Below are 57,671 nucleotides of genomic sequence, written 5' to 3'. Positions count from 1 at the left end.
CTCGCCCTCGTCGTCACGCACGCCGATGACGGCGGCATCCTGGATCTTCGGGTGCGACAGCAGCAGGGCCTCGAGCTCGGCGGGGGCGATCTGATAGCCGTGGTACTTGATGAGCTCCTTGAGCCGGTCGACGATGGTGAAGTAGCCGTCGACGTGGTGCACGCCGATGTCGCCCGTGTGCAGGAATCCGTCGGCGTCCAGGGTCTCGGCCGTCGCGTCCGGGCGGTTCAGATAGCCGAGCATCACATTGGGGCCGCGCACCCAGATCTCCCCCGGAGGGGTCAGCCCGTTCTCGCCGTGCTGCTCGAGCTCCGCCCCGGTCTCGGGGTCGACGAGCTTGGCGTCGCACTCGGGGAGGAGCACGCCCACCGAGCTGACCGGGAAGTCGGAGTCGGCCGGGATCGCGTGCGACACGGGGCTGAGCTCGCTCATGCCGTAGCCCTGGAAGAACCGCGCGCCGATGCGTCGGCCGGCGGTTTCGGCCGTCTCGCCGTCGAGGGGCGCCGCCCCCGAGAAGACGCTGTGCACGCTCGACAGGTCGAACCCGTCGACGCCGGGGTGCTTGGCGAGGGCGACCGCGATCGGCGGCGCGATGAAGAGGAACGTGCAGCGGTGGTCCTGGACGACGCGCAGGAACTCCATCAGATCGAACCGCGGCATGGTGACCAACGTCGCGCGCTGACGCAGCGCGAGGTTCAGCAGCACCGTCATGCCGTAGATGTGGAAGAACGGCAGCACCGCGAGCACCCGGTCGTCGGGGGTGATCTCGATGATCGGTCGGCACTGGTGCACGTTGGCGACGAGGTTGCGGTGCGACAGCATGACGCCCTTGGGCACCCCCGTCGTCCCGGACGAGTAGGGCAGGACGGCGACGTGCGTCGCCGGGTCGAACGACACCTCCGGGGCCGTCCGCCCCTCGCTCAGCAACGATCGCAGGTCGGGATGCCCCTCGGCGCCGTCGAGCACGATGACGTGGTCGTCGGCGATACCGGCCGCCCGGGCCGCGGCGGACGCCTGCGGCAGCAGCGGCGAGACGGTCACGAGCCACGTGGCCGCGGCATCCTTCAACTGGTTCTCGATCTCGTGCGCGGTGTAGAGCGAGTTGATCGTGGTGACCGTGGCTCCCGCGCGCAGGATGCCGTGGAACACCGTGGCGAAGGCGGGGACGTTGGGGCAGAGCATCGCCATGACCGAGCCGACCCCCACGTCGCGGGCGGCGAGCGCGCCGGCGACGGCGTCGATCTGGGCACGCAGCGTGCGGTACGTGGTCTCAGCGCCGCCGGACGGATCGACGAGGGCGACCCGGTCGAGGTCCGCCTCGTCGAGCGAGGCGAAGAGGTAGTCGTAGATGCTCTGATCGGGGATCTCGATGCGCGGGTACGGGCTCTGGAACACGGGTTCTCTCCCTCGAAAACGCGGGGCGGCGTCGTCACCGTGCGCTCATCCTGGCACCGGTGGGACGCGGTGTCACCCGTGTCGACACCGGCTCTCGGTCGCCGCTCAGGTGACGGCGAGCACGACCCCGCCCGCGGCCCCCAGGATCACGACCGCCCACGCGGGAGCCTTGAACGCCGTCAGCAGCACGAAGCCGGTGACGGCGAGCAGCAGCGGGCCCGGTCCCGTGATCGCGGTGGTGAACACGGGGGTGTAGAGGGCGGCACCGAGGATGCCGACGACCGCCGCGTTCGCGCCGCGCATCGCCGCGCGGACGCGGGGTCGCTCGCGCACGGCATCCCAGAACGGCAGCACACCGACCAGCACGAGGAAGCCCGGAACGAAGATCGCCAGCAGGGCCAGACCCGCGCCCAGGACGCCACCGGGACCGACGCTCGACACGGCGCCGAGGTACGCCGCGAACGTGAAGAGCGGACCGGGCACCGCCTGCGCCGCCCCGTAGCCGCTGAGGAACGCCTCGGCGGACACCCACCCCGTCTCGACGACCCCCGCCTGCAGCAGAGGGAGCACGACATGGCCGCCGCCGAACACGAGGGCCCCCGCGCGGTAGAAGGCGTCGCCCAGCTGCAGGGCTCCCGATCCGGTCGTCGCCGCGAGGACCGGTAGCGCCACGAGCAGCCCCGCGAACAGCACCAGGCACGCGATCGAGGCCCCGCGCCCGACGCCGAACGGGGGCAGCACCGTCGGCGACGGCTCCTCCACCTCGCGCAGCAGCAGGACACCCGCCAGGATGCCGATGGCCAGCGCCCCGAGCTGACCGGGCGCGCTGGGCAGCAGCAGCGCCATCGCCAGGGCGATCACGGCGATGCCGGCCCGACGCGCGTCGGGCGTGAGCGTGCGGGCCATGCCCCAGACGGCGTGCGCGACGATCGCGACCGCGACGATCTTCAGTCCCGCGAGGACTCCCTCGCCGACCGGACCCCCGAGGAACGCCGCGCCGGCGGCGAACGCGACCAGAAGGATCGCGGAGGGCAGGGTGAAGGCGAGGAACGCCGCGAACGCCCCGAGCATGCCGGCGCGCTGCAGGCCCATCGCGAACCCCACCTGGCTCGAGGCGGGCCCGGGGAGGAACTGGCACAGCGCCACCAGATCGGCGTAGGCGCGGTCGTCCATCCAGCGGCGCCGGACGACCAGATCGTCGCGGAAATAGCCGAGGTGCGCGATCGGACCGCCGAACGACGTCACACCGAGGCGCAGGAAGGCGAGGAAGACCTCGCCGGGCGTCCCGGCGCGCCGGGACGGAGGTGTCTGCATCCCGCGATCCTCTCGCGGCGGGGGAAACACCGGGTGAACCCTACGAGAGCGGCACGTCGAGCAGGGCGTCGACCAGTCGCAGCGTCTGCGCCGTCGCCTCGTGATCGGCGGCCGTGTCGCGTCCCGCGATGGCGTCGCGGAAGAATCCGACCTCGCCCACCATCGGATTCCGGGGCGCCTCGACGCGCACCTCCTCGGGGCGGCCGCCCCGCGGCGTCAGCACCAGCCGACGGGGCGCGTCGATCGCGTCGATCACCAGCGACGCCTCCTCGCCCTGGATCTCGCTCGGCAGCGCGGTGTCGGTGATCTTCGACCATGCGACGTCGGCGACGAAGCCGTCGTAGGCGGCGAGCGCGCTGCCCGCCCCGTCGGTGCCCGCGGCGATCCCCACCCGCACGCCGTGCACGCTGTTCGGGGCGCCGAACAACCGCACGAGCACGTGCAGCGGGTACACCCCCAGGTCACGCAGGGCACTGCCGCCCAGCGCCGGGTCGAAGATGTTTGTCTGCTCGCCGGCGAGCACATGGTCGTACCGGGCGGAACGCTTCTCGTACCGCAGGGCGACCCGCCGGATGGTTCCCAGGCGCGGGAGCAGCTCGCGCACGGCGGCCAGACCGGGATCGTACGCCGAGCGCATCGCCTCCAGCAGCACGACGCCGCGCTCGCGGGCGCGCGAGGCCGCGGCATCCCAGTCCCGAGCCGTCAGCACGGCGGGCTTCTCGACGAGGACCGGGATGCCGGCCCCCACCGCCTCGTCGATCTGCGCGAGGTGCAGCGAGTTGGGGCTGGCGAGGTACACCGCGTCGACGTCGGGGGCGGCGAGCAGTGCGCTCAGGCCCTCGGCCGTGCCGGGAACGCCGATCTCGGCGGCGAAGGCGCGGGCGCGCTCGGCATCGCGCGAGGCGACGCGCGAGATCTCGACCCCGTCGACCTCCGTCACCGCCTCGGCGAAACGCGCGCTGATGGAACTGGTGCCGACGATGCCGATGCGGATCATCCCCCCATCCTGGCCACTTCACCACCTCGCGGCGCGCCTCACCGCATTCACGGGCGGGTCGCGCCGGGTGGATAGGATCGCGGCACTCGCCACCCGACCCCGAGGCAGCATGACGACCACCCGAGCCCAACGCCGTCGGCGTGCCTCGCGGCGTGTCCGCGCGCGGCGCACCCTGGTCGCCGCGGTCGCCGTGACGCTCATCGCGGGAGCGGTCACGGCCTTCGCCCTGACCCGCGGGCCGGCCACGACGTCCGGCGCCGGGGTCGCCGCACCGACCGTACCGGCGATGACGCCGACCCCCACGCCGACGCCGACGCCGACGCCTTCGACCGCCGCGCAGAAGCTGCTCGCCGGATCGACCGACCCGCAGGCGTGCGCCGTGTCGTTCACGGGCGACGGCATCGTCCTCGACCCCCTGCTCCAGTCGGAGGGCGCGCTCTACCACTCCCTCCCCCTCCCGCGCGCCGCGGGCCGCGTTTTCGCCGGCTGGTACGACACCGCGGCCGACGCCGACGCCCTCACCACCGGCGCCCGGCTCAACGGCGCCGACCTCGTCACCTGCACCGCCCGCGAGCGCGTGCTCCACGCCGGATGGACCACCCCGGAGCGCAATGCGGCGGAGGATGCCGCCATCCCCATCCTGATGTACCACCAGTTCACCCAGAAGCCCGAGGGCGAGGACAACTGGCTGCGCGGCAACTTCGTGTACGTCGCCGACTTCGACGCGCAGATGGCCCACATCCAGCTGGGCGCCTTCTACCTGCCGACCTGGGACGAGATCAGCGCCTTCATCGACGGAGCGCTGTTCCTGCCGAAGCACTCGGTGGTGATCACGGACGACGACGCCGATTCGACGTGGCTGCAGTGGGCCGCGCCCATCGTGGCGCAACGCCAGCTGCTGACGACCTCGTTCGTCATCACCTCGGCACGCACCGAACCCACCCCGAACCCGTTCGTCCTGCAGCGCTCGCACACCCACGACATGCACCGCGCGGGACCCAACGGCAAGGGGCGGATGGTCAACGACGACGCCGCCACGATCGCCGCAGACCTGGAGCAGTCGGCGCAGATCCTGGGGGTGAAAGAGGTCGTGGCCTACCCGTTCGGCCACTACGACGACACCACCAGGTCAGGAGTCCGTCAGGCTGGCTTCGAGCTAGGCCGTACCATTGAACCCGGATACGTGCGCATCGGCACCGACAAACTGGCGCTGCCCGTCATCCGCATCAACTACGGCACGACCGTCGACGAGCTCGCAGCGAAGATCGGGTGACACGCCCCCGTCCTTCCGCGGATCGCAGATCGGTTCCCACCGGGTGCTGGGGTGAACACCCGCTAGCTCCCAGGTAACTGCTCCACAATCCCAATTCGAGCACGCGTCGGCCGGTCTACGCTGTGTACTTCTGGCTACCGATCGAAAACGCGAGCACCCATGGACCTTTCCGTCATCGTTCCGACCTTCAACGAAGGTCCGAACGTCGCCGAACTCGTCCGCCGGACGGCTGCGGCGCTGATCGGTCGGACGGTCGAGGTCATCTTCGTCGACGACTCCACCGACGACACCCCCGACATCATCCGCACCGTGGCCGCGTCCGCCGACATCCCCGTGCGCCTGATCCACCGCGACGACCCCGTTGGGGGCCTCGGCGGGGCCGTGGTCGAGGGCATCCGCGCGGCGCTGAGCAACCGCTGCGTGGTCATGGACGGCGACCTGCAGCACCCGCCCGAGGTCATCGCCGATCTGCTCGCCCGCGCCGAAGAGGGCGACGCCGATGTGGTCGTGGCATCCCGGTACATCGCCGGCGGCACCTCGGACGGTCTCGCCAACGCGGTGCGCACCACGGTGTCGCGCGCATCGACCCTGCTCACCAAGGCGATGTTCCCCAAGAAGCTGCACAACTGCTCCGACCCCATGACCGGGTTCTTCCTGGTCCACCGCGACGCCCTCGAGGTCGAGACGCTGCGCCCGCGCGGGTTCAAGATCCTGCTCGAGATCCTCGCTCGCAAGCAGATGCGCGTGGCCGAGGTGCCGTTCTCGTTCGCGCCCCGTTTCGCGGGCGAGTCGAAGGCCTCGTTCAGCCAGGGCATGCGCTTCCTGACCCAGCTGACCATGCTGCGCTTCGGCCGCATGTCGGCGTTCGCGCTCGTCGGCGGCCTGGGCGCCGTCGCCAACCTGCTCATCATGGGTGGACTGCAGCTCCTCGGCGTGCAGTACCTCATCGCGGCGGTCATCGCGAGCATCGTCACGATCGTGGCGAACTTCCTCGCCCTCGAGTACCTCGTCTTCGCCGACATGCGCGAGGAGTCGGGCCTGATGCGCCACCGGTTCATCAAGTCGTTCACCTTCAACGGGATCGAGGCCATCGTGCGCATCCCCGTCATCTGGGTGCTCGTGAGCCAGGCGCACATGCCCAGCGTCATCGCGGCGGCCCTCACGCTGATCGCCGCCTTCGTCGTACGCTTTGTGTTCCACGCTCTCGTGGTCTACGCCCCCAAGAAGAGCCGCGTCGGCCGCGCCGTCCGCGCCGTCGAACCCCTCGAGGACGAAGTCACCGCCTGAGCCCGGCATCCAGCGCCCGCCCGGACAGGTCGGCGTAGGCTGGAAACCATGTCCTCTGACGCAACGATCCGTATGTTCGGCGCCGACTGGTGCCGCGATTGCATCCGCACCAAGAAGCAGCTCGACGAGCTCGGCATCGACTACGAGTACGTCGACCTCGTCGCCGACCCGGCCGCCGCCGACGTCGCGAAAGAGATCTCGGGGCGCACCAGCATCCCCGTGGTCGTGTACCCCGACTCCAGCCACCACGTCGAGCCCTCCAACGCCGACGTCGAGGCCAAGCTCCGCGAGCTCTCGCTGATCTGATCGGGTCCGGTGTGACCCTGTCCGCCGCCCGGCCCGTCCGGCGGTCCCTCACCGCCGAGACCGGTACCGCGCTCCCGGCGTTCGTCGATCACCACGTGCACCTGCACCTCATCGATGCCTCATCGCTCGCGCGACGCGGGATCGCCGCGGTGGTCGACCTCGGCGGCGATGCCGTCGCCCTCGCGCGGCGAGGCGACGGCATCCCCCGTGTGACGTTCGCCGGTGCCTTTCTGACCGTTCCCGGCGGCTACCCGCAGGGCAGGTCGTGGGCCCCCGCCTCGACGGTGTGCGAGGTCACCGACAGGTCGCCGCATCCCGGGGTGCCCGGCGGCGCCCGCACAGCGGTCGACGCGCAAGCGGATGCCGGGGCCTCGGTCATCAAGGTCGCGCTCAACGCCGACGCGGGCCCCGTTCCCGACGACGAGACGCTGTTCGCGATCGTGGCGGCCGCACGCGAACGCGGGCTGCCGGTGGTCGCCCACGCGCAGGGCGACGGCCAGGTCGAGCGGACCCTCGAGGCCGGCGTCGACGTGCTGGCCCATGCCCCGTCCGGCGAGCCGCTCTCGCGGCGCCTGCTGTCGCGCGCCGTCGCGGCCGGGCAGGCCTGGATCTCGACGCTCGACATCCATCGAGGTGCCGCCCGCGGCCGCGCGATCGCCGACCTGCGGGCCTTCGCCGCGCGCGGCGGTCGCGTGCTCTACGGCACCGACCTGGGCAACGGCGATCTTCCCGTCGGTCTCAACCGTCGCGAACTCCTCGCCCTGCACGAAGCCGGGGTCCGCGGGGATCGGCTCGTCGACGCCCTCAGCGACCCCTGGCCCGCGTCCGCCCCGGTGGGCGGGCTGTCCACCTTCATCCCGGGCCCCGCGCCCGACGATTCCGCCGACCTCGCCGCCTGGCTCAGCCGCGGCACGGTCGTCCCGACCGAGGAGCTCGACCGTGTCGACTGACCCCTCTCCCGACTTCGGATCCGTCGACCGGCTCGCAGTGCCGCATCCGCGCACCGACGCCCTCGAGGCCGAGGCCGTCGCACTCGACGGGGCCGATCCTCTCGCGCACCACCGCGACGCGTTCGTGGGCGCGGACACCTCTCTGGTGTACTTCGACGGCAACTCCCTGGGGCGTCCCCCGCGCGCGACGGCCGAGCGACTCGCACGCTTCGTCACCGACGAGTGGGGCGGCCGGCTGATCCGCGGGTGGGACGAGGCGTGGATGGAGCTGCCCTTCGCGATCGGCGACCGCATCGGCGCCCTGGCGCTGGGCGCGGCATCCGCTCAGACGGTCATCGGCGACTCCACCACCGTGCTGCTGTACAAGCTGCTGCGGGCCGCCCTCGACGCGCAGTCCGCCGCTGATCCCGACCGCGTCGAGATCGTGGTGGGGCGCGACGATTTTCCCACCGACCGCTACCTCGTCGAGGGCATCGCGGCCGAGCGGGGTGCGCGGGTCGTCTGGATCGACGTCGACACCTCGCGCGGGGTGGATGCCGACCTGCTCCGCGCCGCGGTCGGACCGCGCACCGCGGTGGTGCTGCTCAGCCACGTGTCCTACCGCTCGGGCTACCTCGCCGACGGGCGCGGGCTGACCGCGATCGCCCACGAGGCGGGCGCGCTCGTGCTCTGGGACCTCTGCCACTCGGCGGGCTCGGTGCCCGTCGAACTGGATGACTGGGGCGCCGACCTCGCCGTCGGGTGCACCTACAAGTACCTCAACGGCGGCCCCGGTGCCCCGGCCTTCGCGTACGTCGCGGCCCGGCACCAGCGCCGCCTCACGCAGCCCGTGCAGGGCTGGATGGGCACCGCCGACGTGTTCTCGATGGGGCCGGTGTATCGACCCGCCGACGGGATGCGGCGTTTTCTCTCGGGGACGCCGCCGGTGCTCGCCATGCTCGCGATGCAGGACACCCTCGACCTTCTCGACGAGGCCGGGATCACGGCCGTGCGGGCGAAGTCCGTCGCGCTGACCGACTTCGCGATCCGGGTGGCCGACGGCATCCTGTCCCCCCTGGGTGTCGGGCTGGCCTCACCGCGCGACGCGGCCGAGCGCGGCGGACACGTCACGCTGTCGCACCCCGCGATGCGCGCGGTGACGGCACGGCTCTGGCGCGAGGACGTCATCCCCGACTACCGCGACCCGCACGGCCTGCGCATCGGCCTGTCGCCGCTGTCGACGAGCTTCGGCGAGACCCTCACCGGCCTGCGCGCGGTCGCTGCGGCGGTGCGCGCCGAGTCCTGACGCCCGCCGCCCGCGCGACGCGGGGGCGGAGGGCTAGCCTCAGGGGGTGATCGATCCCCTCATCGTCGTCATCGCCGGCGTGGTGGTGGTCGCCCTCGCCACCGTCATCGGGCCGCGCTTCAACATCGCGGGACCGCTCGTCCTCCTGGCCGTGGGCGCGGGCGTGAGTCTGCTGCCGTTCATCCCGCCCTTCGCGGTGAACCCCGAGATCATCCTGATCGGCGTCCTGCCTCCGCTGCTGTACTCGGCCGCGGTCCAGCTGCCGGCGATCGAGTTCCGGCGCGACTTCGCACCGATCGCCGGGCTCTCGGTGCTGCTCGTGGTGTTCAGCTCGCTCGTGCTCGGCCTGTTCTTCTGGGCCGTCATCCCGGGTCTGGGGCTGGCCCTGGGCATCGCCCTGGGTGCGATCCTGAGTCCCACGGATGCCGTGGCCACCTCGATCGCGAAACGCCTGGGCATCTCGCCGCGCGTCGTCACCCTGCTCGAGGGCGAAAGCCTGCTGAACGACGCCACCGCGCTGGTGCTGCTGCGCACCGCGACGGCCGCCGTGGCATCCGGTTTCGCCTTCGGTGACGCCCTGGCGTCGTTCGCGTGGGCCGTGGTGGTCGCCCTCGCGGTGGGAGCGGTGGTCGGGTGGGTGAATCTGCGCGTGCGCGAGCGGGTGTCCAATTCCGCCGCGAACACGGCCCTGAGCTTCACCGTCCCCTTCATCGCCTACCTTCCCACCGAGCATCTGGGCGGCTCGGGCCTGGTCGCGGCGGTCGTGGCGGGCATCGTCACCGGCCAGGGGGCGGCCCGGCGCTTCACCCCCGAACAGCGCATGAGCGATCGCCTGAACTGGCGCACGGTGGAGTTGATCCTCGAGGGCGGCGTGTTCCTGGTGTTCGGCCTCGAGCTGAAGGACATCGTCTCGGCGAACCTCGCCGAACACGAAGGCCTCTGGCACGGGACGTGGTTGGCGCTGTCGGCGCTGGCCATCGTGCTCGTCGTGCGAGCGCTGTACGTGTCGGGGCTCATCTGGGTCCAGGGCCGACGCAGCCGTCGGCGCCTGCGCGCGGCACATCGCGTGGCGGGCGCGCAGCAGCGCCTCGATCGATTCGAGCAGGCCTATCGCGACGCACCCGAGCAGTTCGGTATCCGCGCCGACGACCCGGCCCGCACCGCGCGACGCGTGGGCTGGATGCGCACGCGCATCGCCCGCACCATGGCCGATCTGGACTACTACCGCGACACGCCCCTGGGGGCGCGGCACGGCACGGTCATCGTCTGGGCCGGCATGCGCGGCGTCGTGACCCTCGCCGCTGCGCAGACCCTGCCCGAGGATCTCGGGCCCCTGCGCTCCCTGCTGATCTTCGTCGCCTTCCTCGTCGCGCTGTTCAGCCTCGTCCTGCAGGGGGTGACCCTCTCGGGTGTGGTGCGCGCCGCGGGAGTCGCCGGCGAGGGCGGCGAGGGCCCCTCGCGCGAGGAGCAACGCGCCCTCGACGCGGAGCTGCGGGATGCCGCGGTCGCGGCCGTGCAGGCGGGGTCGCTGACCCGGCGCGACGGCGAGCCGTTCCCGGCCGACCTGGTCGAACGCGCGGGGGCGCGGCTCACGCAGCCGCCCGACGAGGAGGCATCGACCCGCGTCCGCGATCTTCTCGAGCTGCGGCTCGCATCGATCGAGGCGATGCGCCGGAGCCTGCACGCGCTGAGCCGCGACGGCCGCTACAGCACCGCGGCATTGCGCCACGCCCTCGCCGAGCTCGACGCCGACCAGTTGAGCCTCGAGCTGCGGATCGACGGCGAGGAGGACTGAGCGGAATAGCCCGCCGGACGGCCCTGTTTTCATTCAGGTGCATGCGGTCGCCGCGAAAGCCGCGGTGACTCGACGGCCGGAAAGAAGTTCACCCATGAGCAGGTTCACCCACAAGGTCGCTCTCGTGACCGGCGGCGGAAGCGGAATCGGCGCCGCCATCGCGCGCGAACTGGCGGCGGAAGGCGCATCGGTCGTCGTCACCGACATCGACCGGGATGCCGCCGAGACCGTCGTCGGGCAGATCACCGACGCGGGCGGGACCGCGGCCGCGTTCGTCCAGAACACGGCGAAGTGGGAGGACTCGCAGGCGGCCGTCGCCTTCGCCGAGAAGTCGTTCGGCGGGCTGCACCTCGCCGTCAACAACGCCGGGATCGGCGGCCCGGCCGCGTCCATCGGCGACTACGACGTCGACGCCTGGGACCGCGTGCGCGCGATCGACCTCGACGGCGTCTTCTACGGCCTGAAGTTCGAGCTGCCCGCGATCGTCGCCTCCGGGGGCGGAGCCGTGGTGAACATGGCATCCGTTCTCGGATCCGTCGGGATCGCGCACAGCGCCGCCTACGTCGCGGCGAAGCATGCCCTCGTCGGGCTGACGAAGGTCGCCGCCCTCGAGTACACCGCCCAGGGCGTGCGCACGAACGCGGTCGGACCCGGCTTCATCGACACCCCGCTGGTGCGCGCGAGCCTGTCGCCCGAGGCGCTGACCCACCTCGAGGGCGAGCACGCGATCGGGCGTCTGGGCACCGATACCGAGGTCGCCGCGCTGACGCTCTTCCTGCTCAGCGACGCCGCCTCGTTCATCTCGGGCAGCTACCACCTGGTCGACGGCGGGTACTCCGCACACTGAGGCGCTCGCGGGTCCGCCCCCTTCGCGGAGGGCGGACCCGGGACACTCGGTCTCGACAGGGTCGGACTCGGACGCGCACGGCGGGGCGGCGCGAACCGGCCAGGTGATTTCGCAGGGCCGTGGGGCACAATGGTCGCGGAGGTTCCCATGAGTGATTCGATCCCGACGGTGTCGTCTGCGGATGCCGCGGGGACCGGCCACGTATCGGTCGAACACGCCGCCGCCGAGTGCCCGCGCTGCTTCACCGAGCTGCAGAGCGACCGCGACTGGTGGCGTGCGCGTCCCGCCGGGTCGCGTCTGGTGGGCCTGGTCGTCGCCCGGCCCGACATGCCGACCGTCAAGCAGCAGCGCGATGATCTGACGCGATTCGGCGTGCCCATCGAGGGCTTCCGCCACCCCGCGCCCGAGACTCTCGAGGGCTGGGCCAACCGTCTCGATCGTTTCTTCGGGACCCTGACGCACGGCGACGTGCTCGTGGTGGCCAGTGTCCACGCCCTCGGGGTGACGCGCCAGGACGCCAACCGCGCCGTCGCCGACCTGCGCCGTCGCGGAGTGATGGTCAAGGTGCTGTCGCACGGCGAACGCCACCTCCACGACGCGTCGCTGCCGTCGCACGGCTGACGGCCCGGCCGGCCCGTGCCGCTGTCGTTCCCCGCGCCGTTCGCCGGGCGCAGGACGGGTCTCACACGCCGATGTAGCGTGCCAGGTGCTCCCCCGTGAGCGTCGACCGCGCGGCGACCAGAGCGGCGGGCGTCCCCTCGAACACGACCGTTCCGCCGTCATGGCCGGCGCCGGGACCGAGATCGATGATCCAGTCGGCGTGGGCCATCACCGCCTGGTGGTGCTCGATGACGACGACGGTGTTGCCGGCATCCACCAACTGATCCAGCAGCCGCAGGAGCGTGTCGACATCGGCGAGGTGCAGACCCGTCGTCGGCTCGTCGAGGACGTAGACCGCCGCGGGCTTCGACATCGAGATCGCCAGCTTGAGGCGCTGGCGTTCTCCGCCGGACAGCGTGCTCAGTGACTGGCCGAGCGTGAGGTAGCCCAGACCGACGTCGCGCAGGCGCCCCAGGACGGTCGCGGCGGGCCCCCTCGTGAGGAACGCCGACGCCTCGACCACCGACATCGCCAGCACCTCGGCGATGTTCTTGCCGTCGAGCGTGTAGGACAGCACGTCGTCCGAGAAGCCCGTGCCGTCGCAGAGCTCGCAGACCGTCTCGACCGTCGACTGGAATCCGAGCTGCGTGACGATGACGCCGAGCCCCCGGCAGGCGGGACAGGCCCCTTCGCTGTTCGCGCTGAAGAGCGCGGGCTTGACGGCGTTGGCCTTGGCGAATGCGGCGCGGACGGCGTCGAGGATCCCGGTGTAGGTCGCCGGACTGCTGCGGCGAGACCCCTTGATGGCCGTCTGGTCGACGACGACGACGTCGTCGAAGGCGGGCAGGTTGCCGTGGATCAGCGAGGATTTTCCCGAACCGGCCACGCCCGTGACCACCGTGAGCACGCCGAGCGGCACGTCGACGTCCACGCCGCGCAGATTGTGCTGCGAGGCTCCCCGGATCGGTAGGGCTCCCGAGGCAGCCCGGACGGTGTCCTTGAGCTGCGCCCGATGGTCGAGGAAGCGTCCGGTGAGCGTCTCGGAGGCACGCAGCCCGGCGACGTCTCCCTGGAACTGCACGGAGCCACCTTCGCGGCCAGCACGGGGACCGAGGTCGACGATATGATCGGCGATCTCGATGACCTCGGGCTTGTGCTCCACCACCAGGACGGTGTTGCCCTTGTCGCGCAGCTGCAGGAGGGTCTCGTTCATCCGTTGGATGTCGTGCGGGTGCAGGCCGGCGGTGGGCTCATCGAAGACGTAGGTGATGTCGCTGAGGCTCGACCCGAGGTGGCGGATCATCTTCGTGCGCTGCGCCTCGCCGCCGGAGAGCGTGCCGCTTGACCTGTCGAGCGACAGGTATCCGAGGCCGATGTGCACGAAGGCGTCGAGGGTGTCGCGCAGCCCCTGGACGAGCGGTGCGACGGCGGGATCGACGATCGTGCGCACCCACGCGGTGAGATCACTGATCTGCATGGCCGCGGCATCCGCGATGCTGACACCGCCGATGAGGGACGAGCGAGCCCCCTCGTTGAGGCGCGTGCCGCCGCACGCGGGACAGGCGATGAAGGTGACCGCCCGATCCACGAAGGCGCGGACGTGGGGTTGGAGCGCGTCGCGGTCCTTCTGGAGCACGCTCTTGGTGACCTTGGGCACGAGTCCCTCGTAGGTCATGTTCGTATTGGCGATGCGCACCTTGACCTGTTCTTTGTAGAAGAAGTCGTGGTGCTCCTGCGCGGTGAAGTCCTGCACGGGCTTGTCGCCGTCGACGAAGCCCGACTCGCTGTAGATGCGCACCATCCATCCGTCGGGGGTGTAGCCCGGCACCAGGATGGCCCCCGCCCGCAGGGACAGGGTCTTGTCGACGAGCTGATCGAGGTCGATGTCGCTGACCTGCCCGAGACCCTCGCACTCGGGACACATCCCCCCGGTGATCTCGAACGAACGGCGCTCCTTCGTCCCCTTCTTCGCCCCGGTGGTGTGCGTGACCGCTCCGGCGCCCGAGATCGAGGGCACATTGAACGAGAACGCCTGCGAGGACCCCACGTGCGGCTGTCCGAGCCGGCTGAAGAGCACGCGCAGCATCGCGTGCACATCGGTCGCGGTGCCGACCGTGGAGCGTGCGTTGGCCGCCATGCGCTCCTGGTCGACGCGGATGGTGGCGCTGAGATTCTCGAGCGCATCGACGTCGGGGCGCGACAGTTCGCCCATGAACTGCTGGACGAAGGTCGGGTAGGTCTCGTTGATCAGTCGCTGCGACTCGGCGGCGATCGTGCCGAACACCAGCGAGGACTTGCCCGACCCGCTGACGCCGGTGAAGACGGTCAGGCGCCGCTTGGGCACGTCGAGATCCACGCCGCGGAGGTTGTTCTCGCGCGCACCGCGCACGCGGATGACGTCGTGGCTGTCGGGTGGGACCATGTTCGACTCCTCGGGATCGTCACCAGTGTGGCGCACACGTGCGACATCGGCGAGACCCGCACGCCACCGTCCGCGCGCCCGTGCACAACGGCGGACGCAACGGCCGACACGCCGCACACCGGGCCGCGCACACGGCGCGCCAGCCCCGGCGCCCGCCGTTGTGCCCGCGCGTACGGCAGGCGAGGACGGCCCGGTCCGCGTACGACGGTGCCCCCGCGGACGAATCCGCGGGGGCACCGTGACGAAAGGTCAGCCCTGGGCGCGACGGTTGGTGCGCGGGTTGCGCGCGCCGCCGACGACCATGCCGGTCGTGGGGGTACCGGATGCCGAGCGCCCGGCGCCCTGCGGACGGGCGGTGCCCGCGCCGGCTCCGGCGCGCTGCCCGCCGCCCTGGCCGCGACCGGCCCCGGCCGAACGCTGGCCCTGACCCCGGCCGCCCTGCGGAGCGTGCGCGGCGGCCGCGGGAGCCTCGGCGCCCTGGCCGCTGCCACCCCGACCGCGACGGCGACGACCGCCACCGGCGGCGGGGGCCGCGGCATCCTGGCCCTGGGTACGCGCGGCGCGCTTGCGCTGCGCGTTGGCGCCCTGCGAGCGTCCGCCGCCCTGCGGCTGCGCCACGACGGGCTCGGGCTTGACGTAGGGGGCGACCTCGCCGACGAGCGCCACGACCTCGGGCGAGGTGGGCGTGACGGGCTGCGGGGTGGCCGAGATCTTCGCCTTGCGCAGGATGTCGAGGGTGTCGCGACGCTGCTCGGGGAGCATGATCGTCACCACGTCACCGGCGGTGCCGGCACGCGCGGTGCGGCCCGAGCGGTGCAAGTACGCCTTGTGCTCGACGGGCGGGTCGACGTGAACGACCAGCTCGACGCCGTCGACGTGCACGCCGCGGGCGGCCACGTCGGTCGCGACGAGCACCTTCGCGCGGCCGTCGCCGAAGGCGGCGAGGTTGCGGTCGCGCTGCGGCTGCGACAGGTTGCCGTGCAGATCGACCGAGGGGATGCCGGCGGCGGTCAGCTGCTTCGCCAGCTTCTTGGCCTGGTGCTTGGTGCGCATGAACAGGATGCGGCGCGCCGTGCCCGAGGCGAGCGTCTGCACGAGATCCTTCTTGGCGTCGGCGTCGGCGGGCGCGAAGACGTGGTGGGTCATCGCGGCGACGTGCGAGTGCGCCTCGTCGACCGAGTGCAGGACCTCGTTGCGCAGGAACCGCTTGACGAGCTTGTCGACGCCGTTGTCGAGGGTCGCCGAGAACAGCAGGCGCTGGCCGTCGGCGGGCGTGCGCGACAGCAGGCGCGTGACACCGGGGAGGAAGCCGAGGTCGGCCATGTGGTCGGCCTCGTCGAGCACGGTGATCTCGACGTCGCCGAGGTTCGCGAAGCCCTGACCGATGAGGTCCTCGAGGCGGCCGGGGCACGCGACGAGGATGTCGACGCCCGCGGCGAGCGCGTCGACCTGACGCTTCTGGTTGACGCCGCCGTAGACGGTCGTCGTGGTCAGCTGGAACGCCGCGGCGAGGGGCTTGATGACCTCGTCGATCTGGTTCGCGAGCTCGCGGGTGGGGGCGAGCACCAGCGCGCGGGGCTTGCGACCCCGGCGGCGGTCGGTCGTGGCGGCGAGGCGCGCGACGAGGGGCAGTGAGAAGGCGAGGGTCTTTCCCGAGCCGGTCTTTCCGCGACCGAGCACGTCGCGGCCGGCGAGGGTGTCGGGCAGGGTGTCGGCCTGGATCGGGAAGGGCTCGTTCTTGCCCTGGGCGGCGAGAACGTCGATGAGGGGGGCGGGCACGCCGAGGTCGGCGAAAGTCTGGGACGTCATGAAAACTCCTGCCGCGGCGCACTGGCGCACGGCGGTTCGGGATGCCGCGATGCTGCGGCTGCATGGGCGAAGGCGCCGGGTGGCGCATCCGTTCGCCGTGAAGGTCAAAGGCCCGAGAAGAAGGGGCCGGTGCGTTCGACGACGCTAGGAGCGAAAGCTCCGATGTCCATTCTACCGGGTGAGACGCGCATCTCCGTCGCACGGGGGATCCGGCGGCCGCTTCACCTCTCTACCCTCGGGGTCATGGACGTCTCGTCAATGATCATGGGCGCCTCGATCGCGTCGATCGCCTGGATCGCTTTCTACCCGTGGGCTCAGATGCGCCGCCTCCGCGAAATCGATGCGCAGAACGCCGCGAGCGCGTCGCGGGGGTGAACGCAGCGCGGCGATGACAGGATGCCGGGTCCGGGGCATCGGGCGCTCGGTCGGCCGTCTCGCCGCGTCCGCGCGGCCCACGGCAGCTGCACCCCGCGGCACGTCTCGCGAGACCATGGGTTCGCTCCGCGCTCACCCCGCCGTGCGCCAGCAACCCGCGGCACGTCTCGCGCGACCGGGGCCTCACCCCGCCGTGCGCCAGCACCCCGCGACGTGGTCGTCGACCATGCCCGAGGACTGCATGAGCGCGTACATCGTGGTCGGGCCGACGAAACGGAACCCACGACGACGCAGCTCCCTGCTCATCGCCTCGGACTCCGGCGTCACCGCCGGCACCTCGGCGAGCGTCGCCGGCGTGGCGTGCGCGCCGGGCGCGAACGACCACATCAGGGCGTCGAGCTCGCCCGCGGCCATACCCGCCACGATGCGGGCGTTGCCGGTCACGGCCTCGATCTTGCCGCGGTGGCGGATGATCCCGGCATCCTGAAGCAGGCGCTCGACGTCGTCGGGGCCGAATCGTGCCACCACCGACGGCTCGAAGTCGTGGAACACTTCGCGGAAGCGCGGGCGCTTGCGCAGGATCGTGATCCACGACAAGCCCGCCTGGAACCCCTCGAGGCTCATCTTCTCGAACAGCGGGCGGTCGCCGTGCAGCGCCACGCCCCACTCCTCGTCGTGGTAGCGCAGGTACTCGGCGTCGCCGCCCGCCCACGCGCAGCGCGGGACGCCGTCGGCTCCGATCACGAGGTCGCTCATGCCTCCAGGCTAGGTGCGGCCCCCGACATCACGACGGCTCGCGCGACGAGAACAGGCGAGTGACACCAGAACAGGCCGACCCTCGACGGATCGGCCTGTTCTGGTGGCATCCCCTGTCCTCGTCGCGGACGAGGGGGACGGATGCCGTTACTTCGCCGGCTTCTTCTCGGGCACCGGGGCGTTACCCGACGCCTTCAGCTCGGCGTAGTACGACGCGGCCTCGTTCTGCCGGTCATCCTCGACACCCGACGCGATCGAGGCGCGGATGTGCTCGGGGCCGTAGCCGAACGCGTCGACGAGGTCCTGGGCGTGCGGGCGCAGGCGGCGGCACAGGCGGTCGATGTAGCTGGACACCGCCGACCCGCGCTGCGTCGACAGGCGCCCGTTGATCAGGTACCAGGCCAGGTGCTTCTCGATCAGCTGCAGGCCGAACAGGTCGCGCAGCCACGTGAGGACCTTCAGGGTGTCCCGATCATCGATGCGGTTGATGGCGTCGGTGAACGCCTCCCACTGCAGCAGCTCGCCGTGGGCGCGGGCGGCCTCGATAAGCTCGGCCTGGTTCTCGTTGAACAGCGCCGCCGCATCTTCACGGGACAGCTTGGATGCCGGACGCAGCCGCCCCGCGATGTCGGCGATCATCTGCTGCACGCGACCGGCGAGCAGCTCGTGCTGCTGCTCGGCGCGCAGGCCGCGCTCGACCGAGCGGGCGGTGGAACCGAAGTCGGTGACAGCCTGACCGAGCTGGCGCATGCCCGCACCGTGGAACAGCTTGCCCGCGGTCTGCCCGACCGCGAACGCGGCGAGCTGCTTGGCATCCTTGCCCTTGAACTGTCGCGCGTAGTCGGCGAGCAGCCGCTTGCCGACGAGCTGCAGCAGGATGTTGTTGTCGCCCTCGAAGGTGACGTAGATGTCGAGGTCGGCGCGCAGGCCGACCAGGCGGTTCTCGAAGAGGAAGCCCTGGCCGCCGCATGCCTCGCGCGACTCCTGCAGGGTGTCCAGCGCGTGCCAGGTCGACAGGGGCTTGAGCGCCGCGGCGAGGGTCTCGAGGTCTTCGCGGTCGGCGTCGGTGTCGAGGCGACCACTGAAGACGCCGTCGAACTTCTGCAGGAACTCGTCGTGGGCGAAGATCTGGGCGTACGTGGTCGCCAGGCGCGGCAGCAGGCGGCGCTGGTGCTTGCCGTAGTCGAGCAGCGTGACCTCGGGGGTGCCGCTGCCGGAGTCGAACTGCCGACGCTGGTTGCCGTAGGTGATCGCGATGGTCAGACCGATCGCCGACGCCCATGCGGCCGCCCCGTCGAGCGAGACGCGACCCTGCACGAGGGTGCCCAGCATGGTGAAGAAGCGGCGACCCGGGCTGGCGATGTCGCTCGAGTAGGTGCCGTCGGCGGCGACGTCGCCGTAGCGGTTGAGCAGGTTCGTGCGGGGGACGCGCACCTGGTCGAAGTGCAAGCGGCCGTTGTCGATGCCGTTCAGCCCGCCCTTGAGACCGTCGTCCTCGCCCCCGATGCCGGGGAGGAAGTTGCCCTCGTCGTCGCGCAGCGGCACGTAGAAGCAGTGCACGCCGTGGTTGACGTTGTTCGTGATGAGCTGCGCGAAGACCGTGGCGGCCTTGCCGTGCACCGCGGCGTTGCCGAGGTAGTCCTTCCATGCCCCGCGGAAGGGGGTGTGGATGACGAACTCCTCGGTCGCGGGGTCGTACGTGGCGGTGGTGCCGATGGCCGACACGTCGGAGCCGTGACCGGTCTCGGTCATCGCGAACGCGCCCGGGATCTCGAGGCTCATGATGCCGGGGAGCCACTTGTCGTGGTGCTCGCGCGTCCCCAGCTGCAGCACGGCCGAGCCGAACAGGCCCCACTGCACGCCCGACTTGATCTGCAGGCTCGGGTCGGCTGCGACGAGCTCCTCGAAGCCGGCGATGTTGGCCCCGTTGTTCTCTTCGCCGCCGAAACGCTGGGGGAATGCGCGGTGGACGGCCTTGTTCTGCACGAGCAGGTGCAGCTGGCTGAGGGTGCGCTCACGGTGCGCGTCCATGCCGAGGCTGTCGTCGCGCCACAGCGCAGGGTCCTTGATCATCTCGCGCGCCTCGCGGCGGACGTGACCCCAGGTGCCGAGCAGCAGGTCGGTGACGCGCTCGGTGTCGATGCGGGCCTCGGAGGCCTCGGCGGCGGTGTGCGCCGCGGTGGGCGCACCCCCGACGGGAGTACGCGTGCTCGTGGCGGGCGTGGTGGGACGGACGGCGGCGTCGGTCATTCTCGGCACCTTTCGACGTTGTAAAGGACGCTGACCACGGTAGGTCTTCCACAACGACCACTCAAACCTCCTGTGCGATGTTCACAACGACGCCGGGTTCGACGCCGCGGACTCGTTGTGGGTGGTCAACATTCCCGTGCGCGCGCTGAGCGCCGCGCGGTCGCGCGGCCGTGCGTCGCGCTCCGGCGCCCCCGCGGGCCGCGAGACTGCACGCGGCTGACATCTCGGCGACATCCTGCAACCGAGTTGTCAGCCAGCTGCAGTCTCAGCGGGCCGCGCACGTCTGAGAGCGGCCCGGCCGGCGCACAGCGGCCCGGCCGGCGGCGGTCGGTCCGGCCGGCGGCGGCCGGTCCGGCCGGCGCGAAGCGAGCGCGCGAAACGGACGCCGGGCGCGGCGGCGTTGCGCGAACCCACGTGCCGATTCCGCGACCTGCGCCGAGCCCCAGCGGGGCCGGGGCCGGAGCCGAGCCGCGCCGCGCCGCGCCGCGCCGAGTGCACCCTCCGTCAGTTCGCCGCGACCACCGTCAGGATGCCGTCGCCGTAGGCCTCGCGCTTCTTGGCGCCGATGCCGGTGATGCCGTCGAGATCGCCGACGGATGCCGGACGTGCCGCCGCGATCGCGCGGAGCGTCGCGTCGCCGAACACGATGTACGCGGGCACGCCCTGTTCGCGCGCCTTCTCGGCACGCCAGGCGCGGAGCGCTTCGAACAGGTCGCGGTCGCCGGCCGCCACGTCGTCGGCGCTCGATTTGCGCTGTCGGCTCGAACCGCCGCCGCCGCCGGTGCGGCCGAGCGCGTCGCGCCGCAGCGGCACGGGCGTCTCGCCGCGCAGGACACCGCCGGAGGCCTCGCTCAGCGCGAGGGTGCCGTAGTCTCCCTGCGCGACGATGATCCCGCGGGCGAGCAGCTGGCGGATGACGCTGCGCCAGTCCTGATCGGACAGATCGGCGCCCAGGCCGTAGGTGCTGAGGCGGTCGTGCCCCTGCTGGGCGATCCGCTCGGTCTTCGCGCCGCGCAGGATGTCGATGAGGTGCCCGGCGCCGAACGCCTGTCCGCGCTCGCGCTGCAGGCGCACGATCGTCGACAGCAGCTTCTGCGCCGCGATCAGGCCGTCCCACGTGTCGGGCGGCGTGAGGCACGTGTCGCAGTTGCCGCACGGCTCGGAGCGCTGGCCGAAGTAATCGAGCAGGTTCTGCCGGCGGCATCCGACCGTTTCGCACAGCGCGAGCATGGCGTCGAGGTGCTGACCGAGACGCAGCTTGTAGGAGCGATCGCCCGGCGACTGGTCGATCATGCGCCGCTGCTGCACGACATCGCCGAGGCCGTAGGCCATCCAGACCACCGAGGGGTCGCCGTCGCGACCCGCTCGCCCGGTCTCTTGGTAGTAGCCCTCGACCGACTTGGGCAGATCGATATGGGCGACGAAGCGCACGTCAGGCTTGTCGATGCCCATACCGAACGCGATCGTCGCCACCATGATCACGCCGTCGTCGCGGAGGAAGCGCGACTGGTGCGCCGCCCGCACCGAGGCGTCGAGACCGGCGTGGTACGGCAGGGCGTCGAGCCCCTGCGACGCCAGGTACGCGGCGGTCTGCTCGACCGTCTTGCGGCTGAGGGCGTAGACGATTCCGGCGGAGCCCTCGGGCTGCGAGCGGATGAACTGCACGAGCTGACGACGCGGGTCGACCTTGGCGTCGATGCGGTACTGGATGTTGGGCCGGTCGAAGCTGGCGACGAAGCCGCGGGCGTCGCGCAGGCGCAGGCGTTCGACGATCTCGCGGGCGGTCTCGGGCGTGGCCGTGGCGGTGAGCGCCATGCGCGGCACCCCGGGGAAGCGGTCGGCCAGGTCGCCGAGGGCGAGGTAGTCGGGGCGGAAGTCGTGGCCCCACTGCGACACGCAGTGGGCCTCGTCGATCGCGATGACGCTGAGCCGCCCCCGCGACAGCAGACCGAGGGTCTGCGCGCCGTTGAGCCGCTCGGGGGCGACGTACAGCAGGTCGAGCTCGCCGGCGAGGTAGGCCTGCTCGACGGCCTGCCGCTCGGCGGGCGCCTGGGTGGAGTTGAGGTAGCCGGCGCGCACGCCGTTGGCGATGAGCGCCTCGACCTGATCGTGCATGAGCGCGATGAGGGGGCTGACGACGAGGCCGGTACCCGGGCGCACGAGCGCCGGCACCTGGTAGGTGACGCTCTTGCCGCCACCGGTGGGCATGAGCACCACGGCGTCGCCGCCGTCGACGACGTGCTGCACGATGTCGGCCTGATCGCCGCGGAAGGCGTCGTAGCCGTAGACCTCGTGCAGCACCGCCCGCGGGTCGTGTCCGGTGAAGTCGCGCACGGCGGGCAGCTCGCGCGCCGTCCCGGTGGCAGCCGCCGCCCGCGCGAAGGCGGAGGCGGGGTCGACCGGGGGCGGCGGCGCGTCGAACTCCTCGGGCGGCGCGAACAGGTCGGGGTCCCAATCGGCGCCCGCATAGGGGTCGTCGGGGATGTCGTACGACTCGGGCGGTGCGTCGGCGTACGACTCGGAGGCGGCGCCGGGATGAGTCACCCCTCCACGGTAACCCGGGCCGCCGACACCGTTACCGCCCCGGTGCGCGGCGAGGACGACCGGGGCAGTGGGGAGGAGGGGCGACTCAGTGCGTGGACGGCGAGAACGACAGCTGCGACGCCACCAGACCGTGTTCGCGGCTGACGATCTGCGCGCGCCCGGGCGCCGCCCGCTCCGGCTTGACCCGGCCGATGAGAGCCCCCTCTTCGGGATTTCCGCCGAGGAGGATGCCGGTGACGCCCAGGTCGGTGAAGCGCTGGATGATCGGGTCGTACGCCGCACGGCTCGCCCCTCCGGATCGCCGGGTCAGGATGACGTGCAGACCGAGGTCGCCCGCCTGCGCGAGCAGGGGCTGCAGGACGGCGAGCGGGTTGCCCTGGCTCGTGGCGACGAGGTCGTAGTCGTCGACGAGGATGAACCCTTCGGCCCCCTTCCACCAGCTGCGCTCGCGCAGCTGCGCGGGCGTCACATCGGGACCGGGGATGCGCGTCGAGAAGTACTGGGCGAGGTCGTTCATGCCGCCCGTGGCCAGGTCGTGCGAGGTGAGGTACGCACCGAGGTAGTCGTCGGGGATCTCGCCCAGCAGCGCGCGACGGTAGTCGACCACGAAGATCTTCGCCTCGGCGGGGGTGTAGTGGCGCTGTATCTCTTTCGCCACCGCGCGCAGGAGCGAGGATTTGCCCGTTCCCGAGTCGCCGTACACGAACAGGTGCGGTTCGACCCGCGGGTCGACGCCGAAGGGCGACAACTGCGCCTCTTCGATTCCGAGCAGCATGCGGGGGTCGCCGGGCTCGGCCAGGGACCGCACCTCGTCGAGCGAGATGAGCTCGGGCAGCAGACGGAGCTTGGGACCGGGCTCGCCGTGCCACGCGGTCGAGACGCGGTCGATCATGTCGCTCACGCCGTCGGCGATCGTCGCCGGGTCGTCGGAGCCGTCGATGCGCGGAACGGACGTGAGCATCTGCAACGAGGTCGCGCTGAGGCCGCGTCCGGGCTGACCGACGGGGACGTTCGCGGCCTGCTTGCGATCGACGTCGGAGTCGGTCGGGTCGCCCAGGCGGAGTTCGAGTCGCGTCTGGATGAGGTCCTTCAGGTTGGCGCGGATCTCGAGCCAGCGGTTCGCCGTGACCACGACGTGCACCCCGAAGCTGAGACCGCGCGCGGCGATCGTCTGCACGCGGGCTTCGAGCGCCTCGAACTCGCTGCGCAGGGTCGACCAGCCGTCGACGATGAGGAACACGTCGCCGAAACCGTCGTCCAGGCGCCCCTCGCGGCGCCGCGAGCGGTAGGTGTCCATCGAGTCGACGGCGTTGCGGCGGAAGTACTGCTCGCGGGCGTCGAGCACGGCCTCGACCTCGGCGACCGCGCGGCGCACGGCCTCGGGCTCGGTGCGCGTGGCCACGCCCGACACGTGCGGGTGGCGCTGCATCGCGGTGAACCCGCCGCCGCCGAAGTCGAGCACGAAGAACTGCAGCTCCCGCGGGGTGCCGGTCAGCGCGAGCGCCGACACGAGTGTGCGCGCGAGTGTCGACTTGCCGCTGAGCGGGGAGCCGACGATCGCGACGTGACCCGCCGCCCCGCCGAGCGAGACGGTGAGGTGGTCGCGGCGCTGCTCGAGCGGGATGTCGACGACGCCGATCGGCACGGTGAGGGCACCGGCATCCCTCCATCTGCGCGACACCAGCCCGAGCGCCGGATCCTCGGCGAGGTCGGGCATGAGCTGGTCCAGCGGCGTGGGCTCCGCGAGCGGCGGAAGCCACACCTGGTGCGCCTCGGGGCCCCGATCCTTCATCCGGTCGACGGCGATCTGGAACGTGGAGCGCTTCTCGGCGACCGGGGTCGAGGGCGCCGCGGACGCGGCATCCGTCCGCTCCTCCTCGTCGTCGGGCTGGGCCGCGGCGGTGAAGACCTCGACGCGGGCGGGACCCGAGATCGGCGCGCCCAGGCTGTCGACGCTCGTGCCGGCGAGGCCGCGCGGGCGACCCGAGACGTAGGCCGCGCGGAACTGGACGAGGTTCTCGGTGTCGCTCTTGAGGAAGCCGACGCCCGGCTCCTGCGGCAGCGTGTACGCGTCCGCCGTGCCGATGATCGTGCGGGACTCGGATGCCGAGAACGTGCGCAGACCGATCCGGTACGACAGGTAGGTGTCGAGGCCGCGCAGCTTTCCCTCTTCGAGACGCTGCGAGGCGAGCAGCAGGTGCACGTGCAGCGAGCGGCCGACGCGGCCGATGTTGAGGAAGCTGTCGACGAACTCGGGCTTGGCGGACAGCAGCTCGGAGAACTCGTCGACCACGACGAGCAGCGCCGGAAGCGGAGCCAGATCGGTCCGGCCCCCGCGGCGGGCGGCCTCGTACTCTCCGACGTTGGCGAAGTTGCCCGCGGCGCGCAGCAGCTCCTGGCGGCGCACGACCTCGCCCTGCAGCGCGTCCTGGAAGCGGTCGACGAGCGCGAGCTCGCTGCCGAGGTTGGTGATGACGGCCGAGACGTGCGGCATCTCGGCCATCCCGGCGAAGGTCGCACCGCCCTTGAAGTCGACGAGGACGAAGTTGAGCTGCTCGGGCGAGTGCGTCATCGCGAGAGCCAGCACGAGCGTGCGCAGCACCTCGGACTTACCCGATCCGGTCGCCCCGATCATCACGCCGTGGGGCCCCATGCCCTGGGAGGCCGACTCCTTCAGGTCGAGCACGAGCGGCGCACCCGAGGGCTGCTGGCCGATGGGCACGCGCAGGCGGTCGCGTTCGAGGCGCGGCGTCCACGCCTGATCGAAGTCGACGGCGCGGACGTCGGCAAGACCGAGCAGCTCGGTCAGCTCCGCCTGCCCCTGCGTGGTGGGCGCGTCCACGACGACCATGGGCGCCGGGCGCAGCGGCATGAGCCGACGCGCGGTCGCCTCGGCCTCGGCGATGCTCATGGCATCCGGGACGAAGGTCTGCGCGCGACCCGCGCCGTCGATGAACTCGGCGAGCGCGGGGGCGGGAGCGTTCCGGCGTCCCTGCGGCGACGGCGCCGGAGCGTCGGCCAGGGCCACGCGGGCCACGACCGGGTCGTCGAGCTCGTCCCACCGCGTCGGCAGGTCGATGACGGTGACCCCCTGCGCACCCTCGAGTCCGGCCAGGGCGCCGCCGGTGGTGGCATCCACTCCGTCCACCACGAGGATCACGTGCGGGGTGACGGCCGCTCCGGGGCTGAAACGGGGACGCGACGACAGCTGCGGCGGCAGCATGTCGACCAGCTCGTCGATGGATGCCGCGATCATTCGCGCGGGCCCGAGTCGGTCCTGCACGCGCGAGGACATCGCGTGCGGCAGCCACTTGACCCAGTCCCAGGCGGGCGTGTGCGCAGCCCCCGCGAGCACCGCGATGACGACGTCCTCGGGGTCGTGCAGGGTCGCCGCCGACGCCACGAGGGAGCGCGCCAGGCTGCGTACGCCCTCGTCGTCGGATCCGACGAGCTCGATCCGCGCGTAATCGGCGAGGGGGAATCCGAGTGGCAGGTCGCGCTGGATCTCGTGCGTGAGCATGAAGCGGTGCGCGGCCGAGGCCGCGACGGGGTCGAGCTGGGCGAGCGGCGGCAGCTCCGGCGCCTCGAGGGTGAGACTCAGCGGCTGGTCGGCCACGCCGACGCGGGCGAGGAGGAACGTCGGGTCGCCCGGCTGCCGCTCCCACACGCGCGAGCGTTCCTCGGCGATGAACGGCAGGGCGGCGGGCGCGGGCATGATCCATCCGCCGTGGCGACGCTGCTTGCGCGCGGCGACGCGCACCGTGTCGCGCAGGTCGGAGAGGTAGGCGAGGTACTCGCGGCGGTTGCCGAGCACCTGCGCGTTGCGCTGCGCGCGCTGACGCCAGCCGTTGACCGCGACGAAACCGAGCGACGAGAGCAGGAACATGCCGCCGATGAGAAAGCCCGTCGGCCCACTGTTCGAGATGGTCACCATGACGATCGCGCCCACGCTCCCCAGCATCGGCAGGAGCGAGGTCAGGATGCCGCTGCCGCCCTCGTTCGGGACGAGCTCGGGCGGGGGCTGGACGACGATGCGCCCGTCGGGAAGAGACGGCGGGGCGATGCGCGGACCCGTGCTCACACCGGACCTCCGATCAGACGGCTGAGGGTGAAGATGCGTTCGCCCAGGCGCACACGCGTACCGTCCTCGAGAAGGGTGCGCGACCCCGGCCGCAGCACGTGGACCGCGCCGTCGTCGTCGATCAGCTCCGACCCGTTGGTCGAGCCGGCGTCGATGACCCACGCGGTGTCGCCGTCGTGTTCGAGCCGCAGGTGGGTCTTGGAGATCAGGCGGTCGGGATCGTCGACCGCGACCAGGACGTCGTCGGGTCGATCGGCGACGGGCGCACGGCCGAACAGGACGGCGGCGGGCAGGGCGAACTGCGCGCGCTGGCCGGTGTCGAAGACGACCAGCAGTTGGGCGCCCCCGACCGACGCGACCGCCGAGGTGGCGACGGGACGCTCCCCGGCCACCGTCCGGGGCTCGAGGGCGACGAGCGGCTCACCCCACGCTCGAGCGTCGGGAAGCGCGGCGGCGGAGGCGTCCACGCGCAGCGGCTCGCGCGGTGTCGCGGAACGCGCGTGCACGGTGGGCTCGGCGAGGGCGCGGGGGGTGTCGGCATCCATCCCGCCCTTTTTGCGGGGCACCGAGAGGAGAACCGTCCCGGCGGCGCGGTCGGCCCACGAGCGGCGTCGGCCGGAGCGGTCGAACGCCGCCGAGGCCACCACCACCCACGCACCCGCCACGAGAATCAGGCCGCCGAGCACGACCAGACCGCCGCGCACGAAGGCCCGTCCGGCCCCGGGCACCAAGGGGGCCTCGACGCGCGACGCGCGCAGTCCGAACAGCAGGGCTCCCGGAGTCGCTCCGCGCCGGGCCTGCAGGATCCACAGCCCCAGCAGCGCCTCTGCGACGACCGCGGCACCGAGGGCCGGAGAACCCAGAACGGATGCCACGCCCGCAGCGATCACCACGAGCGCCGCATCGACGCTGAAGGCTCCCACGCGCACCGCCACGGTCGCGGGCGCGCCGAACGGCGGCGTCTGCGTCATGTCGCCATCATCGCACGCACGATCTCGATCGCCCCGGCGGCGAGCATGCCCGCCGGAAGCGACAGAGCCGTCGCGAGCGCCTCGAACACATCGCCCGTGCGCGACCAGCCGAGGGAACGCAGACCCCTGCCCACCGGCACGACCAGCAGCGCCGCGCCCAATCCCCCCATCATGAGCAGCCCCGCGACGAGCACGAGCAGCTCGGGCGTGAACACCGGCAGCAGAGCGGTCACCGCGGCGGCCACCACCGCGACCGCCCCGGCGCGGGCGACCCACCGCAGGAACGGGACGGTGCTGCGCCGCGAACTCAGCAGCAGAGAGAGGACGACGGCGGATGCCAGCGCGATCCGCCCGCCGAGGACGACGGGACCGTCGCCCGCGAACGTCGGAATGGCGACGAACGCGCTCGCGGCGCCCGCGGCCACGAGCAGGACCGTCCCGACGGTGAGGCGGGCGGTCGAGCGCGCGACGAGTGCATCGGCGTCGTCGGCCTCGATCGTGCGCACCTCGTCGGGAAGGGCCTGACGCACCGTCCATCGCGTGCTCTGGAACCGGTCGTAGTCGATGAACGTGCCCGGGGCGACATCGACCAGGCTCGACTGCAGCACGCGCTGCGCCACGGGGACCAGGCCGAGCGTCACCGCGGCGGGGGCCGCCGGGTCGAGATGCAGCAGCAGCGCCGCCCCCCAGATCGCCGCGAGCCCCGCGGCCACGAGCGTCGCCGTGCGACTCTGCGCGCGCAGCGCGTCGGTGAAGCCGACGACGCCGAGGACACCCGCGACGACGGCCGCCGCCAGCAACCCCGTGAAGACGGCCACGAGCGTCGCGGAAGCGGGCAGATCGGGCACGACGGTCATCCCGCCGCCGAAGGCGAGAGCGACCACGCCGACGACGGGAGCGAGAGTCGCCGTGCGCGGGCGAGCGCGCAGCCCGACCGCGAGCGCGGCGAGGAGGGCCGCGACGAGCGCGACGGCGCCGACGATTATGCGGATCTGCATCGGCAGCGAGTCGCCGCCGATGGTGCGGATCAGGGCCAGGATGCCACCCCCCACCGCGAGGACCGCCCACGCCGCCGAACCGCGCGCCGTCGCGCGCCCCGCCCTTGCGGACCCCTCCTCCCCAGGAGGGACGACGGAGGGATCGACGATCACGAGGACGACGCCGTCCTCGAGCGCCGCCATCGTCGTGGGACGCGGAACCTCGCGCCCCGCGATACCGACCACCCGAGCACCGGGCTGCGCGACCACACCGGCGGCGCGCAGGACGTCGTCGACGCGAGCGTGCAGGGGAACCACCAGGTCGAGACGGGATTCGCCGTCGATCAAGGCGACGCGCCGCCCCTGCGTGACCTCCGCGCTCACCGCTCCCCCTCGCCTGTGCTGCGCACCGCCTCCCGGGCGGCAACCGCACCAGCGTAGTCGCCGCCCGCGCGGCGCTGCGCCCTTTCCCGACCCCACCGGGGATAAAGATGAGAACTTTGTCATCTTCGAATATCCACAGGAGGTTGTCGTTCTTCTTCGGATTTACGTAACGTCGATGCCCGGTGGGGGCTCCGATTTCCTCCATCGACGCCGCCCGGGATCTGCGATCCGTGGGCGGCCGACCGAACCCCAACGCCCGGGCGTGCCCGGAGGAACATCGAGGAGACAGACGTGGCAGATCTCATCGCAGCCCAGGAGGGTGCGCTTCGTCGCGGAGCCGAGGCGGTCAACACCGCCAAGTCGGGCATCGACGAGCAGGTTCGAAAGGTCCGCACCGAGCTCGACCAGGTGGCCGGCTTCTGGACCGGCGCCGCCGCCGGCTCGTACACCCAGCTCATGCAGCGCTGGAACGAAGAGACCACCAAGCTCAACAACGTGCTCGTCACGCTCGAGGACGCCCTCCGCGGCACCGAGCGCGACCAGGCGGCCTCCGAGGAGTCGCACCAGCAGACCATCGGCAACCTGGGCTCGCTGCTCGGCTGACCCCGCTCGACTCGAAAGAAGGAACCCCCATGCAGTCCATGTCCGTTCGTCCCGAGCAGGTCATCGCCCTCTCCGGTCAGATCCGCAACGGTGCCTCCGGCATCCGCACCCGTCTCGATGAGCTCGAGTCCCAGGTCGGCGCTCTGCGCGCCTCGTGGGACGGCGAGGCGCAGGTCGCCTACGACCAGGCTCAGGCCCAGTGGACCCAGTCCATCACCCGCCTGAACGAGCTCCTCCAGCAGATCGCCGGCAAGACCGACGAGATCGCCCAGGGCTACACCTCGACCGACAAGTCCGCCGCCGGCCGCTTCGTCTGAGTCCCCCCGAACCGGCGGCCGCTTACGCGGTCGCCGGTTCGTGCGGTCCGCCCGGGCCGTCCCTCTCTGCGCCCCCTGCTTCGAGAAACGAGTAGTCCATGAGTGGTCCGATCGGCTACGACAGCGACCAGGTCCAGCACAACGTCGTGCTGCTCACCGAAGTCCCCGAAGAGATCCCACCGAGCGCGATCATCAGCGAGGTCGAGGGCAACAGGGCCGAAGACACCTCGGCCGAGTTCACCCGGCACCTCGAGCAGCGCGCCGACCAGCTGGCCTCCGAGGTCGAGAAGGTCCGAGCCTGGGTGGCCGACCACGCCCGCGCACTGTCCGACGCGGTCGCCGCTCTGCGGGAGCGGGATGCGATGGGGGCTGAGGAGGCACAACAAGCTCTGTCGATGATCGACTCCGCGACGGACTCCACCCCGACCGGGGCAGGGGGCGAGTCGACGTCGTCGACGCAGTCGTTCATCTCGGGGCTGCCGCGATGAGGGGCTACCAGCGCCTCCGCGCGACGTTCGGCGTGGCAGTGCTCGCGGTCGTCATCGGCGCCTCCACGCCTCTTCCGGCGACCGCCGCCGTCGATTCGGACGCGCCCGATTCGGGCGCCGCTCACAGCGATGCGCAGTGGTGGGCCGACGCGTACGGTGTCGACGCCGCCCACGCTGCCGGCCTGACCGGCGCCGGCGTCAAAGTGGCGGTGATCGAGAAGCAGATCAACCCCGACCTCCCGGTCTTCGAGGGCACCAATCTCACGATCTCCGACAAGTCCGTGTGTGCGGCGCGAGAGGCCACCGTCACCTCGGAAATAACCCCGGGATCCAACCACGGCACGACCATGACCGCCATGATCATCGGCAACGGAGCGGGCGGCGGCGGAGTCCGGGGGATGGCTCCCGACGCCGACGTCACGTTCTACGGCCTCGGGCCCGCCGGTGAGTGCGAGCAGAACGACAGGGGCGGCCTCAGCGAGTTCGGGTTCCTCGTCAAGAATGCCGTCGACGACGGCGCGCGGGTGATCATGACTGCCGTCGGGATCACGGCGGCAGACGTCGACGCGCCCGCGGTGGCATACGCCCTCTCCCGCGGCGTCGCCATCGTGGCGGCCCTCCAGAATCCCACGACCGGTGGCGACCCCAAGACCGACATCACCGGGATGAACGGTGTCATCGCCGTGTCGGCGATCGACACGAAAGGCGAGCTGCAGAAAACGGAAGACGGCAATCCCTACGTCGTCCCCGAGACGACGGTCGTCGCCGCGGGGTGCTGCCTCCCGACCGTCGGGTCCTACGACGGAGGCTGGTCCGGATCAACGCTGCGCCAGGGATCGTCCTACGCCTCGCCGACGGTCGCCGGCATGCTGACGCTTGCGGTTCAGAAGTACCCGCAAGCGACGGGCAACCAACTCGTCCACGCCCTGCTGGCGAGCACGAACGGCGGTATCCACGACCCCGTCCGCGCCGAGGACGGATACGGCTACGGGGCTGCATGGCTTCCCACTCTGCTTCAGACGGATCCCTCGATCTATCCGGACGAGACACCCCTTATGCAGGGACCGGTCGGCACACCCACCGCGGAGCAGATCGCCTCCGCCCGCGCGAACGGATTCACCCCGCTGGACACCACGCGAAAGAGCACCTTCGACGCCGACGCGGCCCGGGGGACGACGTTCGACATGGGCGCGCTCGTGCCGTGGGTGATTTCGGGGGTCATCACGCTTCTGGTCATCGCCGCGGCGATCACCACCGTCATCGTGATCACGCAACGACGCAAGACACGCGAAAGGAACGCACCGTGACGGGTCCCAACGAAGAGCGTCTCATCCGTTTCGCCGACACCGGTTCCGCGTGGGACATGCCCGGGCGAATACCGCTGCTGGAGGGGCTCACCTCCCTGCAGGGCGTGCTGAAGAAGATCGCGGAAGAGCCCGGTGTCCTGGGGCGGAGCGGGGAAGCGGCGAGCACGACCTTCGCCGCCGCCGCCACCGATGTCCAGAAGCAGATCAACTGGATCCAGGTGGCGGCACCGATCCGGATCTCGCAGGCGAACAGCATCCGGGAACGTGCGCGCGAGTCCCTCGCCCAGCTCCCGGCGGGCAGCATGTCGGGCGGACAGGAAGCAGCTGTCCGGGCGGCGGCCATCGGATCCACCCTCGTTCTGGGACCGGTCGCCTTCCTCGCCGGCGAAGGGGCTTCCGTGGCCATCAACGGGTACCTCGCGAACCAACGCGAGCAGGCGGCGGCGGAGGCCATGACCCGGCACGCCGCCGAGATTGATGCGCTCTCGCTCGATGCGCCGCCTGTCTTCCTCCCCGACCAGTTCGGGTCCGCCGCGCCATCGTCGTCGCCCTCCGCGGGGGGCGACGACGATGGCGGCGGCCGCTCCGGTGCGCCCACGTTCCAGCCTGCCCCGGCCGGCGGGAGGCCTTCGCCGCTCTCCACCGGCGGCGGCGGCGATGCCGAACTCGATCACTACGGTCCCTTCTCCACCGACGATCCGCAGGTGGACCTCGGCACGAAACCCCCGATCGACCTGGGCAGCGTCCCGCCCGAGCTCACCCCCGACGGACCGCTCACCGGTACCCCGACGCTGCCCGGCGTCATCCCCTCCGCCCCCGGGGGTGCGCACCTCGGTCCAGGGTCCGGCGGCCTCGGCGGCGGCGGGCTGGGCGCCGGCCTGGGCTCGGGACTGAGCGCGGGGCTGATCGCCGGCGGCGGCGGTGCGGCCGCGCTGAGCAGCCTCGCCCGCGGCGCCGGGGCCCCCGGCGGCAGCCTCTTCGGCGGCGGCACGTCGTCGACGGCCGCGTCGAGCCGCGGCGGCGGACTGCTCGGCAAGACCTCGCCGGGAGCCTCCGGACTCGGCACGCGCGGCGTCGGCGGTCTCGCCGGCGGCGCGGCCGGCGGCGGGACTCCCGGCTCCTCCGCGGCGCGCGGCGCGGGCGTGCGCGCGGGAACCACCGGAGCGACGGGCGGGAGCGGCGCCGCCGGAGGCGGCGTGCGCGGAGCCTCGGGCGGTACGGGGACGGGCGGTTCACGGGCGGCCGGCGGAGCCGGCACGCGGGGCATCGGAGGAATGGGAGGCATCGGTGGGATAGGCGGCACCGGGTCACGCTCCGAACGACGCGAAGAGATCGCCCGCGGTCTGGGCGGCCCCATCGCCCCGCGCATGGAAGACGACGAAGAGATCGGGCCCCGTTCCGAGAACGCGCAGGCCGGCGGACGCGACGAATGACGTCGCCCACCGCATCGACCACCATCCACAGAAGAGGACTCCATGTCTGATCGCATCCTGGTCGGTGAAGGCGCGCTCGCCCGCGGCGCCGAGGCCGTGACGGGCGCGCACGCCGATATCGCCGACAGCACCCGGCGTGTGCTCGACGAACTCGACGAGCTCCACGGCACCTGGTCGGGCGACGCCGCGACCGCCTACGGCGTGCTCGTGAACGAATGGACGGCGGGAGCGAACCGCCTCAACGATGTCCTGATCACCCTCAGCTCGTCGCTGCGGGCCACCGCTCGCGACCAGGAAGCCGTCGAAGAAGCCCACGGGACCACCATCCACGGTCTGGGCGCGATGCTCGGAGGCACCTCATGAGCGACCTGCGTGTCACCCCCGAATCGCTGCACGCCACCGCTGCGCGACTGCGCGCGGAAAGCGCCCGCATCGACGCGGCCCTCGGTGGACTCGACGCCGAGGTCACCCGTCTTCGTGGGCAATGGGAGGGATCGGCTCAGGGTGCGTACGACGCCGCCCAGCGCCAGTGGTCGCTCACCCTCGAGCAGATGCGCGACGCCCTACACCGCATCGCGAACGCCACCGACTCGATGGCCGACGATTACGTCACCGCCGACCGCGCCTCCGCGGCTCGATTCCGCTGACCGTCCACGCCCCGCGGACGGGCGCACGCGGCGACGATAGGATTTCGAGGTTCGACCGCAGGGGCTTCGGTCCGAGAAGAGGGGGCCGCGCATGGCTGACGTCATGAACACCACGCGCGCGCTGCTGCGCCTGTCGGTGCAGAGCGAGGGACGCCGCCTCGACATCGCGATCCCCACGCAAGTACCCCTCATCGAATTCCTCCCCGGATTCGCCCGCTCCCTCGGCGTCCTGGACGCCTCGATGACCTCCGCCGGTTACGCGCTGCACCGGGCCGACGGCACGACCGTCGACCCCTCCCGCGGCGCCTCCGCCCAGGGCATCGTCGACGGCGAGGTGCTCACGCTCGTGCGCGGCGGACTGGTCGCGCAGCCCCGGGTGTACGACGACATCGTCGAAGCGGTCATCGACGCGACCGCACAGCAGAACCGCCCGTGGACGACCCGCGACAACGCCCGCACCGCCTTGGCCGTCAGTCTCGCACTGCTCGGGGTCTGCGCGGTCCTCCTGCTCGCGGCCGGTCGCGCCCTCCCCTTCGGCGCGCTCGTCGCCGGGGGCGGCGCCGTCGTGCTGCTCGTCGTCTCGGCCGTCGTCGCCCGCCTGGGCCAGCGCGAAGCCGGCCAGGGCCTGGGGATCGCGGCATCCGTTTTCGCCGGAGTCGCGGGCTACCTCGCCGTCCCCGTCACCCTGCCGATGTGGGGGTGGCCGATGGCCGCCGCCGGAGGCGCCGCCTTCGTGACCGCGGGTGTCGCGCTCGCGTTGTCGCGCGACCGCGCGGAGCTGCAGCTCGCTCCCCTCGTCGCCGGCGGCGCGGTCGGCGTCGCGGGCACCCTCGCCGCCTTCTTCGACCCCGCCGCGGTGTGGACGCTCATGGTCGGGGTCGTCGCCACGCTCGGCGGGGCACTGCCGTGGCTCGCGATCAGCACCACGCGACTTCGCGTGGTGTCGCCGCAGAGCGACGCCGAGATGTTCGCCGACCCCGAACCCATCGACGCCGACGACATCGCCGCCCGCGTCGCGCAGGGAAAGCGCATCCTCATCGCCCTGCGTCTGGCCCTCGCCGCCGCGGTTCTCCTCGCCACCCCGCTGGTCGCCACGCAGAACGCCACCGGCGCGATCGTGTGCGCGCTCTCCTTCGCCGGCATGATGTTCCCCTCGCGCCAGACATTCGCGCGCTCGGGGGTCCTGACGGTGATGGCCACCGGCATCCTGGGTCTCGTCGTCGCGGGCGTGGCAGCCTCGCTCGCTCAACCCGGACTGCGCGTGGGCATCCTGGTCGTGCTCGCGGTGGCCACCGTCAGCGTCGTGACGGTCACCCTGCTCGCCCCCAAGACCCGCCTGCGCCTGACCCGACTCGCCGACACGGCCGAGCTCATCGTGCTGGCGTCGCTGCTCCCGCTGGCCGTGATCTCGTCCGGGCTGGCCTGACGTGGCCACCAAGGGCGATCTGATCGAGGCGCAGAACTTCTCGCGCCGACGGCTGCTCACCGCCTTCGTCAGCGGCGCCCCCGGCGGTAAAGAGCTGCAGCCGGCCTCTCCCCTGCGGGCGGTGATCGCCGCGATCGCGCTGACGGTCCTCGTCGTGCTGGTCGGGGTGTTCTACGGGTTGATCCGTCCGGGCCTTCCGAACGGGTGGGAGAACGGCAAGCTCGTCCTCGTCTCGGACACGGGTGCCCGGTTCGTCACCGTCGACGGCGTGCTGCACCCCGTCATCAACACCGCCAGCGCTCGCCTGCTGCTGCCGGCCACCGACTACGCCGTCATCTCGACCGATCAGGCGACCCTCGAAGGCACACCCGTCGGCGAGACGCTCGGCATCACGGGGGCGCCCGACGAGCTGCCGCCCGTGTCGGGACTGGTGAACACCGGGTGGAGCGCGTGCGTCAGCGACGACACCGGCGTGGACGTGCGGATCTCGACCGCCGCGGGCCCCACCCCCGCGACCGACCGGGCCGTCGTCGTGTCGGTCGACGGCATCCTGCACGTCGTGCAGGGCGACCGCAGTTTCGCGGTGTCCAGTGAAGACGCGGATGCCGTGCTGCGCGCGGCGGGCATCTCGGCGCTCTCGCCGGTGGACGTTCCCGCGGCGTGGCTCGACCTCTTCACTGCGGGCACGGCGCTCACCCCGATCACGCTGCAGAACTACGGGCAGGACGTCTCGGGCACGTCGCTGCGGGTCGGTCAAGTCGTGCGCCAAGCGGGCGCCGCCGAGGACGAGCGCTTCCTCGTGCAGACCGGCGGTGTGCTCGAAGCCCTCTCGCCGCTCGCGTGGCAGCTGTACCAGCTCGGCAGCGGCAGCGCCCTGGGCGGACAGGTGACCGAGGTCACCGCCGACGAGATCCGCAGCCTGCCCACCGCCGCCCAGGGACTCGGCGACGACTGGCCGCGCGTCGGTTTCGAGACCGTTGCGGCGGGCCAGCGCCCCTGCGCGGTGCTGCAACCGGGCGAGGGGCAGGCCGTCACCGCGCTCGCGACCCAGCCCTCGTCGACGGCCGTCGCTGCGGGAGTACGCGTCGACCCCAGCCACGGTGCGCTCGTGCGTTCGGGCGGGCGCGGCGACCAGAACGCCAGCGTGCTGACCCTGGTGGATGCCACCGGTACCGCCTTTCCCCTGCCCGGCGCCACCGACGAGACCGTCGCCCGGCTGGGATACCGCCCCGGTGACGTCGGGGCGATCGCCGACGGCTGGACCGCGCTGCTGCCGACCGGCCCGTCGTTGAGCGAGAGCGCCGCCCAGCGCACGCCGGAGGCGAAGTGACCGCTCGCGCGGGACTGGCGGCGGTGGTGGTCACGATGGCCGTCGGGTTGACCTGGGCGCCGCTGCCGGCTCAGGGGGTGGGGCCGGCATCCGGGATCCTCTCTGCAACGAACACGCAATGCACCGCGGACACGAGGGTGGCCCAGACGCCGCCCGCGCTCGAGTCGCTGCAGAGCGACTCGGCCTGGGCGTTGACCCGCGGGGCGGGGGTGACCGTCGCGGTCGTCGATTCCGGCGTCGCGGCGAACCCGCACCTGGACGCGGTCGTGCTGCCGGGCGTCAATCTGGTGCCCGACGGCACCGACGGCTCGGGCCGGACCGATCAGTACGGACACGGCACGGTGATCGCGGGGCAGATCGCCGCGCAGACCATCGCCGGCTCGGGCGTGGAGGGCTTGGCTCCCGCGGCGCAGATCCTGCCGGTGCGCGTCTACGCCGGTGTATCCGACCAGGTGCGCGACGCCGGGTTCGGGCCGAACACCGCGCGGATGGCCGAGGGGATCCGCGCCGCCGCCGACCGCGGGGCGCAGATCATCAACGTCTCGATGAGCACGACCGAGAAGAACGGCGCCCTCGCCGACGCCGTCGCCTATGCCGCGGAACGCGGAAGCCTCGTGATCGCCAGCGCCGGCAACCGCGACTCCGAGGCCGCCGTCGAGATCGACGAGAACGACGGAGCACGCTACCCCGCCGGGTTCCCGGGCGTGATCGGCGTCGCCGCGACCGCGCCCGACGGCACGGTGACCGACGCCAGCATCCACGGCACGCACGTCCGCCTGGCCGCCCCGGGACAGCAGATCGCCTCGACCTGGCCGCTCGGCGGGGACTGCGTGGTCGCCGCCGAAGAACCCGCCACCAGCTACGCGGCGGCCTACGTCTCCGCAGCGGCGGCCCTGGTGGCATCCGCTCATCCCGACGAGACTCCCGCGCAGTGGACGTACCGACTCGAGGCGACCGCCGTGCGCGCGCAGCCGGACTCGCGCTCGAACACCTCGGGCTGGGGCGTCGTGCAACCCCACGATGCGATCGTGCTCGTCCCCGGGTTGGGACTGCGGGGCCCGCAGAGCCCCTTCGCGACCAGCACGCCCACCGCGACGCCGACGGCCACGCCCGGAGCCGTCGCCGTCGTGATCGGACCGGGACCGGATGCCGAGGCCATCCTCACCGCGACCGGCATCGGACTCGCGGGTCTCGTGGCGCTTGGTGGGATCGGCGTCCTCGCCGTGTACGTCAGCCGCCGGCGCGAAGAGACGTCGCCGCGACGCCAGCCGCCGACCGGGCGCGGGCTGTACGGACGCGAAGCGGGCGAGTAGCGCGGGCGGGCGCTTGCGGGGATCCTGGCGCGCAAGCACGAGGGCGCACGGGGGCGGGCGCGGGCGTAGGCGCGAGTGCGGGGGCGGGGGCGGGCGCAAGCGCGGGGGCGGGCGCGGGCGCGAGCGCGGGCGCGGGCGCGGGCGCGGCTGCACGTGGCTGACAACTCGGCGACATTCTGCAACCGACTTGTCAGCGAGACGCTGTTTCGCGGCTCGGCGCCGACGGACGAGCGCGCCGCCGCAACCGGTCTGGCGGCGGGGTGAGTGCGGGCTCGAGGGCGGGCGCCGCGCGGCTGCGGCGCGCAGGCGGGCGCAGGCGTCTCGAGACTGCACAGGGCTGACAACTCGGCGACATTCTGCAACCGACTTGTCAGCGAGATGCCGTCTCGTGGGCCGGGAGCGCCCGGGCCGGCTGCGCCCGCGCCGGAAGGAGGGCGCGAGCGGACCGCGGGCGCGGCGAGACTGCACGTGGCTGACAACTCGGCGACTTTCTGCAACCGACTTGTCAGCGAGACGCTGTCTCGCGAGCGAGCGGCGCGGGAGACCGACCGCGCGCCGCGGCGCGGAGAGCCACCGGAGAGCGACCGCGCAGCGCAACCGCGCGCAGCGCCGCCGGTCAGGACGAGGCGGCGGGTCGCAGCTCGAAGTGCGCGTCGCCGAGGCGGAACCGGCCCGGAGCGATCGCGGTCGATCCGGCGGCGATGCGTTCTGTCCGGCCGTCGTCGTGGACGAGCGTAACGCCGTTGGTGGAGTCGAGGTCGGTCACCGCCCATCCCGTGACGGTCCACTCCAGGCGCGCATGCTGCTTGGAGACCGTCCGCGTGTGGTCGGCGATCGGGACCGCCTGCACCGACTCAGAGGAGGCGACGGGCTTTCGCCCGAGCAGGACCACACGGCTCGTCAGGGGCACACGGGTGCCGTCGGGAAGATCGAGCGTCCACTCGCCTCGACGTCGGGACCGGGGACGGACGGTCTGCGTCTGCTCCTCGACCGGCGCCGCGGACTCGCCCGCTCCCGCGCCGGCGGTGGTATCGGTGGAGTCGGTGGTCTCGTCGACCCGATCGGCGGTGGGGGCGGGCGTCGCCGCCGCGGCGTCGATGGGACGCTGAGTCATCGCGGGGGTGCCGTGCGTGCCGGCGGATGCCGACGGCTCGACGAGCGCGGACGGTGCGACGGGCGCCGACGGCTCGACGGGCGCTGACGGTGCGACGGATGCCGACGGCTCGACGTGCGCCGCCGGCCCGACGGATGCCGCCGGCCCAACGGGCGCCGTCGGCTGGGCGGGCGCCGTCTGGGGTGTCCGGCGCAGTGAGGTGGCCTCGAGGTCGGCGGAGAGTTCCGTCGCCGCGGTGCGCGGCAAGCGCCGTGTGGGGACGTCCGCGCCCTCCGAAAGCGGAGCCGACGCGGCTGCCGACGCCGGAGCAGTCTGCGGCGTCCGGCGCAGCGAGGTGTTCTCGAGATCGGCGGGGAGCTCGGCGGCGTCCGGCGACGGCGCACGGCGCACCGACGTGCTGTCGACATCGGCAGGAAGGCGCACCGACGCGCTGTCGGCATCGGCAGGAAGGCCCGCCGACGGCGCCCGTCCCACCGACGGCACCGCGGCGGCCGTCGCGTCCTGGGAGGGCGCGTCCTCGGAGGGCGCGTCCTCGGAGGGCTCGTTCTCGGGCGCGGGGCGGGTGGGCACGATCTCGACAGGCCCGGGAAGGACGACGGGTGCGGGCGCGACGACGGGCTCGACGGACGCCGCACGCGCCCCGGCGGCAGCCGCGACCGTTCCGGGCACAGCCGTGATCGGACCCGCGGGCGCGGGGGGCGCGGACATCTCGGAACGCCGCTGCGGCCCGGGCGCGGGGAGCTCGGCATCCGTCGCCCTCTCGGGAGCGGTCAGGACCTGCGCCCACACCGGGGGGAACAGCAGCGCGAGGGCGGCGGTGCCGGCGCCGCGCCCCACGGCCGTCCCCAGACGATGAGCGGCACGCGCCTTGAGCACGAGGGCGTAGATGTTCACGACCGGTACGACCAGCAGCACCGCACGCACGGGGTCGATGCCGCCCAGCCGGAAGATCTCGGCGTCGTTCACGAGCGGCACCCAGGCGCGCCACCGCTCGGCTCCCCGCGCATCGAGAACGCGCGACAGGCCGATGGCGTACCAGACGTGCAACGCGAGCGCGGGCACGAGCAGGGCAGCGGCGATCGCGGCGATCAGGCTCAGAACCAGCATGCGTCCTCCGTCGACGGTCCCCTCGACGCTACCGTGCGCCGCCGTTCGGCGCGGCCCCTGTGGATCGGATGCCCCTGCGTCAGAGCAGGCGCGATATCGCCGAGGGCGGCAGCCACGCCGGCTCGGCCACGTCGACCCGGCGCGCGGGACACGACGTGCACCGGACGTATCGCACGTGACCCTCGCTCGTGATGTGCGACGACTCCGTGACCCATGCGTGTTCGTGGACGGATGCCGTTCCGGCGGCGGCGACGAGGCGTGGGGCGGTCATGGACCCAGCGTGATGTAATGCCGCTATGCATCTCAACCCTTACGGAGAGTACGCCGTGCTGCTGGCCGCCTCACTGGCGAACGAGTGGCCGGACGACCGCGACGGCATCGAGGCCCGCACGCGCGAGATGGGGATGACGATGACCTTTCCCGTGGCATCCGATGATCATGAGCGCACGCGCGCCGTGATCGACGAGTGGTTGCGCATCGTCGATGCCCCCGACGACGACACCCGCGCCGCTCTGCTGAACACTCAGATGGCGGCCGTGACCGCCTACCCGCGGCTGACCAACCACGACGGCGAAGGATGGCACCTGCACTACCGCGACAGCGACGAGGAGCTCCCCCGCGTGCTCGCCGCGGTGATCTCGGTCGGCACCTCGCTGCACCTCGTCACCCGCGGCATGGACCGCCTGACGCGGTGCGCGGCGGAGCCCTGCACACGGGTCGTGGTCGACGTCACGCGCAACGGGCGGCAGCGGTACTGCTCGGTGCGCTGCGCCAACCGCGCCGCCGTGCGGCGTCACCGGGCGCGCGGCTGAGCCGTCAGACGTCGGGCGTGTGCAGCCGCGCCAGGTACCGGTCGACGCGCAACGGCACACCGCCGCGGTCGGCCAGCGACACCAGGACGATCACCGCGGTCGTCAGGGGGATGGTCCACGCGGCGGGCTGCGCGAAGAACACGGCCCCGCCTGCCGTATCGCGCAGCGCGGCCCCGGCCACCAGCGCCGCTCCGCACGACACCGCCCCGACGACCATGCCCGCCACCGCCCCGCGCGCGGTCAGCCGAGTCCACCACACGCCCAGCAGCAGCACCGGCGACAGCGTCGACGCCGCGAAGACGAAAACGAGCCCCACGCTCGACACCAGGCCCGCGGGTTGTGTCAGCAGCGCGATGACCAGCGGCACGGCCGTGCACAGCACCGCCGATAGGCGGAACGACCGCACCCCGCCGCCGAACACGTCCTGACTCACCACCCCCGCGAGCGACACGATGATCCCCGACGAGGTCGCCAAGAATGCGGCGAACGCGCCGGCGACGAGCAGGGCGGTCAGCAGCTGACCGGTCAGCCCGGGGAACAGACGCGACGGCAGGGCGAGCACGACGGTGTCGGCGACCCCGGGAGCGGCGAGGTCGGGGGCCACCACGCGGGCGATGAGCCCCATGGTCGACGAGACGGCGTAGAACGCCCCGATCAGCACGATCACGGCCACGGTCGTACGCCGCGCCGACGCCCCGTCCGGACTCGTGTAGAAGCGCACCAACACGTGCGGCAGGCCGATCGTGCCGAGCAGCAGCGCGAGCAGCAGCGACCCCGTCGCATACGCGTCGAGGGCGCCGGGCCCGCTCTCGACCGGGAAGACCCGTGCCGGATCGATCGCGGTCCCGTCGCCGGCCAGCGCGATGAGCAGGAACACCGCCGGCACGAGCAGCGCCGTGAGCTTGAGCCAGTACTGGAAGGCCTGCACGGCCGTGATGGCGCGCATGCCTCCCGCGGCGACGATCCCCGCGACGAGGACGGCGACCACGACCCCGCCCACCCACGGCGGGACGTCGGCGACCACGCCGAGGGCGAGAGACGCGCCGTGCAGCTGCGGCACGATGTACAGCCACCCGATGACGAGCACGACGACGCTCGTCACCCGCCGGACGGCCCGCGACTCCAACCGCGCCTCGACGAAATCAGGGATGGTGTACGCCCCGCTGCGCCGCAGTGGCGCCGCGACGAACAGCAGCACGAGCAGGTACCCCGCGGCATAGCCGATCGGGAACCAGAATCCCTCGGCCCCCGAGAGCAGCACCAGACCGGCGAGGCCCAGGAAGGTCCCGGCCGACAGGTACTCGCCGCTGATGGCCGACGCGTTCCAGACGCTTCCGACGCTGCGCGAGGCGACGAAGAAGTCGCTGCGCGTGCGCGAGGTGCGGATGCCGGCGAAGCCCAGCACCGCGGTGATCACGACGAGCGCGCCGACCGCCGCCAGATCGAAGACGGGGTTCATGAAGCCGGCCCCGGCTCGGCGAGCTGACGGTAACGGCGCTCGTTACGGGCCGCGGCCCGGACGTAGATGAGCGCGAAGACGAGGATGACGGGGTAGAACCCGTACGCGTGCAGCAACCACGACAGGGGTACAGACCACAGGACCGGATCGCCCAGGGTCGGCAGGGCCGCGATGATCCCGGTGAGCACCACCGCGACCACGACGAACGACGACACGCACCCGAGAGCCAAGCGGAGCTGCGCGCGCACCAGCCCGCGCGAAAAGACCGCCTCGGCCTCGTCGGCGACGCGCCCGGGCAGGGCGAACCCCCGGGTCGCCGGTCGTGGGACCCGCCCCGCGGTGGATGCCGTGACCCGCACGCGTTGCGGGGGACGCGGATCAGGGGTCATGGCATCCCTCCTCCGCGAACGCGGCCGACCGCCCCGGCGCGGGTCATCGCAGCAGCGCCTCGCGCACGGCGGACACGAGGCGACGACTGACCGGCAGCTCGATCTCGGGCAGGACGACCGTGGGCGCCGACCCGGCGAGGCGTACCTCGACGACCGCCTCGCGATGCACCAGGTACGAACGGTGCACGCGCACGAATCCCGCGTCGGCCCAGCGGTCGGCCAGGTCCGACAGGGTCGCCCGCACCAGGTGGTCCCCCGACGCGGTGTACAGGCGCGAGTAATCGCCATTGGCCTGCACCCATCGCACCTCGGACCGGCGCACGAGGCGCGTCGTCGCACCCACGGTCACGGGGATCGTCTCGTCGCCCGGCGCCTCGGCATCGGCGGGTGAGGAGAGGGCGCGGCCGAGCGCCCGCGACAGCCGCTCCGCCCGGACGGGCTTGAGGACGTAGTCGACCGCCTCGAGGTCGAACGCCTGCACGGCTCCCGCATCGTCGGCGGTCACGAAGACCACCGCGGGGCGCGCGCGCAGACCCGCGAGAGCCCGCGCGAGATCGAAGCCATCCAGCCCCGGCATGTGGATGTCGAGGAAGGCCACGGCGACGCCACCACCCTCGAGGATCCGCAGCGCCTCGGCCCCACCGGCGGCCGTGCAGACCGTGTCGACCCGCGGATCGGCCGAGAGCAGCGTCGCGAGCTCGGCGCGGGCGGGTGCCTCGTCGTCGGCGACGAGCACGATGACGCTCACGCGCGCACCGTCTCGTGCTGCGGCTGCGACTTGGGCACGCGCAGGCGCACCGAGGTGCCCGCGCCGATGTTCGTCTCGACGACGAGACCTCCGGCGGGACCGTAGAGCTGCCGCAGGCGCGCGTCGACGTTGCGCAACCCCACGTGCGACGAGGGCGCGTCGAGATCGAGCAGGGCCGCCAGCTCGTCAGGGTCCATGCCCACCCCGTCGTCGTCGACGATGACCTCGGTGTGCGTACCGGCGTCGACCGACGACACCGTCAGCACTCCCCCGCGCTCCCCGGGCTCCAAACCGTGACGCACGGCATTCTCGATGAGGGGCTGCACCGACAGGAACGGGATGACGGTCGCGAGCGTCTCGGGTGCGATGCGCAGACGCACCGTGAGGCGGTCGCCGAAGCGCGCGCGTTCGAGTTCGAGGTAGGAGTGGATGCTGCGCAGCTCTTCGGCCAGCGTGGTGAACTCGCCCTGCCGCCGGAACGAGTAGCGCGTGAAATCGGCGAACTCGAGCACCAGATCGCGCGCTCGGGGCGGATCGGTCGAGATGAACGAGGCGATCGCCGTGAGCGCGTTGTAGATGAAGTGCGGGCTGATTTGGGCGCGCAACGCCTTCAACTCCGCCTCGGCCAACGCGGCGCGCGAGGCGTCCAGGCCCGCGAGCTCGATCTGCGCGGCGCACCAGTCGGCGACGTCCCCGGTCGCCCGCACGAGGGGCGCACGGGCTTCGTCGGCGAAGGCGACGACCGCACCCCACACCCTCCCGTCGACCACGATCGGAGCACCCACCGCGGCGCTGTCGTGCTCCGAGAACACTTGACGGCGCGCCGAGTCGTACACGCGGGCGGCGACGCGACGCGCCGAGGCCTCGAGCGCCGCGGGGCCGTCGAGGGCGACGCGATCGGTCGCCGTCTCGACGATGGCGACCGCCTCGGCGCCGAGCAGCACGCGCAGGTGCCGGGCCGCGCGCGCCGCGTCGGGCTCGTCGCGGCCCCCGCGCAGCGCCGCGGCCGCGGCCGCCGCGACGTGGAGCGTCCGGTGGGTGGCCCGGTCGGCGTCGCTGCCCAGGTCACGCGAGCCCAGCGCGTACCGGCGCGCGAGCACGAGGGCGAGCGTCAGGGCCGCCCCGACGATCACGCCGACGGCGCCCGCGAGCACCGGTGCGTCGAGCATCCTGGAAGCCTACTCAGCAGCAGCGCGCGCCGGGATTGCGGTCCTGCTCATCGGAGCGCTGTCGCCAGAATTGCCGTTCGGTCAGCGGCGTCGCCGCGGGGTGATGGGCGCGCAGATGCGCGACGTAGACGTCGTACGCGCGATCGCCCATGAGGGTCGTCACGTACCACCGGATGCCACGGCCCGCCCGCGCGAGACGGCACCGCAGCGTCTGGCCGCTGTCGTCGTCCGCGCCGGGGGCCGTGGCATTCGCGTGAGTCATCTCGGGGTCCTCAGTGGTGCGACGACGCGGTCGGCCGGTCGGGGTGATCGGCGGGGAGGCTCTGCCACTGCTTCTCGATGGCACGCTCCTCCGTGGTGGCGACGAAGCCCGCCGCCGCGAACCGGCGCGAGGGCACGGGCGCGTCCTCGAGGTTGTCGCCCCCTCCGGCGCGCAGGGCCTTGACGGTCACGATCACGGCCATGACGATCACGATGATCGCCAGCGACACGAAGATCACCGACAGCACGCCCTGCACGAAGGTGTTGCGCACGACCGCTTCCATCGCCGCGACGCTCTTGGCCGTACCGAACTCGGTCTTGCCCTCGGCCAGCGCCCCGCGGAACGCGAAGTGGTTCGCCCAGTATCCGACCGCCGGCACCGGCGAGAAGATCTTGTACATGGATGCCGTGATCGTCACCACCGCGGCGAAGGCCAACGGCAGCGCGACGATCCACAGCCACCGGAAGTAGGACCGGCCGCGCTTGGCGACGATGGCCAGCACCACGGCGAGCGCGATCGCGGCCAGCAGCTGGTTGGCGATGCCGAACAGCGGGAAGAAGGTGTTGATGCCGCCCAGCGGGTCGGTCACACCGAGGATGAGGATCGATCCCCAGCCGGCGACCATCACCGCCGTGCAGATCCAGACGCCGGGCCGCCACGACAGGTCCTTGAACTTCGGGATGACGGTGCCGATCGAATCCTGGAGCATGAACCGGGCCACGCGGGTGCCGGCATCCACTGCCGTCAGGATGAACAGGGCCTCGAACATGATGGCGAAGTGGTACCAGAACGCCATCATCGCCTGACCGCCCAGGGCCTGCTGCATGATGTGCGCGAGTCCCAGCGCCAGGGTCGGGGCGCCGCCGGTGCGCGAGACGATCGAGCTCTCGCCGACCGCCGCCGCGGTGGAGGTGAGCATGTCGGGCGTCAGGTTGACGCCCGCGAGCCCCAGCCCGTTCACGAAGGCCACGGCGCCTTCAACGGTGCCGAGTGTCGCCGCGGGCGAGGAGTTCATCGCGAAGTAGATGCCGCGATCGATCGACAGCGCCGCCACGAGGGCCATGATCGCGACGAACGATTCCATGAGCATGCCGCCGTACCCGATGAAGCGGGTCTGGCGCTCCTTCTCGACGAGCTTGGGCGTCGTTCCCGAGGCGATGAGGGCGTGGAACCCGCTCAGCGCACCGCAGGCGATGGTGACGAACAGGAACGGGAAGATCGGGCCGCTGAACACCGGGCCGGTCTGGCCGCCGGCGAACTCGCTGAACGCCGGCACCGAGATCTCGGGGCGCACCAGCACAATCGCCCCCGCGAGCATGACGATCACGCCGACCTTCATGAATGTCGACAGGTAGTCGCGCGGAGCGAGGAGCAGCCACACGGGAAGGACCGCGGCGACGAAGCCGTAGATGATGATCCCCCACGCGATGACCGAGCGGTCGAGGTGGAAGGCCGCGTAGCCCCACTCGGTCGAGGCGACCCAGCCGCCCGCCACGATCGCGCCGATGAGCAGCACGAACCCGATGATCGAGATCTCGGTGATACGGCCTGGACGGATGTAGCGCAGGTACAGGCCCATGAACAGGGCGATCGGGATGGTCATCGACACGCTGAAGACGCCCCACGGGCTCTCGCCGAGCGCGTTCACGACGACCAGGGCGAGGATCGCGACGATGATCAGCATGATGAGCAGGCTCGCGAGGATCGCCGCGGTGCCACCGATCTTTCCGAGCTCGTCGCGCGCCATCTGGCCGATGGTGCGGCCACCGCGGCGCATCGAGAAGAACAGCACGAGGTAGTCCTGCACCGCGCCGGCGAGGATCACGCCGACGATGATCCAGATCGTGCCGGGCAGATACCCCATCTGCGCGGCGAGCACCGGGCCCACGAGGGGGCCCGCACCGGCGATGGCCGCGAAGTGGTGGCCGTAGAGCACGCGACGGTCGGTGGGCACGAAGTCCTTGCCATCGGCCTTGCGCTCGGCGGGGGTGGCGCGGCGGTCGTCCGGCCGCGTGATGTAGCGCTCGATCACCTTCGAGTAGAAGCGATAGCCGATCAGATAGGTGCAGACGGCCGCGAACACGAACCAGATCGCGTTCACCGTCTCGCCGCGCACGATGGCGAGCATCGTCCAGCCGAGACCGCCGAGCAGGGCGATGCCGATCCACAGGGCGATCTTCGCCGGGGTCCAGCGGCTCTCGAGCTTGTCGGGCGGTACCGCGACGGGCGGAAGGTTCGGGTCGGTGACGACGTCGTCGTCGACGGAAGCGCTCATGGGGTCTCCTGTTCGCGGCTCTGCGGACTCGCCGAACATTAGAGGGATGCCGACCCCCGTCGGGGTGGCGTCCCTCGGTCGTGCGATGAGCGGCGCGAACGGTGCGACGAGCGGCGTGCAAGCTGGGCGGCGCCGTCAGAGCGGCATACCGAAGACATGACGCACGGCACCGCCGCCGAAGTCATCGGCGATGCGCCGCATGCCGAGGTTCGCGGCGACCCGTTGCGAGGCGACATTGTCTGGGTGAGTGATCGCGACCAGTTCGTCGCTGATGGCGTGGTCGCGGGCGAAGTCGCGGCAGGCGACAGCGGCCTCGGTCGCCAGCCCCCGGCCCTGGTGGAGCGGGACGACGTGGTAGCCGACCTCGAGCCTGCGCACGCCGTTGACGGCCTGCCACGTGAGCCCGCAGTCGCCGACGAACTCGCCGACGCGGGTCTCGATGATCCAGAGACCGAACCCGTGTTCGGCGTAGTTGGCCTCGTTCCAGCGGATCCATCGGTCCGCGTCGTCGCGGCTCTTCGGCGCGGGGTAGAACGCCATCACCGCGGGGTCACCGAGAAGAACGGCCATCGCGTCGAGGTCGTCGCCGCGCATCTCGCGGAATCGGAGTCGATCGGTGGGCGGCGGCGACATCCGGCCAGCGTAGCGAGGGGCACTACGACGACGCGGGGACCCTCTGCGGACCTGCCTCAGTCGCTGGGGGCGATGGGGTTGTGGGAGGCAAGTTCGATCGCGAGACGTTCCTTCGCTCGTCCGTAACGCGTTCGCGCGGTGGACGGATTGATCTTGAGTAATGCTGCCGCATCTACGAGAGAGAAACCGTCCCAGTGCACCAGAATGATCAACTCTCGGTCTCTCTCGGACAGGTTGCCGAGGGCTGAGCGAATGGCGGTGCGGCGTTCGACGAGCTCCGTCACATCTGCCGGGTCGTTGGACGACACGTGCTCAGAATCGAGAGACACGCTTTCGACCGTCACGTCCAGCTTCCGTCGTCGACGGTGGTGGTGATGCAGAACGTTGCGTGCGACCCCGAAGCTCCACATCCGCGCCGCGACAGCCTCGCGCGGCAGATGCTCCCGCCGTCTCCAGATCACGACGAACGTCTCGCTGAGCAGGTCGTGGTGCTCGGTGGCATCCCGGCGGATGAAGTAGCGCAACAGGTCGGGGCCGTTCGCGTCCACGACAGTTGCGGCCCACTCCTCGGCCGTCATCCCCGTACTCACCGAAAGGGACCCGTGCACGTATCCGTGCTGCCCCACTGCGATGCCGCGCCATGCAGCTCGGCGGGCAGTCGTCGCTCGACCACGGGCAGGATCGCCACCTTGAAGGAGATCGCGTCACGAGCCTCCTGGGTATCGACAGCCCCAGTTTCTCCGGGTTCTGGTGTTCGCGGATTCTCGATCGCTTGGTCGTAGATGTCCTGACCGACTCCGTCCCATGACGTCTCTCGGAGTGCCTCGGCGACCCGTTCTTCGATCGGTGACCTCTCCGCATCCCCGACGTGAACGGCCCACGAGCAGGAGACGTCCACACCCGTCGATGTCGTATAGCGGATGGGAATCACGACGTCCGGGTCCACGCGCTCGCCACCCATACCCAACCAGACGGGCACCGCGAGCGCGGCCCCCGTGGTGACCGCGACAGCAGCGAATGCCGCGGGAACCAGGACACGCCAGCCGTATCTCCGCGATCTCCTCGGGGCGGGCGACGAAGCCCGATCCCATGCCTCTTGAGCGAGACGCGCCGCCGATGCGTCATCCAGATGGATCGCGGGATCGCTCGCTGTCACTTCTTCATCGCTGGCACGCACGGTTGATCCCTCCACGGCGCCGACACACGGGGCGCTCACCCCTACATGCCGCCGATGACGCAGATCGTCTCATCTTGATGGACGCGCGTCGGTGAGGAAGTCCGAACGGCTCGCACCGAGACCGACCCCGTCAGACGACCGCCCGGCCGCTCGACGAGGTGGGAGCGACCGCGAAACCGTCGACGTTGCGGATCGCCGCGTGCACGTGGGATGCCGCGTGGTCGGCAACCTCTTCGGCGGTGCGCAGGTCGGCCACGTCCACCTCGACGGTGGCCGAGCCGGTCAAACGGTGGCCGACCCACCGCAGCCGGACATCGCGAACGACGACGACTCCGGTGGTCTGCGCGAGCGCGCGCTCGGTCCTGTCGAGCAGAGCGGGGTCGATGGCATCCATGAGACGCGCGCCGATCGACTTCACCGTCCCCCACAGCAGGACCATGATCGACACCGAGATGAGCAGACCGATGATCGGGTCGGCGAGCGGGAACCCGAGCAGGACGCCGATCGCACCCAGGACGACCGAGAGAGACGTGAACCCGTCGAGTCGCGCGTGCACGCCGTCGGCGACGAGAGCCGCGGAGCCGATCTTGCGGCCGACCCGGATGCGGTAGATCGCCACCGCCTCATTGCCGGCGAAACCGATCAGGCCGGCGGCGATCAGAAGCCACGGGTACTCGACGGGCCGCGGGGTGATGAACCGGTCGATGGCCTGCCACCCCGCCACGACGGCCGAGAGGGCGACGACGAAGACGATGAACATGCCCGCCAGATCTTCGGCTCGACCGTACCCGTAGGTGTACCGACGGTTCGCCGCCCGTCGACCGAGGACGAACGCGATCCACAGCGGCACCGCGGAGAGGGCGTCCGCGAAGTTGTGGATCGTGTCGGCCAGGAGTGCGATCGAACCCGTGAAGGCGACGACGACCGCCTGCAGCACGGTCGTCGCCAGCAGGATGACGAGGCTGATCTTGAGGGCCCGGATGCCGGCGGTGCTCGCCTCCATCGCGTCGTCGATCGAGTCCGCCGAGTCATGCGTGTGCGGCACGAACAGGTCGTAGAGAAAGCCCTTCACGCCTCCGTGCGGATGCGCGTGGTCATGGCCGTGGTCGCCATGTCCGTGCCCGCCGTGGGCGTGGTCCGCGTGGGCGCCGTGGGCGCCGTGGGCGTGGTCGGCGAGGTCGCCACGGGCGTGGCCGTGGCCACTGCCGTCGTGCTCGTGCTCGTGCCCGTGCGCGTGCGCGTGAGCCCGCGGGCCCGCACTCTCGCTCATATCGACGCCTGTTCGATGTGGGGGCGCGGCTGCTGTCCCAGGACGTGCTCGGCCTGCTTCACCGCGTCGATGACCAGGTCCGATGCGTGCTCATCCGTCAGTCGGTAGTAGACGGTGGTCCCCTCGCGGCGCGTGGAGACCATTCGAGCCATGCGCAGCTTCGCGAGGTGCTGCGACACCCCGGCCGCGCTCTTGTCGACGGCCTCGGCGAGGTGGTTCACGCTCATCTCCCCCGCGTTGCGCAGCGCGAGGATGATGCGCACGCGCGTGGCCTCCGCGAGCATCGCGAAGACCTCGACCGCGAGTTCGACGTACTCCGAGTCGGGACCGAGTCCGCATGACTGCTTATCTACGTGCATACGCAAATAGTGCGCCGTTCTCGCCGTCCTCCGTCCTCAGCGAAAGCTGTACGGGCACCTCCTCACGCGCTACCGTCGAGGAATGTCGGCCACGCAGCAGATCGAAGAGACCGCAGCGCTGAAGCCGCGTCGCCGCCCCAGCCGTGCGCTGATCCTCATCGCGGGCGTGATTCTCATCCCGTTCGCCCTGGGGCTGATCTTCACCAGCTACAACACGGTGACCGAGGAATCAGCATTGCGTCAGGCCTTCGCGGGGGTCGCCGGGCAGACGATCGCCATGCTCACCGCGATCGCCGTCGTCGTCATGACAGCGCTGGAGCGCCGGTGGCGCGAACTGCCCCTCTTCGTCGTGATCGCCGTCGCGGTTATCTCCTCGGCGGTCAGCTCGCTGACGAGGACCGGCGAGCAGCTCGTCCAGCTGCTGTCCACCGTCGCCTGAGAGCCGTCTGACGCGAGCGCACAAGAACAAGCCCCCTCCTGTCCACCCGTCGCGGAACATCCATGCCAGCGCATACGTTGCTGTCATCACCGACGACAGGAGACCCCCATGGCCGACGACCTGACCGTGACCCGCAACGACGACGCGGGCCGATACGAGATCCACGTGGGAGACGAGCTCGGCGGCTTCCTCGAGTTCGCTCCCGAGGGCGATCGCGTCGACCTGCCGCACACCGAGATCGACCCGGCGTTCAAGGGCAAGGGCCTCGGCTCGAAACTCGCGAGCGAGGCGCTGTCCGACCTCGCCCGTCGCGGCGACACCGTCATCCCCTCGTGCCCGTTCGTGGCGCACTACCTCGGCGAGCACGACGTCGACGGCCTCTCGGTCGAGTGGCCCGAGGGCGCCGACCAGTCGTCGTGACCCGCCTCGACGTCGCTCCCCCGGCATCCGAGGGTCCCCTCGGCTGCGACGGACCTCGCGCGCTCGTCGTCGCTGCACGCGACGTGCCGCTGGGCGGCGTGCGCGGCATGGAGGTGCACCGGACGCTCCCCCACCGGTCGCTGCCGATGGTCGGGGCGTGGTGCTTCCTCGACCGGTTCGGACCGCAGGACACCCTGATGCGCGTCGAACCGCACCCGCACATCGGTCTGCAGACGGTGACCTGGCCGATCGTCGGCGAGGTCCGCCACCGGGATGCCGTGGGCAGCGACGTCGTGGTACGTCCGGGCGCTCTGAACCTCATGACCAGCGGCGCGGGGATCTCGCATTCCGAGTACTCGGTCGGCGAGGGGCCCATCCCCCTGGATGCCCTGCAGTTGTGGGTGGCCCTGCCCGAGGACCGACGCCACGGAGCCCCCGCGTTCGAACGGCACGAGGATCTCCCGATCCTCGACCTGGGCGACGGCGCCGACGCGGTCGTCGTGATGGGCGACCTGGGCGGGGTGCGCTCCCCCGCGACCGTGCACACGCCGATCGTCGGAGCCGAGCTCCGCCTGCCCGCGGGCGTGAAGGTCCGCATCCCCCTGCATCCCGCGTGGGAATATGCCGTCTACGGCATGACCGGTGCCGCGGTGGTCGAAACGGGGATGGATGCCGTCGACGCCGACGCCGCGAGGCGCCCGACCTCCGCGTCCGAGGCCGGGCCGACGGCATCCGTCGATCACACCCGTCTGGTGTACGTGGGCACGGGACGCGACCACCTCGAGCTGCGCAGCGACGAGGGTGCCCGCGTGTTCCTGCTGGGCGGCGAACCGTTCGAGGCGGACATCGTGATGTGGTGGAACTTCGTCGGCCGCTCGCACGACGAAATCGTCGAGGCGCGGGAGGCCTGGGAGGCGCGGAGCGCGCGGTTCGGCACCGTGATCGACCACGGACCCGAGCGCATCCCGGCGCCGCCGCTGCCGGGGGTTCGACTCACACCGCGCACGCGGCGTTAGGCCCGCACGACGACGCGGCGCCCGAGCCGAAGCCCGGACGCCGCGTCATCCCGATGATCAGCGCCTGACGTAGATCGAGGTGCTCGTGCGCGAGCCCTCGACCGTGGCACTACCGGCGTAGACCGCCGTCACCCGCTGCACGCCGCGGGTCTGCGGGTCGACGGTGAGGGTGGCCGTGCCGTTCTGCAGGGTGGCGACGTAGTCCGCGCCTGCGACCGTGACCGTGACCTCGCCCTGCGCAGCGGGACCGCTGGTCGGCTTGACCGTCACCGTGAGGGTGAACGGCTCGCCGGCCGCGCCGACGCGCGGGCTCGGGGTGACCGAGATCCGCGACGAGACCACGACGGCGGCCCCGTTGCTGTCGGCCGTGCCGGTGAGCCCGGTGGCCGGGTCGGTCGCGGTCACGCGGACGCTAAGGGTGGTGCCCTGGTCGGCGCGCTGCACGCGATAGGTCGCCCCGGTGGCGCCGTCGATCGGCTGGCCGTCGCGCAGCCACTGGTAGGCGGTCGTGACGTCGGCCGGGTCCCACGTTCCGGGGGTGGCGGTGAGCGTGCGTCCGACCTTCGCCGTCCCCGACACCGTCGGGGCCTCGACGGCGACCGGAGCCGCCTCACCCGAGTCGACGGTGAGCACCGTCTGCACGTCGGAGTCGCCGTACTGCACGACGCCGAGGTAGCGGGTGTCGGCCGCGAGTCCCTGCCACGACAGCTCGTACGAGGTCGCCACGCCCTGCTCGACCGGCAGGGGGTTCGGCGTCGCCGTGAGCTGCCCGTCGCCTCCGGGGGTGACGTTGACGTACGTCATGTCCCAGGTGAAGGGTCCGGTGACCGCGTACAGGTTCGCCTCGATCAGGTACGTACCCGGGGTCGGGTTCGACAGCGACACCTGCTCGTCGGCCGAGGCCGTCGCCGAGGTGAAGCGCTCGTAGTACCGCAGGTCGTCGGGGCTGACGACGCGCGACACGAACAGGTCGAGGTCGCTGCCGGTGTCGTCGGACGAGTCGAGCGTGAAGCGCGAGAGGGTCGTCCCCTCGGGCACCTCGACCGTCCACCGCACGTAGCCGTCGGCGTCGCCGGAGTCCTGGTCACCGGTGTGGCCCTCGACCGGGTTGTCGGGGTCGCTCAGCAGCGTCTGCGCGGCCAGGCCCGACAGCGTCAGCGGCAGCTCGCCGCCCACACCGGGCAGGACCTCGACGCTGGTCGAACCCGACAGGCCCGTGCCCGACACCTCGGCCGGAGCCTCGGCGGTCGCGGGACGCAGCGCGATGGGCGAGCGCACCTGCGTGTCGCCGCTCGTCCAGGTGAGGAACCCGCTCGTCCACTGCTCGGCCGGAGCGGTCGTGCGCGAGAAGGTGACCGTGAAGGACTTCGTCTCACCCGCGGCGCCGAACTCCAACGTGGACGGTTCGACGACGGCATCCACACCGGGGACGTCGATGGATGCCGTGAACGTCCCGGCTTCGGTCGAGGTCACCGAGCGGGTGACGGTCTGGGGCTTGGCGAGGGAGCCGATCGAGATGGAGGCGAGGTTGAGGTCGCTGCCGTCGATGGGCTCGACGCCGAAGTCCTCGAGGCCCTTGCCCTGCAGGAACGCCGCCCAGTCGGACGGGCCGTTGAGGTACAGCAGACCCGGGTCGAAATACTTCGTCGGGTCGACGTGACCGGCGCCCTGGGCGAAGGGATCCTGCGCGGGGGCACCCTCGACGTCGACGGTGTCGTAGGCGGTGGTCATCATCGCCGACTTCACCTCGGCCGGGGTGGCCAGGGGACGCTCGCCCAGGTAGAGGGCGGCGAGACCGGCGACGTGCGGCGACGACATCGACGTGCCCGAGAGGAACTCGAACGTCGGGGTGGCACCGGGGGCGTTGGCCGCGGCCGCGAGGATCGCGACACCGGGCGCCGACACGTCGGGCTTGAGGATGTCGCTGCCGTCCGCGAGCATCGGTCCGCGGCTCGAGAAGCCGGCGACCTGCGGCGTCGGGGTGGTCTCACCCGTGACGTTCTCGCCCACGAGGGTGGCCGTGGCATCCGCCGTCCCCCGCACGTAGGCGAGCAGGGCGTCGCGGTAGCGCGCGTCGATGTGCACGGTCGGCACGGAGTGGAAGTCGTTGTCGACCGAGGCGGGCGTGACGTTGACGAGGATCATGCCCACGCCCCCGGCGTCCTTGACGGCCTGCGACTTCTCGACGCGGGCGTTCTGCCCACGGTCGCACACGACGATCTTGCCGGCGGCCTGCACCGGGTCGAGCGAGCCGAGCAGGCACAGGGCTGCGTTGGCCGGATCGGTTCCGGATAACGCGATGTCTCCCGCGTAGACGACGGGCGCCGTGACCTCCTGGCCCGCGGGCACCGAGACCGAGGCGCCGGCGGCCTGGAACCCGTCGGGCAGCGTCACCGTGCCCTCGTAGGTCGGGATCGTGGAGGCGGCGACCGTGGTGTACCACGGTGAGGCGTGGTCGGCCGTGGAGGCGCCGGGACCGGAATTGCCCGCCGACACCGCGACGAACACGCCCGCGGCGGCGGCGTTGAAGAACGCCTGGTCCTCGATCGCGAGGGTGCTCGTGGCGGCACCGCCGCCGATGGAGTAGTTGATGACGTCCACGCCGTCGTCGACCGCCGCGTTGATCGCGCCGAGCAGGTCGCTGAGCGCGCAGACGTCGTCGGTGGTCACGAGGGGGTCGGGGCCGGCCCAGCACGCCTTGTACGCCGAAACCTTGGCGGCGGGGGCGACGCCCGAGATCGCGCCGAAGTCGATGCCCTCGACGTCGGCCTCGACGCCGTTGTTGCCGGCCGCCGTGCTCGCCGTGTGCGAACCGTGGGCGTCACCGTCGCGGGGAGAGAGGTAGTCGGCCTCGAAGGTGAAGCCGGTGGCCGCCGCACCCTCGCCGAAGTAGCGGGCGCCGATGAGCTTGGTGGAGTAGTCCGAGAGCGACCAGCCGTTGCCCTCGGCGACGCGCGGGGAGCGGAAGTCGGTGCCGTCGCCCTTGCGGTACACGACGTCGTTGCCGTCGAGGTACGGCTCGGAACCGGCGGCGGTGCCCAGCTGCTCGCCCGCGAAGGCGGGGTTCTCCGGCGCGATGCCGGTGTCGACGACACCGACCACGACGCCCGCGCCGGCTGCGTCGATGCCGCCGACCTGGTTCCATACGCCGTTGTCGCCCTCGAGGCCGAGGAACTCGGTGGACGGGACGGCCGCGGGGCGGCGGATCTCGTCGGGGACGACCTTCTGCACGCCCTCGGTTGCGGCGAGCTTGGCGGCCTGGTTGGGATCCATCGTGGCGCTGAAGCCGTTGACCGCGATCGTGTACTGGTAGTCGGGGCTGACGCCCGCTTCGTCGGCGACGTCCTGCTGGCGCTGCTCGAGGAAGGCCGAATAGCGACGGACCTCGGGGGTGCCGGTGTCGAGGTTCGCGTCGTCGGACTTCGTGGCCTCGAGGCCGGCTTCCCCGCCGCCGTAGGTGGCGACGGGCGCCTCGTCGAGCACGACGATGTAACGACCGGTGGCGGATTCGATGGGTGTGGGTGGGGTCACCCCCTCGCCCACTTCGGCAGCCTGGACGGCGGTGCCGCCGGCGACGGTGAACAGTCCGGCCAGAGAAATGGCCGCGACCGAACGCAGGGTTCGACCCATGGTGCGCTCCAAACGGGGGGATGAATTGAGCGATCTGCGCGACATCGGTGGCGCGCGTTGGTCAAACATAGCTCAGGGCGAATTCATCGCAAACGCATTTCTTGAACTCGGTCTGGCGCAGAGCCGGTCCGACGGCCGCGTCAGCCGCGCGTCCGCACCGCCAGCCGCGCCCACCCGCGCGCCGTCAGCACCACGAAGACCCCCGCGACGACCCACGTTACGAACGCCCCGAACGCCCCCGTGAGGAAGAGGCCGAGCACGAGCGCCGCGACCACCGCGACGACGATCGTCAGCGCGGCCGCGACGAGCAGCAGGACGGCCCGGAACGGATGCCGCCGGAAGCTGCGCGGACCGTCGAGTGCACCGGCATCCGCACCACCCGCCGGCGAGGCGACGACGAATGCCACGAGCAGGCCGACCGCCCCGGCGAGAGGCGACAGCACCGTCAGGGCGCCGACGACCACGAGGGCGACGATCACCGCGGCGAGGGCGCGGACGATCCGGGGGCGCCGGGCCCCCGGCGTCCCGACCAGCACGAGCGTCGTGGCCGAGAACGCGACGAGCGCCATCGCCGACGCGGCCGCGAGCGCGACGAACCCGACCCCCATCGCGGGAGTGAGCCCGGGGAGCACCAACAGCGCCTGCACGAGGGCGTGGACGAGCACGACCCCCGCGGCGGCCGCGGTGCGCCTCACGAGGCGACTCCGGCCGCGCGGTCGATGACCTCGCTGACGCTGCCGTCGAAGACCACCTTTGACGACACGGTCACCGTGACGCGGTCGGGGTCCGATCCCGGAGAGGAGGCCGCGACGTCATCGCCCGTGCTCGTGGTTCCCGTGCAGGCGACCGAGCCGTCATCGCCGCGTGTGCAGGTGGGAACGTCCTGCAGGGCGATGCCCTGCTCCTGCAGCACGTCGATCGTCGCGAAGCGCACCTCGGTCAGGTGGTTGCCGCCGACCGGGGCGATCGCGGCGATCTGCGAGCACCCGGCCAAGACGGCCACCGCCATCAACGGCGCGATCGACAGGAGGCGCCTCACAGCCCGCGCTCCTTCTCGTAGGCGAGCAGCCGCGCCCGCTCGGTGACGTGCTGCGCCTCGAGCTGCGCGTCCGAGATGACCGACAAGTCGAAGGGCGCGGGCAGCAGCAGTTCGGTGTTGCGGTCCAGCGGCGAGCCGCGGCGCATCAGGGGCGTCTCGGCCCAGTCGTTCGCGGCGAGTTCGCGACTGCGGCTGGCGAGGTCGGCGATCGAGCCCGACGAGCCGGGCACCGCCGGCGACGAGTGGTCCAGCACCGTCGTGAACAGCGATAGCGTGCCGTCCCGGTTGTCGACGAGCTCGACGACCTGCTGCTGCTGGGGGAAGTCGATGCACGACGCGGTCGTGATCTCCCAGAACCCGCCGGTGTCGGTGGTGTGGGCCAGGATCTGATTCAGGTGGGTATGGCCGTTGAGCCACCCCACCACCACCGGGAACTCCTGCAGCAACGCGATGAACTCCTCGGCCCCGTACAGCTTTTCGTCGGCCCCCGGTCGTGTCGCCCGGTTCTCGAGCGTGAGGCTGTTGTGGTGGCTGAAGATCAGCGCGAGCACCTGGTCGCGCTGGGCGATCTCGAGCTGCGCCCGCAGCCACCGCATCTGCGACTCGGGCACCGCGCCGTCGGGACCGGCGACCGCGTTGCAGGTGTCGAGCCCGAACGCGCGGACGCGAGGGCTGAGGTCGGCCTGCCACCACGTCTCGCCCGACGCGAGGTTCTGCGCGGTGAAGCCGTGGCCGATCGGCCCCGGGGTCGGCTGGGTGCGGAAGTGTTCGGCCATGAATTCGCGCTGCTCGAACAGGTAGCGTTCCTCGTTCGCCGGCACCTGCCGGAACCCGGGACTTCCGGATGCCAGCCCCAGCGCCGCGAGCGCCT

General features: G+C 71.7%; 51 protein-coding genes (2 of these 51 running past the window's edge). 23 read left to right on the top strand and 28 right to left on the bottom strand.

Going from position 1 to position 57,671, the window contains the following annotated elements:
* The 3 genes from ACIPVB_RS04005 to ACIPVB_RS03995 all read right to left on the bottom strand — a co-directional run.
* Positions 1-1,395: the 5' portion of an AMP-binding protein gene (locus ACIPVB_RS04005; RefSeq protein WP_400367181.1), read on the bottom strand. Its footprint begins 189 nt before the window's first position; the window shows 1,395 of its 1,584 coding nt (coding positions 1-1,395); it begins with the start codon at positions 1,393-1,395; the stop codon falls past the left edge of the window.
* Positions 1,396-1,500: 105 nt separating this feature from the next.
* The gene (gene chrA / locus ACIPVB_RS04000; protein ID WP_400367179.1) at positions 1,501-2,709 is read right to left on the bottom strand and encodes a chromate efflux transporter; all 1,209 of its coding nucleotides are present in this window, start codon (positions 2,707-2,709) and stop codon (positions 1,501-1,503) included.
* 40 nt (positions 2,710-2,749) lie between these two features.
* Entirely contained in the window at positions 2,750-3,706 is a 957-nt protein-coding gene (locus ACIPVB_RS03995) for a Gfo/Idh/MocA family protein (RefSeq protein ID WP_400367177.1), read from the bottom strand.
* 109 nt (positions 3,707-3,815) lie between these two features.
* Here ACIPVB_RS03995 and ACIPVB_RS03990 point away from each other — a divergent pair, with 109 nt between their 5' ends.
* From ACIPVB_RS03990 to ACIPVB_RS03955, 8 genes are all read left to right on the top strand, one after another.
* Positions 3,816-4,979, top strand: coding sequence for a xylanase (locus tag ACIPVB_RS03990; RefSeq protein WP_400367175.1), 1,164 nt, complete (start codon positions 3,816-3,818; stop codon positions 4,977-4,979).
* A 159-nt stretch (positions 4,980-5,138) separates the two neighbouring features.
* On the top strand, positions 5,139-6,266 hold the full coding sequence (locus tag ACIPVB_RS03985; RefSeq protein ID WP_400367174.1) for a glycosyltransferase: 1,128 nt from the start codon (positions 5,139-5,141) through the stop codon (positions 6,264-6,266).
* Between the two features lie 48 nt (positions 6,267-6,314).
* On the top strand, positions 6,315-6,572 hold the full coding sequence (locus ACIPVB_RS03980; RefSeq protein WP_108319259.1) for a glutaredoxin domain-containing protein: 258 nt from the start codon (positions 6,315-6,317) through the stop codon (positions 6,570-6,572).
* 11 nt (positions 6,573-6,583) lie between these two features.
* Positions 6,584-7,522 carry a hypothetical protein gene (locus ACIPVB_RS03975; RefSeq protein ID WP_400367171.1) on the top strand — a complete coding sequence of 313 codons (939 nt, stop codon included), beginning with the start codon at positions 6,584-6,586 and terminating at the stop codon, positions 7,520-7,522.
* Positions 7,523-7,559: 37 nt separating this feature from the next.
* Complete coding sequence (locus tag ACIPVB_RS03970; protein ID WP_400368182.1) at positions 7,560-8,807, top strand: kynureninase; 1,248 nt, start codon at positions 7,560-7,562, stop codon at positions 8,805-8,807.
* 46 nt (positions 8,808-8,853) lie between these two features.
* Positions 8,854-10,602, top strand: coding sequence for a cation:proton antiporter (locus tag ACIPVB_RS03965; RefSeq protein ID WP_400367169.1), 1,749 nt, complete (start codon positions 8,854-8,856; stop codon positions 10,600-10,602).
* A gap of 94 nt (positions 10,603-10,696) precedes the next feature.
* On the top strand, positions 10,697-11,449 hold the full coding sequence (locus ACIPVB_RS03960) for an SDR family NAD(P)-dependent oxidoreductase (protein ID WP_400367167.1): 753 nt from the start codon (positions 10,697-10,699) through the stop codon (positions 11,447-11,449).
* Between the two features lie 147 nt (positions 11,450-11,596).
* Positions 11,597-12,070 (top strand): dehydrogenase, encoded by a 474-nt coding sequence (locus ACIPVB_RS03955; RefSeq protein WP_400367165.1) that lies wholly within the window; start codon positions 11,597-11,599, stop codon positions 12,068-12,070.
* 61 nt (positions 12,071-12,131) lie between these two features.
* On the opposite strand, the gene ACIPVB_RS03950 is transcribed toward ACIPVB_RS03955, so the two are convergent.
* Together ACIPVB_RS03950 and ACIPVB_RS03945 are read right to left on the bottom strand one after the other, a co-directional pair.
* A complete protein-coding gene (locus ACIPVB_RS03950; RefSeq protein WP_400367164.1) occupies positions 12,132-14,471 on the bottom strand; it encodes an ATP-binding cassette domain-containing protein in 2,340 nt (779 codons plus the stop codon).
* 249 nt (positions 14,472-14,720) lie between these two features.
* A complete protein-coding gene (locus tag ACIPVB_RS03945; protein WP_400367162.1) occupies positions 14,721-16,280 on the bottom strand; it encodes a DEAD/DEAH box helicase in 1,560 nt (519 codons plus the stop codon).
* Positions 16,281-16,523: 243 nt separating this feature from the next.
* Between ACIPVB_RS03945 and ACIPVB_RS03940 the strand changes: the two genes are divergently transcribed.
* Positions 16,524-16,655, top strand: coding sequence for a hypothetical protein (locus tag ACIPVB_RS03940; RefSeq protein ID WP_400367160.1), 132 nt, complete (start codon positions 16,524-16,526; stop codon positions 16,653-16,655).
* 183 nt (positions 16,656-16,838) lie between these two features.
* Here ACIPVB_RS03940 and ACIPVB_RS03935 read toward each other — a convergent pair whose 3' ends face one another.
* The 6 genes from ACIPVB_RS03935 to ACIPVB_RS03910 form a co-directional block, all read right to left on the bottom strand.
* Positions 16,839-17,411: a DNA-3-methyladenine glycosylase I gene (locus ACIPVB_RS03935; protein WP_400367158.1), complete on the bottom strand. Its 573-nt coding sequence runs from the start codon at positions 17,409-17,411 to the stop codon at positions 16,839-16,841.
* A gap of 147 nt (positions 17,412-17,558) precedes the next feature.
* Positions 17,559-19,661, bottom strand: coding sequence for an acyl-CoA dehydrogenase (locus ACIPVB_RS03930; protein ID WP_400367157.1), 2,103 nt, complete (start codon positions 19,659-19,661; stop codon positions 17,559-17,561).
* Between the two features lie 504 nt (positions 19,662-20,165).
* On the bottom strand, positions 20,166-22,145 hold the full coding sequence (gene recQ, locus ACIPVB_RS03925; RefSeq protein ID WP_400368180.1) for a DNA helicase RecQ: 1,980 nt from the start codon (positions 22,143-22,145) through the stop codon (positions 20,166-20,168).
* A gap of 145 nt (positions 22,146-22,290) precedes the next feature.
* Positions 22,291-26,286, bottom strand: a complete 3,996-nt coding sequence (eccCa, locus tag ACIPVB_RS03920; RefSeq protein ID WP_400367155.1) for a type VII secretion protein EccCa — start codon at positions 26,284-26,286, stop codon at positions 22,291-22,293.
* Positions 26,283-27,257, bottom strand: a complete 975-nt coding sequence (locus tag ACIPVB_RS03915; RefSeq protein ID WP_400367153.1) for an FHA domain-containing protein — start codon at positions 27,255-27,257, stop codon at positions 26,283-26,285. Before ACIPVB_RS03915 ends, eccCa begins: the two co-directional genes overlap by 4 nt.
* The gene (locus tag ACIPVB_RS03910) at positions 27,254-28,618 is read right to left on the bottom strand and encodes a hypothetical protein (RefSeq protein WP_400367151.1); all 1,365 of its coding nucleotides are present in this window, start codon (positions 28,616-28,618) and stop codon (positions 27,254-27,256) included. The genes ACIPVB_RS03915 and ACIPVB_RS03910 overlap by 4 nt, the downstream gene beginning before the upstream one ends.
* 291 nt (positions 28,619-28,909) lie before the next feature.
* Here ACIPVB_RS03910 and ACIPVB_RS03905 point away from each other — a divergent pair, with 291 nt between their 5' ends.
* The 10 genes from ACIPVB_RS03905 to ACIPVB_RS03860 all read left to right on the top strand — a co-directional run bounded on the left by ACIPVB_RS03905 (position 28,910) and on the right by ACIPVB_RS03860 (position 37,482).
* The gene (locus tag ACIPVB_RS03905) at positions 28,910-29,221 is read left to right on the top strand and encodes a WXG100 family type VII secretion target (RefSeq protein WP_055831852.1); all 312 of its coding nucleotides are present in this window, start codon (positions 28,910-28,912) and stop codon (positions 29,219-29,221) included.
* A 29-nt stretch (positions 29,222-29,250) separates the two neighbouring features.
* Positions 29,251-29,538 (top strand): WXG100 family type VII secretion target, encoded by a 288-nt coding sequence (locus ACIPVB_RS03900; protein ID WP_243393067.1) that lies wholly within the window; start codon positions 29,251-29,253, stop codon positions 29,536-29,538.
* A gap of 98 nt (positions 29,539-29,636) precedes the next feature.
* Positions 29,637-30,026 carry a hypothetical protein gene (locus ACIPVB_RS03895; RefSeq protein WP_400367149.1) on the top strand — a complete coding sequence of 130 codons (390 nt, stop codon included), beginning with the start codon at positions 29,637-29,639 and terminating at the stop codon, positions 30,024-30,026.
* Positions 30,023-31,333: a S8 family serine peptidase gene (locus ACIPVB_RS03890; RefSeq protein WP_400367147.1), complete on the top strand. Its 1,311-nt coding sequence runs from the start codon at positions 30,023-30,025 to the stop codon at positions 31,331-31,333. Before ACIPVB_RS03895 ends, ACIPVB_RS03890 begins: the two co-directional genes overlap by 4 nt.
* On the top strand, positions 31,330-32,766 hold the full coding sequence (locus ACIPVB_RS03885; protein WP_400367145.1) for a hypothetical protein: 1,437 nt from the start codon (positions 31,330-31,332) through the stop codon (positions 32,764-32,766). Before ACIPVB_RS03890 ends, ACIPVB_RS03885 begins: the two co-directional genes overlap by 4 nt.
* A 42-nt stretch (positions 32,767-32,808) precedes the next feature.
* Positions 32,809-33,129, top strand: coding sequence for a WXG100 family type VII secretion target (locus ACIPVB_RS03880; protein ID WP_400367143.1), 321 nt, complete (start codon positions 32,809-32,811; stop codon positions 33,127-33,129).
* Positions 33,126-33,413 (top strand): WXG100 family type VII secretion target, encoded by a 288-nt coding sequence (locus ACIPVB_RS03875; RefSeq protein ID WP_400367141.1) that lies wholly within the window; start codon positions 33,126-33,128, stop codon positions 33,411-33,413. The genes ACIPVB_RS03880 and ACIPVB_RS03875 overlap by 4 nt, the downstream gene beginning before the upstream one ends.
* Positions 33,414-33,504: 91 nt before the next feature.
* Positions 33,505-34,839: a type VII secretion integral membrane protein EccD gene (gene eccD / locus ACIPVB_RS03870; RefSeq protein ID WP_400367139.1), complete on the top strand. Its 1,335-nt coding sequence runs from the start codon at positions 33,505-33,507 to the stop codon at positions 34,837-34,839.
* Between the two features lies 1 nt (position 34,840).
* Positions 34,841-36,169, top strand: a complete 1,329-nt coding sequence (eccB, locus tag ACIPVB_RS03865; protein WP_400367137.1) for a type VII secretion protein EccB — start codon at positions 34,841-34,843, stop codon at positions 36,167-36,169.
* Entirely contained in the window at positions 36,166-37,482 is a 1,317-nt protein-coding gene (locus ACIPVB_RS03860) for a S8 family serine peptidase (RefSeq protein WP_400367136.1), read from the top strand. The genes eccB and ACIPVB_RS03860 overlap by 4 nt, the downstream gene beginning before the upstream one ends.
* Positions 37,483-38,098: 616 nt before the next feature.
* Here ACIPVB_RS03860 and ACIPVB_RS03855 read toward each other — a convergent pair.
* Both ACIPVB_RS03855 and ACIPVB_RS03850 read right to left on the bottom strand, forming a co-directional pair.
* Entirely contained in the window at positions 38,099-39,703 is a 1,605-nt protein-coding gene (locus tag ACIPVB_RS03855; RefSeq protein ID WP_400367134.1) for an FHA domain-containing protein, read from the bottom strand.
* 79 nt (positions 39,704-39,782) lie between these two features.
* Entirely contained in the window at positions 39,783-39,974 is a 192-nt protein-coding gene (locus tag ACIPVB_RS03850; RefSeq protein WP_400367132.1) for a hypothetical protein, read from the bottom strand.
* A gap of 25 nt (positions 39,975-39,999) precedes the next feature.
* Here ACIPVB_RS03850 and ACIPVB_RS03845 point away from each other — a divergent pair, with 25 nt between their 5' ends.
* A complete protein-coding gene (locus ACIPVB_RS03845) occupies positions 40,000-40,515 on the top strand; it encodes a CGNR zinc finger domain-containing protein (protein ID WP_400367131.1) in 516 nt (171 codons plus the stop codon).
* Positions 40,516-40,519: 4 nt separating this feature from the next.
* Here ACIPVB_RS03845 and ACIPVB_RS03840 read toward each other — a convergent pair whose 3' ends face one another.
* The 11 genes from ACIPVB_RS03840 to ACIPVB_RS03790 form a co-directional block, all read right to left on the bottom strand.
* Positions 40,520-41,974 (bottom strand): cation acetate symporter, encoded by a 1,455-nt coding sequence (locus ACIPVB_RS03840; protein WP_400367129.1) that lies wholly within the window; start codon positions 41,972-41,974, stop codon positions 40,520-40,522.
* On the bottom strand, positions 41,971-42,363 hold the full coding sequence (locus tag ACIPVB_RS03835) for a heavy metal transporter (protein ID WP_400367127.1): 393 nt from the start codon (positions 42,361-42,363) through the stop codon (positions 41,971-41,973). The genes ACIPVB_RS03840 and ACIPVB_RS03835 overlap by 4 nt, the downstream gene beginning before the upstream one ends.
* Positions 42,364-42,406: 43 nt before the next feature.
* Positions 42,407-43,111: a LytR/AlgR family response regulator transcription factor gene (locus ACIPVB_RS03830; protein WP_400367125.1), complete on the bottom strand. Its 705-nt coding sequence runs from the start codon at positions 43,109-43,111 to the stop codon at positions 42,407-42,409.
* Positions 43,108-44,280 carry a sensor histidine kinase gene (locus tag ACIPVB_RS03825; RefSeq protein WP_108318264.1) on the bottom strand — a complete coding sequence of 391 codons (1,173 nt, stop codon included), beginning with the start codon at positions 44,278-44,280 and terminating at the stop codon, positions 43,108-43,110. The genes ACIPVB_RS03830 and ACIPVB_RS03825 overlap by 4 nt, the downstream gene beginning before the upstream one ends.
* A 13-nt stretch (positions 44,281-44,293) precedes the next feature.
* The gene (locus ACIPVB_RS03820; RefSeq protein WP_400367123.1) at positions 44,294-44,542 is read right to left on the bottom strand and encodes a YbdD/YjiX family protein; all 249 of its coding nucleotides are present in this window, start codon (positions 44,540-44,542) and stop codon (positions 44,294-44,296) included.
* 10 nt (positions 44,543-44,552) lie between these two features.
* Positions 44,553-46,817, bottom strand: a complete 2,265-nt coding sequence (locus tag ACIPVB_RS03815) for a carbon starvation CstA family protein (protein ID WP_400367121.1) — start codon at positions 46,815-46,817, stop codon at positions 44,553-44,555.
* 135 nt (positions 46,818-46,952) lie between these two features.
* Positions 46,953-47,450, bottom strand: a complete 498-nt coding sequence (locus ACIPVB_RS03810) for a GNAT family N-acetyltransferase (protein WP_400367119.1) — start codon at positions 47,448-47,450, stop codon at positions 46,953-46,955.
* A gap of 56 nt (positions 47,451-47,506) precedes the next feature.
* Entirely contained in the window at positions 47,507-48,028 is a 522-nt protein-coding gene (locus ACIPVB_RS03805) for an RNA polymerase sigma factor (protein WP_400367117.1), read from the bottom strand.
* Positions 48,029-48,036: 8 nt separating this feature from the next.
* Positions 48,037-48,627 (bottom strand): hypothetical protein, encoded by a 591-nt coding sequence (locus tag ACIPVB_RS03800; protein ID WP_400367116.1) that lies wholly within the window; start codon positions 48,625-48,627, stop codon positions 48,037-48,039.
* A gap of 130 nt (positions 48,628-48,757) precedes the next feature.
* On the bottom strand, positions 48,758-49,897 hold the full coding sequence (locus tag ACIPVB_RS03795) for a cation diffusion facilitator family transporter (protein WP_400367115.1): 1,140 nt from the start codon (positions 49,895-49,897) through the stop codon (positions 48,758-48,760).
* Positions 49,894-50,256: an ArsR/SmtB family transcription factor gene (locus ACIPVB_RS03790; RefSeq protein WP_400367113.1), complete on the bottom strand. Its 363-nt coding sequence runs from the start codon at positions 50,254-50,256 to the stop codon at positions 49,894-49,896. The genes ACIPVB_RS03795 and ACIPVB_RS03790 overlap by 4 nt, the downstream gene beginning before the upstream one ends.
* Before the next feature lie 82 nt (positions 50,257-50,338).
* Between ACIPVB_RS03790 and ACIPVB_RS03785 the strand changes: the two genes are divergently transcribed.
* The 3 genes from ACIPVB_RS03785 (at position 50,339) to ACIPVB_RS03775 (ending at position 52,131) form a co-directional block, all read left to right on the top strand.
* Positions 50,339-50,695: a hypothetical protein gene (locus tag ACIPVB_RS03785; RefSeq protein WP_400367111.1), complete on the top strand. Its 357-nt coding sequence runs from the start codon at positions 50,339-50,341 to the stop codon at positions 50,693-50,695.
* Positions 50,696-50,803: 108 nt separating this feature from the next.
* Entirely contained in the window at positions 50,804-51,115 is a 312-nt protein-coding gene (locus ACIPVB_RS03780) for a GNAT family N-acetyltransferase (protein ID WP_400367110.1), read from the top strand.
* Entirely contained in the window at positions 51,112-52,131 is a 1,020-nt protein-coding gene (locus ACIPVB_RS03775) for a pirin family protein (protein ID WP_400367108.1), read from the top strand. The genes ACIPVB_RS03780 and ACIPVB_RS03775 overlap by 4 nt, the downstream gene beginning before the upstream one ends.
* Before the next feature lie 57 nt (positions 52,132-52,188).
* Here the strand turns inward: ACIPVB_RS03775 and ACIPVB_RS03770 are convergent, their stop codons facing one another.
* The 4 genes from ACIPVB_RS03770 to ACIPVB_RS03755 all read right to left on the bottom strand — a co-directional run.
* On the bottom strand, positions 52,189-55,761 hold the full coding sequence (locus ACIPVB_RS03770; protein WP_400367106.1) for a S8 family serine peptidase: 3,573 nt from the start codon (positions 55,759-55,761) through the stop codon (positions 52,189-52,191).
* A 140-nt stretch (positions 55,762-55,901) separates the two neighbouring features.
* Entirely contained in the window at positions 55,902-56,456 is a 555-nt protein-coding gene (locus ACIPVB_RS03765; protein ID WP_400367104.1) for a hypothetical protein, read from the bottom strand.
* The gene (locus ACIPVB_RS03760) at positions 56,453-56,800 is read right to left on the bottom strand and encodes a hypothetical protein (protein WP_400367102.1); all 348 of its coding nucleotides are present in this window, start codon (positions 56,798-56,800) and stop codon (positions 56,453-56,455) included. The genes ACIPVB_RS03765 and ACIPVB_RS03760 overlap by 4 nt, the downstream gene beginning before the upstream one ends.
* Positions 56,797-57,671, bottom strand: the 3' portion of a protein-coding gene (locus ACIPVB_RS03755; protein ID WP_400367100.1) for a TIGR03767 family metallophosphoesterase. The gene runs 919 nt beyond the window's last position; 875 of the gene's 1,794 nt are visible here — the last part of the coding sequence; its start codon lies off the right edge, out of view; its stop codon occupies positions 56,797-56,799. Before ACIPVB_RS03755 ends, ACIPVB_RS03760 begins: the two co-directional genes overlap by 4 nt.

Origin of the sequence: Microbacterium sp. NPDC090007, assembly GCF_044748345.1 — a bacterium.
GTDB lineage: Bacteria > Actinomycetota > Actinomycetes > Actinomycetales > Microbacteriaceae > Microbacterium.
This window is presented reverse-complemented; position numbering and strand designations above follow the sequence as displayed.

Coding starts and splice junctions, on each gene's coding strand:
- ACIPVB_RS03950 (WP_400367164.1), bottom strand. CDS start 14,471: ATGGTCCCACCCGACAGCCACGACGTCATCCGCGTGCGCGGTGCGCGC.
- ACIPVB_RS03875 (WP_400367141.1), top strand. CDS start 33,126: ATGAGCGACCTGCGTGTCACCCCCGAATCGCTGCACGCCACCGCTGCG.
- ACIPVB_RS03880 (WP_400367143.1), top strand. CDS start 32,809: ATGTCTGATCGCATCCTGGTCGGTGAAGGCGCGCTCGCCCGCGGCGCC.
- ACIPVB_RS03825 (WP_108318264.1), bottom strand. CDS start 44,280: ATGCTCGACGCACCGGTGCTCGCGGGCGCCGTCGGCGTGATCGTCGGG.
- ACIPVB_RS03780 (WP_400367110.1), top strand. CDS start 50,804: ATGGCCGACGACCTGACCGTGACCCGCAACGACGACGCGGGCCGATAC.
- ACIPVB_RS03980 (WP_108319259.1), top strand. CDS start 6,315: ATGTCCTCTGACGCAACGATCCGTATGTTCGGCGCCGACTGGTGCCGC.
- ACIPVB_RS03960 (WP_400367167.1), top strand. CDS start 10,697: ATGAGCAGGTTCACCCACAAGGTCGCTCTCGTGACCGGCGGCGGAAGC.
- ACIPVB_RS03990 (WP_400367175.1), top strand. CDS start 3,816: ATGACGACCACCCGAGCCCAACGCCGTCGGCGTGCCTCGCGGCGTGTC.
- ACIPVB_RS03955 (WP_400367165.1), top strand. CDS start 11,597: ATGAGTGATTCGATCCCGACGGTGTCGTCTGCGGATGCCGCGGGGACC.
- ACIPVB_RS03915 (WP_400367153.1), bottom strand. CDS start 27,257: ATGACGCAGACGCCGCCGTTCGGCGCGCCCGCGACCGTGGCGGTGCGC.
- ACIPVB_RS03995 (WP_400367177.1), bottom strand. CDS start 3,706: ATGATCCGCATCGGCATCGTCGGCACCAGTTCCATCAGCGCGCGTTTC.
- ACIPVB_RS03770 (WP_400367106.1), bottom strand. CDS start 55,761: ATGGGTCGAACCCTGCGTTCGGTCGCGGCCATTTCTCTGGCCGGACTG.
- ACIPVB_RS03805 (WP_400367117.1), bottom strand. CDS start 48,028: ATGACGGCCGAGGAGTGGGCCGCAACTGTCGTGGACGCGAACGGCCCC.
- ACIPVB_RS03815 (WP_400367121.1), bottom strand. CDS start 46,817: ATGAGCGCTTCCGTCGACGACGACGTCGTCACCGACCCGAACCTTCCG.
- ACIPVB_RS03855 (WP_400367134.1), bottom strand. CDS start 39,703: ATGCTGGTTCTGAGCCTGATCGCCGCGATCGCCGCTGCCCTGCTCGTG.
- ACIPVB_RS03790 (WP_400367113.1), bottom strand. CDS start 50,256: ATGCACGTAGATAAGCAGTCATGCGGACTCGGTCCCGACTCGGAGTAC.
- chrA (WP_400367179.1), bottom strand. CDS start 2,709: ATGCAGACACCTCCGTCCCGGCGCGCCGGGACGCCCGGCGAGGTCTTC.
- ACIPVB_RS03845 (WP_400367131.1), top strand. CDS start 40,000: ATGCATCTCAACCCTTACGGAGAGTACGCCGTGCTGCTGGCCGCCTCA.
- ACIPVB_RS03900 (WP_243393067.1), top strand. CDS start 29,251: ATGCAGTCCATGTCCGTTCGTCCCGAGCAGGTCATCGCCCTCTCCGGT.
- ACIPVB_RS03895 (WP_400367149.1), top strand. CDS start 29,637: ATGAGTGGTCCGATCGGCTACGACAGCGACCAGGTCCAGCACAACGTC.
- ACIPVB_RS03850 (WP_400367132.1), bottom strand. CDS start 39,974: ATGACCGCCCCACGCCTCGTCGCCGCCGCCGGAACGGCATCCGTCCAC.
- ACIPVB_RS03945 (WP_400367162.1), bottom strand. CDS start 16,280: ATGACGTCCCAGACTTTCGCCGACCTCGGCGTGCCCGCCCCCCTCATC.
- ACIPVB_RS03935 (WP_400367158.1), bottom strand. CDS start 17,411: ATGAGCGACCTCGTGATCGGAGCCGACGGCGTCCCGCGCTGCGCGTGG.
- ACIPVB_RS03940 (WP_400367160.1), top strand. CDS start 16,524: ATGGACGTCTCGTCAATGATCATGGGCGCCTCGATCGCGTCGATCGCC.
- ACIPVB_RS03890 (WP_400367147.1), top strand. CDS start 30,023: ATGAGGGGCTACCAGCGCCTCCGCGCGACGTTCGGCGTGGCAGTGCTC.
- ACIPVB_RS03835 (WP_400367127.1), bottom strand. CDS start 42,363: ATGACCCCTGATCCGCGTCCCCCGCAACGCGTGCGGGTCACGGCATCC.
- ACIPVB_RS03795 (WP_400367115.1), bottom strand. CDS start 49,897: ATGAGCGAGAGTGCGGGCCCGCGGGCTCACGCGCACGCGCACGGGCAC.
- ACIPVB_RS03785 (WP_400367111.1), top strand. CDS start 50,339: ATGTCGGCCACGCAGCAGATCGAAGAGACCGCAGCGCTGAAGCCGCGT.
- ACIPVB_RS03810 (WP_400367119.1), bottom strand. CDS start 47,450: ATGTCGCCGCCGCCCACCGATCGACTCCGATTCCGCGAGATGCGCGGC.
- ACIPVB_RS03985 (WP_400367174.1), top strand. CDS start 5,139: ATGGACCTTTCCGTCATCGTTCCGACCTTCAACGAAGGTCCGAACGTC.
- eccD (WP_400367139.1), top strand. CDS start 33,505: ATGGCTGACGTCATGAACACCACGCGCGCGCTGCTGCGCCTGTCGGTG.
- ACIPVB_RS03840 (WP_400367129.1), bottom strand. CDS start 41,974: ATGAACCCCGTCTTCGATCTGGCGGCGGTCGGCGCGCTCGTCGTGATC.
- ACIPVB_RS03930 (WP_400367157.1), bottom strand. CDS start 19,661: ATGACCGACGCCGCCGTCCGTCCCACCACGCCCGCCACGAGCACGCGT.
- ACIPVB_RS03820 (WP_400367123.1), bottom strand. CDS start 44,542: ATGACTCACGCGAATGCCACGGCCCCCGGCGCGGACGACGACAGCGGC.